The following is a 54,106-nucleotide window of genomic DNA, read 5'->3' on the forward strand; positions in this document are numbered from 1 at the left end:
TTAAAATAAAACTTGAATTAACGTTGACGTTTTGCTTTGTTCAGTTTTCAAAGTTCAATGTGTTTGCCGCTCGTTTTAAGCGACTTTAATATCATAACACCGACAATATTCAGTGTCAATAACTTTTTTTGAAAAAGTTATTCGATGTGTGTCACCCTGTTTTGCGGCAACAGATAATAATATACCACCATCTCGAAATTCATGCAACAGTTTTTTTGTTTATTTTTTATATTTACTAAGGAAAATATGGTAGTCAGAAAAGTAGCTGATTTTATAATAAAATGCCCGGCTTCTCTTCAAACAATATATAGTATATCCTGAACAAAAAGGGCACTATATATCGTTCAGATAGAGACTACCGGGCACTAAACAATCAAAATCTCCTACCTACTACTATAAACTAATCACGATGACGCATTAATGGGAATAGTAATACATCGCGAATAGATGGAGAATTGGTCAGTAACATAACAAGACGGTCAATTCCGATTCCAAGACCACCTGTTGGAGGCATACCATATTCAAGCGCTTCTACGAAATCTTCATCCATCATATGAGCTTCATCATTACCTTCTTCTCTTTCTTTTAACTGTGCTTCAAATCTTTCCCTTTGATCGATAGGGTCATTCAACTCAGTGAAGGCATTTGCATGCTCGCGGGCCACAATAAACAATTCAAACCTATCAGTAAAACGAGGGTCTTCATCATTTTTCTTTGCAAGCGGTGAGATTTCCACCGGGTGGCCATAAACGAATGTAGGCTGAATTAACTTCTCTTCGACCTTTTGTTCGAAGAATTCATTAACAACATGTCCAAATTGCATATTATCTTTAATTTCAATTCCGTGTTCTTTAGCCAATGCTCTTGCTTCTTCATCAGACATTTGCTTCCAGAAATCTACACCTGTATATTCTTTAACAGCATCAACCATATGAAGTCTTGTCCATTCTGGTTCAAGGTTAATGGAGTGTTCTCCATATTGTACAGTAGTAGAACCAAGTACATCTTTTGCGATGTGAGCAACAAGATTTTCTGTCAAAGACATGATATCGCGGTAGTCTGCATACGCTTCATAGAGTTCGATCATCGTAAATTCAGGATTATGTCTAGTAGAGACACCTTCATTACGGAATACTCGCCCTACTTCATATACTTTTTCCAGTCCACCAACAATAAGTCTTTTTAGATGAAGCTCTATTGCGATACGCATGAACAAAGGCATATCTAACGCATTATGATGTGTAATAAACGGACGGGCAGAAGCTCCTCCTGCAATAGCATGCATCATTGGTGTTTCTACTTCTAAGTAACCATTATCATCTAAGTATCTTCTCATAGATTGAATAATACGACTGCGAGTAATAAACGTCTCTTTACTCTCTTGACTCGTAATAAGATCTAAGTATCGTTGGCGGTAACGTTGCTCAACATCTTTTAGACCGTGGAATTTTTCTGGTAATGGACGTAATGATTTAGTAAGCAGGTGGAATTCTTGTGCTTTTACAGAAAGCTCTCCTACTTTTGTTTTGAACACAGTACCTGTAATTCCTACTAGGTCTCCAAGATCTGCAGTTTTAAAGATTTCATACTGTTCTTCCCCAATAGCATCTTTACGAACATAAATTTGGATTTGGCCAGGTAGATCTTGAATGTGAGCAAAACCCGCTTTTCCTTTCCCACGCTTTGTCATAATACGGCCAGCGATGGTAACAGTAATCTCTTTCTCTTCAAGCTCTTCTTTTGAGAATTCCTCAAATTGTGTTTTAATTTCATTTGAATCGTGGGAACGATCGAAGCGTTTACCGAATGGATCTAATCCTTTTTCGCGCAAAGCATCCATTTTATCCCGACGGACGCGAAATTGATCGTTGATTTCTTCGTGATTCATATTTTCCACTCCTATTCTATCTACTTTCCGTTTGCGATTTGCTATTTTATATGTTTTAATACCATACTATTTTACACAATAAAAAGGCTTGTAACACCCCTAAAGTGTTAGAACTATAAAAAAAGGCAGTCCCAAAGAGCCTTTCTACTCTTTAGTTCATGCCTTTTATAGAATAACATATTAAGATAAGAAATACATTAACTTGCTTATCCCGCAGATACTCGACTTGCTTTCGCCTCAATTTCTTCTGCTAGTTGCTCTAGTACAGAAACAAGTTCTTGTCTTGTATCACACTGATTAATTTGGTTACGGAATTTCGCGTTCCCACGAACACCTTTTAAATACCATGCTGCATGCTTTCTCATTTCACGAACAGCGATATTTTCATTTTTTATGCTAATCAATCGGTCTAAATGAAGTTTACAAACATCCATTTTTTCTCTTACAGATGGTTCATCTATCAGTTTACCCGTTTCTAAATATTGTACTGTTCTGTAAATCATCCACGGGTTCCCTAGTGCCGCTCTTCCAATCATAACACCGTCTACACCAGTCTCTTTTAACATCCTTTTCGCATCTTGAGGTGTTTTCACATCCCCGTTATCGATAACAAGAATGTTAACAGCTTGTTTTACATCACGGATGATATCCCAATTCGCTGTTCCTTTATACACTTGAACACGTGTACGCCCATGAAGAAATACAGCTTGAGCTCCTGCTGTTTCAATCGCTCTCGCATTTTCAATCGCAAATATGTGGTCTTCATCCCAACCTACTCTCATTTTGACAGTTACAAGCTTATCAACAGTATCTACTACAGCTGAAACCATTTCGTGAATTTTATTTGGGTCTAGAAGCCATTTAGCACCTGCATCACATTTTGTGATTTTTGGTACAGGACACCCCATATTACTATCAATAATATCCGCATTTGAATTTTTATCAACAAATTGAGCAGCCTCTACTAGCGTTTCTTTTTCACCACCAAAGATTTGCAAGCTCATTGGATATTCACGCTCATTAATGTGAAGCATGTTCATTGTTTTTTCATTTTGACGGACAATTCCTTTATCGCTTACCATCTCTGCACAGACAAGCCCTGCATCAAATTCTTTCACCGTTAATCTGAAAGCAGAGTTCCATACTCCAGCCATTGGAGCTAAAATGACTGGAGTATCCATTTGGATATTGCCAATTTTCAGCAAAGTAAAACATCCCCAAACAGTCACCATCTATATAAACGGAAACATATCTGTACCACTATTCTTCCTCAGGTATTAAATCCTCTACAGAAATATTTAACACCTCCGCTACCTTTCTAAGGAAATCTTCCGTAGGCATCCTCGTTCCTCTTTCTACTTCTCCAAGGACAGAAACGGAAATTTCCAATTCCTTTGAAAGTCCTTCCTGTGTGTATCCTTTTAATTTTCTAAATGCACGAATGCGTCTTCCCCATTTATCTGTTTCCATAACCGAACTCCTTCTTTATCAGGTATGTCGTCTAGAATGTCAATGAAAGGGGCCTTGAATTTAGGATGCATAAGGCTTGGAGCAATTTCTAGTAGTGGTATTAGAACGAATGCTCTCTCCTGCATCCTCGGATGTGGAATCTGAAGAATCTCTGATTCAATATTTTCGTCATTATAGAGTAAAATATCAAGGTCTATTATTCGTGGCCCCCATTTGAATTGCCGCTTCCTTCCTAGGTCCTCTTCTATCTGTAAACATTGGTGTAACAGGACTTCAGGGTTTAAATCCGTACTTATTTCCACTACCATATTCAAAAATTTACCTTGTTCTGTGTATCCCACTGGATCTGTCTCGTAAATAGAGGAAACACTCGTTATTTCGATATCTCCGTGACTACTAAGAATATCGACCGCTTCTTCTAAATACGTTTTTCGGTCTCCTATATTGGAGCCTAACGATATATACGCAATATTTTTCATCTTATTTGCTCCTAGTTATTTCTACCGCCACAGACTTGTAATGTCCGGGTATAGGGGGATCTGGTTTAATTAAAGTAATAGTGCAGCTTTTCACTATATCAAAGCTTTCAAGTAAAGAAGCAGCTATTTTTTCTGCTACTGCTTCCACTAAATTCATCGGTTTTCCTTCTACAATAGATTTACATACACCATAAACCTCTGCATAATTAACGGAATCCTTGAGATTGTCAGACTGCCCTGATTTTCTTAAATCTAGGTGAAGTTCAAGGCTAACACGGAATCTTTGGCCTAATGTATTTTCCTCTGAAAAAACTCCATGATAACCGTAGAACTCCATTTCTTCTAAAATGATCTTATCCATCAATCCCTCTCCTTCCCACAAGAACATCCATCATCTTCGCCATGCGGCTTATTTCTTTCACATCATGAACTCTCATAATATGACAACCCTTTTGAATACCATAACAAACTGTTGCACCTGTTCCCTCTAATCTTTCCTCCACGGGAAGGTCCATAATCTGTCCAATCATCGACTTTTTCGAGGTGCCTAATAGCACTGGGTAGCCAAGCCCGACAAATTTATCTAATTCTCGCATCATCTCTATGTTCAACTCTACATCTTTTGCAAATCCGATTCCAGGATCAAGGATAATTTTATCATCCTGTACACCAGCTTTTTTACAGATAAAAATACTTTCTTGAATATCTTGAATAACATCTCTAATAAAATGAGTATAATTCCTGTTATCCCGATTATGCATAAGAATAATTGGTACACCTGTTTCCGCTGCTACCTTTGCCATCTCCGGCTCATACTTTGCTCCCCAAATATCATTGATAATATGAGCTCCAGCTTTAATTGCAGCCTCTACTGTCTTCGCCCTATATGCATCAATAGAAATCGGTACATTTATTTCTGCTGAAATGGCTTCGATAATTGGAACAACCCTTTTTATTTCTTCTTCAACAGAAACCTGTATATGACCGGGCCTCGTTGACTCTCCACCTATATCAATGATATCCGCACCATCCGCAACCATTTTCCTTGCATGATTTACCGCTGCATCTAATTCGTTATAGGATCCTCCATCAGAAAAGGAATCGGGAGTTATATTTAATATCCCCATAATATATGTTTTTCTTGAAAAATCTAATGAATAAGGACCGCACTGAATAACATTACTCATTCTTCTTCCCCCTTACTAATTGGACATTGGACACTGGTAGAGGGAAATACACTAACGTATAAACGTAATACCAAGGTGCCTTCACTCCTACCGTTTATCTTTGTTTTAATGTGCTCTTTACCTCTTCCATGATACAGGAATTTCTGTCGAGTTTCATCGTACAATTATTTTACAAATGCTTTTTTCACAGAAAAAAGAGCCGCTATTTTAAGCAGCCCTTTCCTCTTAATACACCTATTAGTCTTCAAATTGATATAACGGAGTACTTAAGTAACGCTCACCATTACTTGGAAGAACCGCTACTACTTTTTTACCTTTTCCAAGCTTCTTCGCAACCTCAATTGCTGCATAGATTGCTGCTCCAGAGGAAATTCCACCAAGGACACCCTCTTCTTTCGCAGCCTTTCTTGCATATTCAAAGGCATTTTCGTTTGACACTTGAATCACTTCATCATAAATATCTGTTTCTAAAACTTCTGGAACAAACCCAGCACCGATTCCTTGAATTTTATGTGGACCTGGCTTTCCTCCAGACAAAATGGCAGAGTCTGTAGGTTCTACAGCGTAAATAGAAATATCAGGGTACTTCTCTTTTAATACTTGCCCTGCACCAGTGATTGTTCCTCCTGTACCGATCCCGGCAACAAATGCATCTAGTTGATCACCCATTTGCTCGACAAGTTCTTTTCCTGTTGTGAGACGATGCACTTCCGGATTTGCTTTATTATTAAATTGCTGTGGCATAAAGTAACCTTCGCCACTTGCCAATTCTCCAGCCTTACGAATAGCACCATTCATTCCTTCCGATCCAGGAGTAAGAACAAGCTCAGCCCCGTATGCTCTTAACAAATTACGTCTTTCCATGCTCATCGTATCAGGCATTACTAGCAACGCTTTATAACCTTTTGCTGCTGCAATCATAGCTAAACCAATTCCTGTATTACCACTTGTAGGTTCTACAATAGTGTAACCTGGTTTAAGCTCTCCTGACTTTTCAGCTGCTTCAACCATCGCTAATGCAATTCGATCCTTTACACTACTTCCTGGGTTCATGTATTCAAGTTTTAAATAAACATCAGCACTGTTTTCATCTGTTAATCTGTTTAGTTTTACTACAGGTGTACTTCCTACTAATTCTGAAATTGAATTTGCAACTCTCGCCATGCTTCTCCACCCCAAATTCCAAGTATTTTTATTGGTTTTAAGTAAATTTACCAATTTTCCGTCAATTTGTCAAAGAAAAAGCACTTCTTTTCTCCTTAAATTTCACTCCTATTTTATCCCCTACTTATCAACTAATGCCTCTAGAGTTCCTTATTGCTTCTTGCCATAAAACCATTCCACTCCAACTTCTTCCCAAAAATCTTCTGGTTGTACTGGAGTTTCTAACTGTTCCAGTGCAATTTGTCTCCTAATTTGTCGCTTCACCTCATCAAAACTATAATGTTTTTCTTTCGTCTTCCCTTCTAGACGATAAATAACGTAATGATCATCCACTGCCACTGGATTCGTCCACTCCCCATTGTCTAGTGACTCTAATTCCTTAATGGCTTCCTTTGATAAATAACCGGAATTAACTGGAATATACCCAATTTCTCCACCAAGTGCTGATGATTGCTTGTCTACTGAATGTTCCATTGCTAAAACTTTGAAACTCGACCCATTCTCTAATTCTGTTATTACTTGGTCGCTATCTTCTTTAGTTAGAACAGTTATTTGTGCAAGCTTGTACATAGTAGGAATTTGGTATAGCTTTTCATTTTCTTCATAGTAGGAAAGCATATCTTCTTCCTTTACTTTCACATCCTTTGTAAGATATTCCTCTAACATCAATTCCGCTTTCAATTGTTTCCGGACTGCATCTTCATCGAGCACCATTTTTTGGTCATATGTATTGTATACTGATTGGATAAGCTCATATTCTTGGTCAATTTGCTCTTTAGATATTTCAATCCCATTATCTTTAGCAACCTTCTCCATTACCTTTTGATTAACTAATGCTTTTAATTCTTGTTCGCCGTACTTTTTTTCTAATCTATGTAACCAGTCTTCCCTGCTTACCACTTCATCTCCAACTGTTGCAACGGTTTCAGAAGCCGCATCCGTACCACTTAAGCTTTTATTTCCTTTTCCCCACAAAACAAGCGTAACGATATTCGTTATAAGCAGAATAGCTATTACAGATAATAAGGCGGATCGTTTAATCTTCAATTTCTTTCACTTCCCCTTGTATACAAATAAAACTCCACCAAGCAGGATTGCTTCCTCCTGATGATGGAATTTTATTTTACTATTGTAATAAACCTTCTAATTCTTCTTTTGAGAAAACATACGTTTCATTACAGAAGTGACACTGTGCCTCAGCTTTTCCTTCTTTATCAATCATATCTTGAATTTCTTCATTTCCAAGGCTAATAATTGCATTGCCAAATCGCTCTTTTGAACAGCGGCATTGAAACTGAACTGGCAGCTTTTCTAAAACTTTCACTTCGCCTTTTCCAAGCACCTCTTCTAAAATCTCTTCTGGAGAAAGTCCCTTTTCAATCAATTTTGAAATAGGCGGGATTTGTTTTAGTCTTTCTTCAATTTTTGTTATTGTTTCATCTGTTGTTCCCGGCATTAATTGGATAATAAAACCGCCCGAAGCAAGGATGGAGTTATCCGGATTAACAAGGACTCCTACCCCAACAGATGATGGCACTTGTTCTGAGGTAACAAAATAATAAGTAAAATCTTCCCCTAATTCGCCTGATACAAGTGGAACTTGACCGGAAAAGTTTTCTCGCATGCCAAGGTCTTTCACGATAGTTAGTGTACCGTTTGTTCCTACAGCACGGCGGACATCTAGCTTACCATGTTCATTTAAATCAAAATGCGTTTGGGGATTTGTAACATAACCGCGCACATCCCCTTTCGCATTACTATCCACTAAAATATGCCCTATTGGACCGTCACCCTCAACCTTAACCGTTATTTTATTTTCGCCCTTAAGCATTGCCCCCATCATTACACCTGCACTGATGGATCGTCCAAGTGCGGCAGAGGCAGTTGGCCATGATTGATGTCTTCTTTGTGCTTCTCCAACTGTGTCCGTGCTTTTAACAGCATACGCACGAACTTGTCCATCGTACGCTAACGCCTTTACTAAGTAGTCACTCATTGCTGTTTCTCCTTTCATTTAATTCAAGTTTCTTTTATAAATCAGCTTTAACCCTTTTAGTGTCAGAAATGGATCTACAACATCTATAAGGTTCGTTTCTTGCCCAATTAGAGCTGCTAAACCACCTGTTGCAATGACTGTTGGTTCTGTACTACTTTGAGCTTTCATTTTTTTCACGATACCATCAACTTGCCCAACATAACCATATAAAATTCCTGCTTGCATTGCAGATACTGTATTTTTACCGATTACACTTTCTGGTCGAGCAATCTCAATTCTTGGAAGCTTTGCTGCTTTGGAATAGAGAGCTTCTGTTGATATTCCAATACCAGGAGCAATTGCTCCACCCATATACTGCTTATCCTCATTGATATAGCAATAGGTAGTTGCTGTACCAAAATCCACAATGATTAATGGACCTCCATATTCATGGATTCCTGCAACCGCATTAACAATTCTATCTGCACCAACTTCTCTTGGGTTTTCATACTTAATATTTAGTCCTGTTTTAATGCCAGGTCCTACAATAAGCGGGGAAATGCTAAAATACTTTTTACACATACGTTCTAACGAAAACATGATTGGTGGTACTACAGAGGAGATAATAATACCATCAATCTCATCAAAAGTGAGTCCAACATGCTCAAATAGACTTTTTACGAACATACCAAATTCATCTTCCGTTTTATGACGGTTTGTTTCTGCTCTCCAGTGATATTTCAAATAATCCTTTTCGTACACACCAAATACTATATTGGTATTCCCCACATCCATAACAAAAATCATTTTCTCACCTACTAAACCATTGTTTTCACACTGCCAACATCATACCACATTTTTTATTTGTAGGTAATTAGAAGCCTTGCTAAAACTTAACGTTTTTTACTATGGAAATACTATCCACATGTCACATTTTATCATTTCCTTAACAATAACAAAAAGCACCGCAATGGGTGCTTTTTGTTATTGTTAATCTTCTTTTTTGTTTTCTTCTGAGGCTTCCTCAACTGGTGTCTCTTCACTAGTTGTTTCTGCTTCTTCATTTTTCTTTTGGATAGTAACCTTCACGTCTTTACTTTCCCCTGACTCATCAGAAGAAGATGTTGGACGGTCTGGTAACTTTCCATGTTCCATTAAACTTTGAATTTGACCAGCGTCTAAAGTTTCTATTTCTAATAAAGTAGTCGCTATTAATTCAAGCTTATCTTTATTTTCCGTAAGAATTACTTTCGCACGCTCGTAGCAATCTTTAATGAAACGTTGGATTTCAAGGTCAATTTCATATGCAATCGCATCTGAGTAGTTTTGTTCATTATTAATATCTCGACCTAAGAATACTTGACCACCTTGCGCTTGACCGAATTGAAGTGGTCCAAGCTTATCACTCATTCCGAATTCGGTAACCATTTTACGAGCAATTCCTGTAGCACGTTGGAAATCATTGTGAGCCCCGGTAGAAACATCGCCAAATATAATTTCCTCTGCTACACGACCGCCAAGTAAACCAGTAATTTTATCGAAAAGCTCCGGTTTTGTCATGAAATAACGATCCTCTTTAGGAAGCATAACAGCATAGCCACCAGCCTGACCACGAGGTACTATCGTTACTTTATGCACCATCTCTGCATCTTCTAAAACATTTCCAATAACAGTATGTCCTGCTTCATGGAAAGCAACAATTTTTCTTTCTTTTTCAGAAATGACCTTGCTCTTTTTAGCAGGTCCTGCAATAACACGATCGGTTGCTTCATCGATATCTGTCATATCGATTTTTTTCTTATTATGACGAGCAGCAACAAGTGCGGCTTCGTTTAGAAGATTTTCTAAGTCAGCACCTGAGAAGCCTGGTGTTCTCATTGCAATAGCTTTTAAATCAACAGATTCCTCAAGAGGTTTATTAAGTGCATGTACCTTTAATACCTCTTCGCGCCCTTTTAAATCTGGACGGTCAACAGTAATTTGTCGATCAAAACGACCAGGACGTAACAAGGCTGGATCTAGAATGTCTGGGCGGTTAGTAGCAGCAACAATAATAATTCCTTCATTGGCACCAAATCCATCCATTTCAACAAGCAATTGGTTTAGGGTTTGCTCACGTTCATCGTGACCCCCACCAAGTCCTGCACCACGTTGACGCCCTACAGCATCAATTTCATCGATAAAGATGATACATGGAGCATTTTTCTTTGCGTTTTCAAACAAGTCACGTACACGAGAAGCACCGACACCGACGAACATTTCAACGAAGTCAGAACCACTTATAGAGAAGAATGGAACCCCAGCCTCTCCTGCAACAGCACGAGCTAGAAGCGTTTTACCTGTACCTGGAGGACCCACTAACAAGACCCCTTTAGGAATACGTGCACCCACATCGGCGAATTTGCGTGGGTCTTTTAAGAATTCAACGACTTCCACAAGTTCCTGTTTCTCTTCATCTGCGCCCGCTACGTCTTTAAAGCGAACTTTCTTTTTCTCTTCATTGTAAAGCTTGGCTTTACTTTTACCAAAGTTCATTACTCGACTTCCGCCGCCTTGAGCTTGGTTTAAAAGGAAGAAGAACAGAATGAAGATGATCACGAATGGAATGATGGTCGTAAAGAACGATACCCATCCGCTTGTTTCTTTTGCTTGAAGGACATTAACATCTACTTCTTGTTCAGCAGCAGCAGCATGAATTTGATTCATTAGCTGAGTGTCTGTTGTTAACACATATGTTAAGAAGTATTCCTCTTCTTTAAATCCTTCTAACTGGCCTCTTACTTCATAAACTCCTCTTCCTGGTTGAACAGAGAATGAGGTTACTTCACCTTCTTGTAAGTTGTTTATAAATTCACCAGTTTCAATATTCTTAGTTGGTTCATTGCTATTATTAAAGTAACTCACCACACCTATTATGACTAGAAATACTAGTAAATAGAAGATGGTGTTTCGAAAGATCCGGTTCATCCCTTACCTCCTCCCAAACGGTAAACAAACTATATAAAATAGTATCATAGAAAATCATGGCATTACAACAAATTAGCATCAGGGTTAGTCTAATCCCTCTTTACATTACACCTATTCTGGTTTTGTATACACTTTAGGCTTCAATACACCAATATAAGGAAGGTTACGGTATTTTTCAGCAAAGTCCAAACCGTATCCAACCACAAACTCATCAGGAACGATAAATCCTACATAATCTGCTTTGATATCCGCTTTTCGTCCAGATGGCTTATCTAAAAGAGTAACAATTTTAATTGATTTCGCTTTACGATAGCGGAAAAGTTCTACTAAATAGCTGAGTGTCAAACCGCTATCAATAATATCTTCAATTATTAAAATATCTCTTCCTTCTACTTTTGTATCAAGATCTTTAACGATTTTTACTTCACCGCTAGAAACAGTGGAATTTCCATAGCTAGAAACATCCATAAAGTCCATTTCCATATAAGCATCTACACGTTTAAGTACATCAGCCATAAACGGCATAGCTCCTTTTAAAACACCAATTGCTAGTGGAAAACGATCTTGATATTCTTCTGTAAGCTGCTTACCTAATTCTTTGACCTTCTCTTGAAGCTCTTCTTCTGAAATTAATACTTTTTCAATGTCTTGGTTTAACACTTTTTACTTCCTCCTAGAAATGGATTCCTCTTAAATTGTAAGACTAAACTGTAATGCTCGCTTTCTTCCATATCGTAATTCGACTTTCTAATTCCAGGAACCCACAGAACATTCTCATCAGCATCGACAACTATCGGCCAGCTGTTTCTTTCATGCAGCGGGATTTTCTCATCTATAAAGAGATTTTTCAACTTTTTTGTGCCATTTAACCCTTTGAGTTTTATTTTATCGCCAGGCTTCCTTGTTCTTACCGCTAATGGCAGAGTAACTTTGTTAGGGTTTACGAAAAGATAGTCCAATTCCGCATCCTTCTCATAGCCAATTTTTTCTTTCAAAACAAACTGGCTTCCATCTGGAATTTCAACCTCCCTATTCACCAAAAGCCTATAGCAATAATCAGACGAAACATCTGGTAAATCATCAAAGTGGAAATAGCATTTATCATAACTACGTGTAACTTTAAGCCCTTCCGGTAAATCCAAGGATATATTTGGAGATTTTCCTTTTAATATACCCAACACATCGTAAATATGTACTGACGATAAAGAAGACGGTTTAGCTTTGTAAAGATAATTTAATATTAGATGAATCGACCTTCTTTGTAAAGGCAGAGGCATCGTTAAAAAACCATTGATATGTAAAAAAGAAAAAGTATTATTCCATACCTTATTCAAGCTTTGTCTCGTTAATTCCTCTAAGAGTGTTTCATCTTGTTTCAATTCTTCACTAAACCGCTGAAATTGTTCATGAACAGCTGGATTTTCTTCTTTTAGAAAAGGTACAACCGTTTTCCGAAATCTATTTCTCGTATAGTTCGTTTTCTCATTACTAGGATCCCTTCTTGGTTCAAGAGATTTACTTCTACAGTATTCCTCTATCATTTCCTTATTAACCGAAAGAAATGGTCTAATAATTTCTCCTGAAGCAAATTGGCGTTTAACAGGGATCCCCGCTCTCGTTACTCCTCCCGAACCACGGGTCAGTCTCATTAAAATTGTTTCCACTTGGTCATCTCCATGATGCCCGAAAGCAAGCTTTGTTGCAGATGTTTTCTCCATTACTTCTTTTAAAAACTTGTATCGAAAATGCCTTGCCGCTTCCTGCCCCCTCTCTTTTATCGTTTTCATCTCTTCCGCTACATTTATACGTTCCCCATAAAAAGGAATATCATGTTTCCTACAAAATTCTTGTACGAAAAGGAGCTCTTGATAAGATTCTTCCCCTCTAAACATATGGTCAAGGTGCGCCGCTATAACAGTAATCCCTAAAACTTCACGATAGTCATGAAGAAAATGAAGCAGAGCGATGGAGTCAGGTCCACCTGAAACAGCTGTTACAATGACGTCACCTGGACAAATAAGATCGTGCTTATTGATAAACTCCTTTACATTTTGTTCAAACATTTCCTTAAAGCCTCTTCCTAATCGTTTTCTCTTATTGTATCAATTTTTTAGCCATTACACACGTTCTGTTACATTAATTCACCATATATGTAAAGAGCATATAATAGTGAAACAATACAAACAACAAGTACTGTTTCTAGAAAATGGCTAGTCTTCTTTTGGCGATTGTTTTGATATCTACTTGTATTCTGTTTATTATTTCTATTTTTAGAAGAAGGGGGTCTTGCTTGTTTGCTAGATTGTTGTGAAGTTTTTCTGTTGGTAGATGAATTATACGACCGACCAGTAGATAGCCCATCCAAAAGGCTGTCTCTCATCTCACTTGCTGTTTGAAATTTCCCCTTTAATGCAATTTCAATTGTCGGTTGAAACTTTTGAAGGTTTTGCTTCTGGTTAATCGCCTGCTTCAATTGAGTGATTCCACCTTGATCTTTTTTCGTAAATCGCCGCGGATAGGAGAGATTAATAAAAATCATTCCAACAGCAAAAAGATCATAACTAGGTTCTGCCTTCCGTGACCCCCCTAACCAATAACCTCTATCAAAGAACTCAGTGAATTCCTTAATAGCTCTTCCTTTTATCGTCGTACCTCCAACATCAATACACCGTATTCTATATGGAGGACCTGTCACAATAAGGTTTTCTGGTTTTAAATCACCAAATACCCATCCTTCTTGGTGAATACGTTCAAGATCAGAAAGGAGCTGCGCCATTAGTACACCCGTCCAAGATACGCCTTTATTCTGAACAAATGTTAATAGATCAGAGCCTTGAATATATTCCATTACATAAAAATGAATCTTTTTCCCTCTCACTTCCCAATCATCTACATCTATTAACCTAGGTCCAAGAGGTGCCCCTTGGACCTTTGAAAAAGACTTTAAAACATTTACTTCTGAAGTAATAGAAACATTATTATCACTCAATTTTAGTGCTCGGTAACCAGACGCCCCTTGTACAAGATAGACGATTCCATTTGCACCAAACCCCAATTCTTTCACGATCGTATACTGCTTTTTATACCACTTACCTTGAATGACTGTTCCTACAGGGAAATTAAATTGTTTCTTCAAAGTATTGTTCATCATCGTCACGTGAGAGCAATCCCCTTAATGAACGTTTTTTCTCAAAGTAGGACAGAGCCTCTGCTAACGCAGGACCAGTGGGGGTAATGCCACCGGGGGATAACTTTGAAAATACACTTGTCAATGCTTCGAGTTTTGGTGTCCAATCCAGTAATTTTTCGACATCTTTTCGTTTCCCAGGAAATACGAACACGGAAAACTTATTATCTCCCATTCTCGCATTCAAGCTTAGAGACAAGTCTAATAGCGCCTCTTTAACCGTCGGAAGTTTGTGTTTCATACTTGCACTTGTATCGACAAGAATCAACACTTCTATATCAACTGATTCCCCTAGCTCATCCACTACTTCCATTACCTCACCCCGTTTTTCTGGTGGGAGTTCTTCCATAGAAGCAGAACTTCCAAGGATTTGTTTTAACTCTGTATTTACAACCCCCTGTAATGTTTGGGTCATTGCTTTTCTTGTAACCATTTGTACTGTTTGGGATAACTGTTTCGCATAGACTACTTGACTAACACCGCCGCCAGACAATGCAATGCCTTCTATTTCCTGCATTCCTTTTTCATCTATTACATCATTCTCCATTACACCGATAACATTTACAGTAATACCTTGTTCCTTAGCAAGTGCAGCCATAGCAATTGGATCTTCACCTTGATTAGAGCAACCATCTGTTATTAATAGAATTTGACGAAGTGTTCCTGTCTTCATCCTCTTCCCCTCCTAATGATAAGATGGTATCAGCATCGCCTAATAGGAGTTTTTTTATACTCTACTAAAACTTATTTCAGAAGCATCCTGTGTTCGTTACGAGATTTGCTTTTTACTTTTTGGTTTCATATTTTGCACAGGAATAGATGTCCACTTCGGTATATTATGTTTAATTTTCGAAACAACAATTGTCATATCATCCTCTATTAATCCACCACTTGACCTTATCACCTCTTCCATAATGATGTCTGCAACTTCCTGAGGGTCATCCGTTTTTAGTTCTTTCACTTTTCTTTTCATCCATAAATCATAGTTCTCTACATGTTTTGGTCCTTCAAATGCGCCATCACTCATCATAATGAGCAAATCTTCTGCCTTCAATTGTTCTGAAACAACATCTACATCTACATCATCAAATATTCCCATTGGTAAATTACCCGCTTCAATTTTCACGACCTTATCTCCCCGTTTTATAAAACTTGGTGTTGACCCAATCTTTAAAAATCTTGAGGAAGCATCTTGAAGATCTATCATTGCTAAATCTAGAGTAGAAAAAATCTCATCATCTGTTCGTAACGAAAGAATGGAATTAACGGATTTTATCGCCACCTGTTCATCTATTCCTGTTTCTAGTATTTTTTGCAAAAGACTTAATGTTTCACTACTTTCGTAATGGGCTCGTTCCCCATTCCCCATTCCATCACTGATTGCAACAGCATATTTTCCTGCTCCAAGCTCGATCATTGAATAACTGTCACCTGAAATTAATCCTCCCCCTTTAGCTGCGTGAGCTACACCTGTATCAATGACAAATTTTTTCGCAGAACGGAATGTCACATGACACTGTCCATTTGGAAAACTTGCACAATCTTCCTTCTGCACGATTATCGTTTCTGCTAAAATACCCGAAAGCATCGGTGCAATTAATTTTTCGCCCTGCCCATGCCCTCCACAATACGGCGTTATCATATCAATATCTACACTTCCTTGTTCAAGGCTATAAATTTCAACATTTTCAATATCGATCCCTAACTCTTGTAATGCACGATGGATTTGCTCCTCTTGAATTTGGTGATTTTCCCGTTCTCGCTGTATCTCCCTTGCAAAGTCCTCCATTACTACGGATACTCCCGATAGCTGCTCCGCTACGAGCCTTCTGCTTTCTTGTACTTGCTTTTTTAATTTTAAATTAGCTTGGTAAAAAGTAAGCTCTTGATAAATTGCATCTTGTACTTTTTTTGCCTTTACACAATGATTATCCAACTCTCTTCCAATCCTAGGACTCAGCGGGATATTTCCTTCATCATACTCCGTCATGACCGTTTTCATTAAATTATACGTTTCATCAAAATTTCGTGACCAGCATTGTTCCTTTTTAAAGCACATTTGGCATGTTCGTTCTGTAACATTGCTGAGGAAATAATCAAACTCTTTTTCTTCTTGTTCTTCATCGAATTGTTTTTCCATCTGTTTGAAGCTGTTCGAAAGTGCTTGAAACACCGAAGAGAACTGTGTGACCCGATCTGCCGTTACATCTCTTACTTTTCGCATATAATGTTGTTGCTCCTGCATATGTTCAGCAGTTCCTGGTATATGTTTCGCTATTTTAGACATAAGGCTTTGAGGGGTCAAAAATAGCAATAAAATTGCTACGCCTGATTCATATAATGTTTTCGTTAAATTCGGATCGCTTTCCCCGTACATTCCAATTAATAATGTTGCAATCAATAGTCCGATAGCTGCTCCGATTTTTTTTCCTTCTTTTAAAAGTCCCCCTAATAAACCTGAAAATGCTAAAAGGCTCATTTGATAAAGACTTGAAACACTTGCCAGACTAAATATCAAACCTGTGACAACACCAACAGTAGAACCAACGGTAGCTCCAGCAATTAAGGAAAAAAGGATGACCAAATATCGGGAAAGAATATGCTCAATAGAAAGGTTGTAAAGAGACCAACCAATAGTTCCTGTCATAACCGATGCTAGAAGAATAATAAGACTTACCACTTCTTCGGTCTTTAATGAAACTCTTTGGCGATTAACCGTCACTAGAGGAATACTTTGAATAAAGATATACGTTAATATAAAGGTAAGACTCGCCTCTACAAGGGCCATAACACCATTATAAATAGTCAGAGTTTGAGCTTGTCCCATATAATCAAACGCTAATGTAGCAAATAACGAGGAAAAGAAGACAAAAAACGGAACCGCCTTCATATCACTTTTTCGATAGTTTTGTGTCAGACGAAAAGTTAATAGGAATAATACGGTTACCACAAACGTATAACTAATATTAGCTAATGAAATTGTGAGTGATCCCGCCAGTAAACCGATAAGTGCCAGTGGTGACCGATCTCTTCGCACAATGTATACGGAAGCGAAGAAAGGCAAGGCAAAAGGAGTAAGATGAGACAATATTAAAGCTCTTCCAAGCAAGAAGCCAATAATGAATAACGCTACACCTTTTTGAATAAAAAACCACTCTAACTTCGCCTGAATGAACTTCATTCCTTTTGAAAATTCCAACCTCGTATTCTCCATATCTACGTTCCGTGCAGGCTCCATTACACTATGTTCTATTTTCTCCATTCCTTAACACACTCCCCCATTTACTTTCAATTGTTGTTCATTATAGATTAGATACGTTTAAAACTTTGTCAAAATAAGGAGTTTAATTATCAGAAACTTTCGACCACTTTCTAGGCAATAACTGAAAAACCATCGAATATTTTAAAATCTATTATCGTTATTTACTACCATTAATCTACTAAAACAGTTAAAATACATTGATATAATGGGCCCTTGATATTCCCCCTCTAGTTTCAACCTAATATTCTATAAGGAAGCATTAAGGGATTTTTTGTTAGATAATGAAGGTTCCTGCCATTAAAGTTCAAACTAATTCGATATTTACTAACGACTTCTCAAAGAATCAAGTAGTGCCCCCGTTAGTATAAGGAATATTTTTGCTTATAAATTCTATTGACAAGCTTTTCAATTCTATGTATTATAGATTTTGTGCTTTTTAAATAGTACAAATTTATGGCGGTGTAGCTCAGCTGGCTAGAGCGTACGGTTCATACCCGTGAGGTCGGGGGTTCGATCCCCTCCGCCGCTACCATTTTTTAAGACGGCCCGTTGGTCAAGCGGTTAAGACACCGCCCTTTCACGGCGGTAACACGGGTTCGAATCCCGTACGGGTCATAAGAAAAACCTGAAGCAAAAGCTTTCAGGTTTTTTTGTATTTGCAGTAAAAATACTTGTCGATAAAAAAACAGAGACTAAAAAGGGGAATACCCTTCATTTAGTCTCTGTTTTACCCCAACCTGCTATATAGTTATAGACAGCAAGTTAACCTCTTTTTGCGCCTCTTCCACCGCGTCTTGATTCTGTATTTTTCTTAAGTGATGATAAGCGGTCCTCACTATCTTTTAAGAAACGCGCCATTTTTTGCTCAAAATTTTCCTTTGGGCGATGATCATTTTGTCTATTGTTATTGCGAGGACGCTGAGGACGTTGTGGGCGTTGCGGTTGATCCTTCGCTTTACGGATCGATAAGCCAATCTTCCCGTCATTCTCCACATTAATTACTTTTACAGTTACTTCATCGCCAACTTTAAGGTGCTCGTTAATATCCTTAACATAGTTGTCTGCAACCTCACTAATGTGGACAAGTCCTGTTGAACCTTCTGGTAATTCCACAAACGCTCCAAAATTTGTAATGCCTGTTACCTTTCCCTGTAACTTGCTGCCTACTTCAATTGACATAAAAGAAATGCTCCTCCTTAAAATTATAAAAGTAAACCTTACTATATATTATAGCTAATTTAAAAAAAGAGTGTCAATATGACAACTCTTCTTACTGCTTATCTTTCTTCGGTTCTGGTATGTTAAAAATTATTTCCCCCTCATCAGATAAGAAATAATCTCTACGGGCTAGCTTAGCTATATAGTCATCATCATTCAGCTTCACTATCTCTTCTTCTAAAATAGTTTGCTTTTTTTCAAGGCGAGAAAGTTTCTCCTCCATTTTTTCCATTTCATGCTTTTTCTGTTCTAGAACTTCGGCACGGGAAAGGAGTGTAGAAATTAACATCCCACTAATAGTGAAAACTAACAAAAAGAAAACAGTTAACCGGCGAACAAGACGTTTCCTTCTTTTTTGAGTTGATTTTGTAATTAACTCTTGTTGACGAACGTAGGCATTTTCCATAGGCGTTACATTTTTCCCCATCCCCGAGCCTCCTTTTTTAATTAGTGTAGCTTGACGCTTTTAAGCTTTATAGAGTCACTTTTCCTTTTTGTTGAAAAGCTTCGTTACGAACTTATTAACCTTTTTGATATAAAGACTACTAATTCCTGCTATTTTATTATATAACTTCTCGACATTTTTTGTAATGCTTTTTGGCAAAATACTCCAGATGCCATTCGTCACCCAAATCAACGGAGTAAAGAATACCTTTAAAATCCACTTGGTGACTTTCCAACTAAACAACAAGATAGATAAAATAACTTTCCCTATTCCTATTAAAAAGGAAAGTAAAAGCAGTATCAACCATTTAATCGGTGAAAAAATCAAATTGTTAAACATTTTTACGATAAAGTTATACAACGAAATAAAAAACTGTATAATAGCTTCAAGAAATCTCAAATACAAATATTTTAACACTGCCTGGTAGGCAGCGAAACCGCAAAGTAGGGCTATAAAGATATAGAAACGTATCTCCCCAAAATTGACAATAAATAATATATAGAAAATGAAAAGAGCTTGCAAGATCCAAAACAAAATGTCGTTTAGAAATACAAGCCATCGTTTCCTTTTTGGGCGATTGAGAAACCTGTTGTACGTATCGAGAGCTGCTCCAAATAAGCTTCCCATTCCAATCATCGCAAGCATTGTATAGAATTGAACAGTAAGGGTCATCGGAATAACTTGCTAAAGAACCCTTTAGCTTTCTCCCCGCTTTGTTCATCAATATAAACGAGGTCATTCACCTTCCCTTTAATAGAGACGATGCCTTTATCAACGTCTAAATTTTTCATCTGCAAATTATGCCCACGAACAGATAGAAACCCCATTACTGTTTCTAATAAAAATTCCTCATTATCAAAGCTTTCTACTTGTTTAACACCTGTAATATCTAGAAGTTTTCGGCCTCTCATAATGACATCATGCTCTTGAAAAGAACCTTTATCTTTGTTTCCATCATAGTATTGATTCATTTTCATCCCTCACATTCCCATAGTACAAGCTTTGTAACTATATTTATGTGAAAGGGACAAAAATAGAACTTAAAGTAACGTGTTCTTTATTCCTTTGTTTCGCTGACTCTTTCCTCACTAATAAGCGAATATAACTCATTTGCTTCATCTTTCTTTGTTGTTTCCTTCAGCATTTCTACCTTTACCCTCATTATTTTCTGACCAAACCTAACACTCAGTTCATCTCCAACTTTTACATTGGAACTTGCCTTTGCCTGAACCCCATTGATGGAGATCCTGCCTTGATCTGCTACTTCTTTCGCTAACGTTCTTCTTTTAATTAGCCTTGAAATTTTTAAAAATTTATCTAATCGCATCGTACCCATTCTTTTTTCTCCTTCTTTTCTACTTTATTTTTTTGCCTCATTCCAAAAATGATCCAATTCTTCCAATGTATATTCTTCAAAACCTTTCCCGGATTTTCTGACTTCCTTTTCTACATAAGAAAATCGTTGAAAAAACTTTTTATTTGTTGAAGCTAATGCTTCTTCCGGAAATATTTTATAAAATCGTCCTACATTGATTAGCGCAAAGAGGATGTCTCCAAACTCACTTAATCTGCCTGTATCATTTCCATTCTCTGCTTCTACCTCAAATTCCTTCATTTCTTCCCAAACCTTTTCCCATGCACCACTAACATCAGGCCAATCAAACCCTACCTTTGCAGCCTTTCTTTGGTATTCATAGGCTTTTATTAAAGCTGGCATTCCTTTAGCCGTATTCTTTAATAAAGAAGGTTGTGTATCACTTGGCTTTTCTTGCTTTTTAATTTCTTCCCAGTTTGCTACAACCTCTTCTGCATTCTCGACTTCTACTGTCCCAAAGACGTGAGGGTGCCTCCGAACCATTTTAGCCGATATGCTTTCTATTACATCTTCTATGGCAAATAATCCTTCATCTTCGCCAATTTGTGCATATAACATCACTTGTAACAACACATCGCCTAACTCTTCAATGATATGATCGATATCATCTTCCTCGACTGCTTCTAGCAACTCATATAATTCCTCTATTACATACTTCTTCAATGATTCAAAAGTTTGTTCCTTATCCCATGGACAGCCGTTGGGACCTCTTAATTCAGCTATAATGTTTCTAAATGTAGAAAACTGCTTGAACGTTTTATCCAGTTCTTGAACTGCAGGTACATATAGGCTTGTTAAATTGCTAATTTCTGTGATTCTATCTAACTCCACTAACGGTATCTTCTCCACCTTTTCCTGTTTGCTCCCCGCTGCTGTTACAAGGAAAACTTCATAGTCATATGGATATAGCTCCATCAATGTAAGTTTTACTTCAGAGGCAATAAAAGAATCATACACTTGTCCGATGATTAATTGCTGATTCATTTTTATATCACCAAGTGTTAAGTCCGTACCGTCTAAAAGCTGAAAGCCATCGATAGGGTCTGCCCCAACAGATGCAAACAATGCATCAATAAAACTCTGTCCTCCACCAATCACAACATTAAAATTACCTTCCTTCGACAAATCCAACAGCATCTGAACCGTTTTTTCTGCTACTAATGGATGTCCTGGAACTGCATAAACCACCGAATCATCTTGAGCTTTTACTGTTAATGTTTGAACGATTTCATTATATACTTCTTCAAACTGATCATGTTTTTCATAAATTTTATCAAAGGATTCAAATTCAATGCCGTCTTCTATCAAATCCTTTACAACCGGATGCTCCTTCGTTCTCAAAAATATATGTTGACTTGCTTTTAACTTGCGATAAACTCCAAGGGAAAGCTGTTCTAAATCTCCTGCACCAAGTCCTACTATTGTAATTGTATTTTTCATTCTATTCTCCTATCGCTGTCTTTTTTTCATTTTATTCCACATTAACGGGCAGTAACCTAACCACTTCAAGACTTCGAGGAAGCCAAGAAGTCTAGGTGAAGAAATGCCCGTAAACACTTCATTGATTCAACCAAACCTCTGCTAACGCATCGGTAAGTTTCACTTTATCCTTTCCGCAATCTTCACCCACTTGCTTCCAAGTGGTAATAAACTTAACTCATTTTTGCTTAGTACACTTCCTCTTAAGAAGATTGTAATAAAAACAATACCTCCAAGTAAAACACCTGAGATAGAAAAGAAGGCAGAAACTTCTCTTCCATTCCAACTAGAATGCATCATTTTATCGTGAATAAGCAAATATGCCTTTAATAGAACTGTCATTCCAATACCACTCAAAACCAGGGTCTTATAAAAATGGATTTCAATTAAATGGATGGAAAAAAGTCGCCTTACTTTTACAATCATTAGTATCGTGATGATTAAAAGGGAAAGAATTGTTGCTATAGATGCTCCCATTATGCCTAGTTGTGGGATAAACACTATATTTAGTACATATTTAAATCCAATTCCAAATAGTACTGCAAAAGCAGGGTAATAAATGTTGCCTATCCCCTGTAAGATTCCGGAAAATGTTAGAATGAGACAACTAAAAAAGATTGATCCTGAAAAAACAGCTAATGCATCCGATCCTGCTGCATTCTGAAATAGCATTATATTTGTTGGAACAATTATATTGATAAGACCAAGAGAAGCAGCAAAACCAACGATGATACTCACCTTTAAAGCGAGCTGACTGTACTCCCTTACAAGAGGAGTATCCCTTTTTTTATAAGTACTTGTAACCAACGGAACAATTGCCAGTGAAATAGACGTTGCTACAACTGTGCCGAGTTGAACAAAAGGTTGACCTCTGTCATAAATACCTTTCCACTTTTTCGCTTCTTCTTCCCCCATCCCACTTTCCATCAGCAATGAGTATACATTAAACGCATCTACAAATTGCAGAAGAACCAAAAGCATTCCACTAATACAAATAGCTGTGCCATTTTTTATTAATTGCCCCCAGATAGTCTTTACTTCATTATTTATTTTAATGGTAAAAAGTCCGAAAAAAAGACTTTCTCTTCTAAGTTGAATAAAACAAATCAACAAAAAGACCCCGGCTAAACCGCCAATAACCGAACCAAGCAGGGCACCACTTCCTGTTAAATATAAAGAAGCGCCATTCATTACGAAAAAGGTAGTGGTTACTAAAATCGTTACTACCCTTACTATCTGCTCTGTAACCTGAGACACCGCTGTCGGAAGCATATCATTTTTCCCTTGATAGTAGCCTCTTAATACCGATAATGGAGCAACTAGTAAAAAAGATAACGATATAACTTGTATAAGCGGCTGTAAATTAGGGTCTCCCATTATGCTCGCAATAAAGGAAGCACCAAAGAAAAGAAGGAGAAACCATCCAATACCAACGGCAGAAAGAAATTGAAAAGACGATTGGATAACCCTTTTGGCACCGAGGTAATTGTTCTCTTCTACCTTTTCAGCCACTAATTTCGAAATGATGACAGGAAAACCATATGTGGATAAAGCAATGACTATACCAAAAAAAGGGTAAACCTGTTGATATATATAAAAACCAATGTCACCTACTAAATTTTGAAATGGTACACGATACAGTGCACTAAGTATCTTCGTAATTAGTGCAGCGACCGTTAAAATTGTAGCACCTTTCACAAGCTGTTTAGAGGAATATTGCTGTTTCAACTGAAAGCTTCCTACCTTTCTATATGGAAAACAAAACGTTCCAAAACTCATTTCAACTCACGTTCTAAGAAAAAATAATCGTCCGTATTATAGCATAAAAAGAAAGGCAGAAGTGTCTAGAACAGCTCGTGAAGAAAATAGAGATTTCCACCAAAAGACGCTTGTTGTCTTTAGAGGAAAAGTCTCTTTTTCACAGTGAACTAGGCACTAGAGCTAGATTCTGAAAAGCAGAAATGCCTTGAGAGGCTCCGAAAAGCAACTATTACCCACCAGAAAAAGCATTCCATTTACTTTAACCTTTTACACAAAAAAGAAGAGCGGCGATATCGTCGCCACTCTTTTTACTGTTCCATTTGTCTTGCTAAAAAGCCAGCTGCCGTTTCAACTGCTTTTTGTTCCACTTCTCCAACGGTACGGTCTTTTGAAAAGATAACGACGGCACCAATTGGATCTCCATTTGCCACAATTGGTGACATAGTGTAAGAGGAGAGTTCCTCTTCGTTTCCTTCTACTAGTTCAGCTTGTCCTTGTTCCGCATGTAAAATAGAAGAACGCTCATCCATAACTTTTTCTACTAATTCACTAATGTTTTTATTTAAGTATTCTTTCTTCGAACCACCTGCAATTGCAATAACTGCATCACGGTCACAAATTAATACTGCACTTCCTAAACTATCATATAATGCTTCAGCATATTCCTTTGCGAAATCGCCAAGTTCACTAATTGGTGAATATTTCTTCAAGATGACTTCTCCGTCACGATCCACAAATATTTCAAGTGGATCTCCTTCGCGGATCCTTAAGGTTCTGCGAATTTCCTTTGGAATAACGACGCGCCCTAAATCATCAATACGACGAACAATACCAGTTGCTTTCATCTATAGTTGCCTCACTTTCATCAGATGATTTTTTTAGTAATGATTTGTATTCATTACCATTGTTGAGTTTAGTATCCTACATATGGGAAGTTCTATACACTATCCGTTATTTTTTCTCTATATTCCAATTTATTATAGTGCAAGATATTTTTTCCTCTATTGGCAGCTGCATAAATACTACTACCCTTATAATATAGAAACAAAACTACGGGCGCATTTACAGTTTGTTTACAACTAAATGACAACTATCATGATTGTTCCTGTTCTACTTTTAATGCTTTATCTAGGTTTTTAATGATGTCATACGCCTTCGTAAACCATTCTTTTGACGAAAGTCTAGATGTGTTAATAGAAATCTTAAGCTTAGAACCTTCTAATCCTAATCCTACTGCTCGACCGTGTTTATTGCATATTTCAAATACTTTTGAGCCATCAATCTTGTTAGTTCCTTCGGGAGACATTAAAATATTTACTGTTTTCTTATCTTGCTTAATCGATTCAAGCTCCGTATTTTTAGCATATAGCTTCATTTCCGAGATAAGAAATAGGTAGCTCACTTCTTCTGGATATTCTCCGAAACGATCAAGTATTTCTTCTTGTAACTCTTCCACTTCTAATAAAGTAGACAATGAACGGAATCTCTTGTACATTTCTATCTTTTGATGACCATCTTTAATATAATCGTCCGGTATATAAGCATCCACTTCAATGTCGACTTCTAATGCCTTTTCGTTATTTTTCGGAAGATCTCCTTTTTTCTCTTCAATCGCTTCTTTTAGCATTTGGGAATACAGATCAAATCCAACTGAGTCAATAAATCCATGCTGCTGTGCCCCAAGCAAGTTTCCAGCACCTCTTATCGTCAAGTCTCGCATTGCAATCTTAAACCCTGAACCAAGTTCGGTAAATTCTTTGATAGCTTGCAAACGTTTCTCTGCAACCTCCGTTAATACTTTATCCTTACGATACGTAAAATAAGAATAGGCAACACGGTTAGAACGACCAACACGCCCCCGCAACTGATACAGCTGAGAAAGTCCCATTCGATCCGCGTCAAAAATAATTAATGTGTTTACATTTGGAATGTCTACACCTGTTTCAATAATAGTCGTTGTTACTAAAACATCATATTCTCCCTCAAGGAAACCGAGAATAACGGACTCCAATTCATTTTCACTCATTTGTCCATGTGCATAAGCAATTCTTGCTTCTGGTACAAGCATAGATATTTCATCTGCTTTCCTCTCGATATCTTCTACACGGTTATAAAGGAAATACACTTGACCATTACGAGCCATTTCTCTTTCAATTGCTTCTTTGATCAATGCTCCATTGTACTCCATTACATATGTTTGGACAGGGAATCGGTTTTCAGGTGGCGTTTCAATTACAGATAAATCTCTAACACCAAGCATCGACATGTGAAGCGTTCTCGGAATTGGCGTCGCTGTTAACGTCAATACATCCACATTTGTTTTTAATTTTTTAATTTTCTCTTTATGTGTGACACCGAAACGTTGTTCTTCATCCACAATAAGAAGGCCTAAATCTCTATACTCAATGTCTTTAGATAACAACCTGTGTGTTCCCACAACGACATCTACTGTTCCATTCTTTAATCCCTTCATCGTTTCTTGCTGCTGCTTCCTTGTACGGAATCTACTTAATAAACCAATTTCAACAGGAAAATCCTGAAACCGTTCTTTCATTGTTTCAAAATGTTGTTGTGCTAATATCGTCGTCGGCACAAGAAGCGCTACTTGCTTTCCATCCGCTACTGCTTTAAATGCAGCACGAATCGCTACCTCTGTCTTGCCGTAACCAACATCACCGCATAACAGTCTATCCATCGGTCTTTCTCTTTCCATATCCTTTTTAATTTCCTGTATCGAACGCAGTTGGTCTTCTGTTTCTTCATAAGGAAAAGCAGCTTCAAATTCCCTTTGCATCGTACCGTCCGGTGAAAAAGCATATCCTTTTGCCGATTCTCTCTCTGCATACAATTTTATCAAATCGTCTGCAATATCTTGTACGGAAGATTCGACTTTTGATTTAACCTTCTTCCATTCATTCCCTCCAAGCTTGTACAGCTTTGGATCTTTACTTTCAGATGCTACGTATTTTTGGATAAGTTCAATTTGTTCTACAGGTACGTATAACTTATCACTTCCTTGGTATTTCACATGAAGATAATCTTTGTGAACTCCGTTAATTTCTAATGTTTCAATCCCTAAGTATTTTCCTATCCCATGGTTAACATGGACAACATAATCGCCAATTTTTAATTCGGAATAACTCTTTATCCGTTCTGCATTGGACATTTTTTGTCTTCTAGGTTTCTTTTGGGTCTTTTTATTAAATAACTCTTCTTCTGTAATAACAGCTAATTTTTGTAGTGGAAATTCAAAGCCACTCGTTAAACTGCCATCAATCATTTGTACTTTTCCTGGAAGTAATTTTCCCCCATCTTCTACATAGGCAATTTCTATTTCATAATCATCTAATACCCGTTGTAACTTCTTAATTCGTTCTTCATCAGGTCCTAGTAAAACAACAGTGAAATTACCTTTCTTCCATCTATCTAATTCTGCTTTTAATACATGCATCTGACCATGGAAATTTTGCATTGGTTTACTTGATATATTAAAAATATTTTGCGGACTTGTATTCGGTAAATGTCGTAAGAACAAAGAAAAATATACTTTAGGTAACATTGTATTAGAAAATAAAGACGGCAATGAGTGTGAGACAGTAATATCATGGATGATCTGTCCTTCTTGAAGCAAGGAAGTGTACCATTCTGCTTCTTCCGTATCTAATGACTCATTCATTTCCTGGATACGGCTATACTCATCGAAAAACAGAAAAGAATCCGACGGAAAATAGTCTAGTAAACTAGTAACCGACGGGTAGGCGATGGATAGATACTTGAAAATTTGCTCCGGAGTTTGTCCATTTTGGAGTTGCTCCACTTCGTGTCCAATATATTCTGTAAGCTTTTCTTTAACAGTCGATGCTTTAATCTTTTTTAAACTCTGAGATAATCCTGCTTCCAGCTTGTCTATTAATCTTTCCATATGTTCATATTTCAGAAGTATTTCGGTAGCCGGACCTATTTCTATTGAATCTAATTTTCCAATAGAGCGTTGATCATCCGCAGAAAAGGAACGAATAGAATCAATTTCCGTATCGAATAACTCAATTCGAATAGGATTTGCTACAGTAAGAGGATAAATATCAAGAATTCCTCCCCTAATACTGAACTCTCCGGGTGCACTCACCATTCCTACTCTGTTATACCCCATTTGCACCAACTGGTTTAACTGTTCATCTAAATCAATGTCCTCCCCAACAGAAAAGACAAACTGATGGCTTTTCCACAATTCTTTAGATGGCAGTATTTTTCTAAGACCCGAAACGGGAACAATGTACACACCTTGTTTATTATTTGCTAGTTGATTTAACACATCTATTCTTTGCGATCTCAATTCTGGACTTGCGATACTTAACTCCGCAGCAATTAGTTCATTGGCTGGATAAAGAAATACCTCATCCTCTGATAAAAATTGTACAAGATCGTCGTAAATTTTTTGCGCTTGCAAAAGATTATGCGTTACAACCATTGTTGTCCTTTTTGTCCTTTCATAGGCATACGCAATATATACAGCACGAGAAGATCCTGATAACCCTGCAACTAATTGTTCTGATAATCCTTCTTCTAATCCGGCAATAATAGATTGTATTTCTTCACTTTCATGAATTTCCTTTAATATACCTTTCAAAATTACGCTCCTCCCCTTCTGGATGACGGAGATCAAAGGATGAAGGATAACCTTTATTCCTACCTCTTAATCTCACAAGTCTGACTTCTAACATGCTTCTAACCCTTGAACTAGATTTTCTGTGTATCAGCTCAGTTAGAACAGAAAAATGCTTTGGCTTATAGGACCAAAGCTTATTAATGAATAATATAGTCTAATGAATGATAGTCTGGATTACGTTCTAAACTCTCCTGACAATCCTCACAAATTGTCTTTATATGAATGTCTCCATTATCCTGATAATTGACCATGTTCAATCGCTCTTCCTCCGTTAACTTGTTAATGCCAAGCTTTTCAGACTGAACTGATGTTTGCTGTAACGAGCCTACACTTACTCCACAATGACGACAATTATAATGGATAGTCATGTTCTATCCCCTCCAAACAGTTTTATCTTGCATTAACGGATAGTAAATCTCCCACCCTAAAATTATAGGGAGAAACAAAAAAGCATAAGTAGGAGACAACTGTCCATCAATGCTCCATTCGCTCAACCAACAATCAGTGGGGAAAAGAAACTCCGCACTAATTGAAGTTCCAATTTATATTACTAGTATGAACCTGTTTAAGGGGACTTATTCAAATTGTATTCTAATTAAATTCGTTCATGACTTCAATAAATGGTTTGTCCATCCAAGATTCGCATGCATCAATACAGGATTTCATAACATCTTGCATTTTATCCCATTCTTCCTTACTAAACTTTCCTAAAACATAATCAGGGACACTCATTCCCGCATTCGGACGATCAATTCCAATACGAATCCTGTTAAAATTTTGTGTTCCTAAGTGAGCAATGGTTGATTTAATACCATTATGACCACCAGCACTTCCTTTTTGACGAAGTCTAATTTTCCCTACTGGTAAATCCAAATCATCATAAATTACGAGTAGATTCTCATCAGGTATATCATAATAATCCATTAACGGAACAATACATTCACCAGATAAGTTCATATATGTAAGGGGTTTTAGTAAAATGATTTTTTCTCCATTATAATGATACGTACCAAAAACCCCTTTAAACTTTGATTGCGTTAGAGGAGTCTGCAAACGTTCAGAAAGAGCATCAATGATTTCAAACCCAATATTATGTCTTGTCCTTTCAAACTGCGCTCCTGGATTTCCAAGGCCTACAATTAACTTCATTACTACCACCTCATTTTTTCTACGTACCTTTAGCATATACATAAAAAGCGCAACCTGCAAAAGGTTACGCAAAAAAATTTTATACTAGAATAACCATCCTGATCTAACATCAGATGGTTAAATAATTTAAGGGAGCAAACTCCATTACTCCCTTAAGTTTTTTATTCTTTATCCGATTCACTCTCATTACTTGCCTCTGTTTCTCTTCCTTCTTCATTTTCAGGAGCCCCTGCTTCCTGTTCTTCACCCGAACTGATTTCCTCTTCTTGTCTTGGTGCTAAAATAGAGGCAATTGTAAGTGTGTCATCTTCTTCATTAATTGTCACACTGTATTTATTGCGAATATCACCAATGGTAATTGTTTCACCAACTTGCAACTCGGAAATATCCACCTCAATATAATCCGGCATTTCAGAAGGCTTTGCTGTAACAGAAACCTCAAATACCGGCTGTTGAAGAACTCCACCGTCTTTCACACCAGGTGCTTCCCCTACAAGTTCAATACGCACATTCGCATGCATTTCTTCTGACATGTTAACAGCAAGGAAATCTATATGAGTGATTTCATCTTTAATATGGTCTTGTTGATAGTCATTTAAAATGACATTTTGTTTATTTCCATCAACCTCTAAAGAAATAATTCCATTTCTTCCTGACTCACGAATTGTTTTAATAAATGTAATTGCATCGACACTTATTGGTGTATTTTCTGTTTTGTAACCATACACTACACCAGGAATATTTCCTTGTCTTCGAAGTTCCGTTAGTGATGACCGCTTAAAATCGCTTCTTTTATTTGCTTTCAAATCGGTTGACATAAAAACAACACCCTCCATCATTAAAATATCCTCTATATAAAAAATGCCCTAATTTGGTAAAGAATAAACATAACTTATACTACTCTTTTCCAAATAAAAAAATACCCAATGAAGTCATTGGGCATTTTTCACTCAAGTATTAATCGAATAATGTACTTACTGATTGTTCCTCATATACACGAATAATTGCTTCGCTAATAAGTCGGGCAACAGATAATTGTTTTACTTTACCGATCAGTTTGTCTTCAGATAGTGGAATAGAATTCGTTACCACTAACTCTTTAATTTTTGAATTCTCAATTCTCTCAATCGCAGGACCTGAAAGTACAGGATGTGTACAACACGCGTATACTTCTTTGGCACCATTCTCTACTAATGCATTGGCACCTAATGTAATAGTTCCTGCTGTATCAATAATATCATCAATTAAAATGGCTATTTTTCCATCAATATTACCGACAATATTCATTACTTCCGCTACGTTAGGTTTTGGACGACGTTTATCAATGATCGCAATAGGTGCTTTTAATCTTTCTGCCAATTTACGTGCTCTAGTCACTCCGCCATGGTCTGGTGAAACGATAACGATATCCTCTTGTTTGAACCCTTTCTCTTCGAAATAGTCTGCAAGAATCGGAACTCCCATAAGGTGATCGATAAGAATATCAAAGAACCCTTGGATTTGCGGTGCATGGAGATCAAGCGTAATAACACGGAATGCCCCAGCAGTTTCTAAAAGGTTCGCTACAAGCTTCGCTGTAATTGGTTCACGAGCTCTTGCTTTACGGTCTTGGCGGGCATAACCATAATAAGGCATTACAATATTAATCGTTTTAGCTGATGCACGTTTAAGAGCGTCTATCATAATAAGAAGTTCCATTAAGTTCTCATTAACTGGGTAGCTTGTAGATTGAATGACGAATACATCACATCCACGAATACTCTCCTCTATGTTAATTTGAATTTCACCATCACTAAATTGTTTTACTGTACATTTTCCAAGATCTACTCCTACCTCGTTAGCAATCTCTTTGGCAAGGTCATAATTAGAGTTTAATGAAAATATTTTTAATTTCGAGTTAGTATAAGAGTTTGACATCGTGGACCTCCATTATTTCTTATCGTTTAATTTTTGGACATAATTGTCCTTATTCACTTGACGAGCACGAGCAATAGATAATGATTCACCTGGTACGTCTTCTGTTATGGTAGAACCAGCAGCAATATAAGCACCTTTACCAACAGTAACAGGAGCAACTAAGTTTGAATTACAGCCTACAAAAACACCATCTTCAATTTTAGTTAAGTGTTTATTTTTCCCATCATAGTTTACAGTAATAGAACCACAGCCAATATTAACAGCTTTTCCTACCTCTGCATCTCCTATATAACTAAGATGGGACGCTTTACTACCTTTTCCAAATTCCGCCTTTTTCACTTCAACAAAGTTACCAATCTTCACTTCATCATGAATTGATGATTCTGGACGAATATGAGCAAATGGTCCAATTTGTACATCGGAACCAATCGAACTATTATGAGCTACAGACTGTTTAACCGTTGTTCTTGAACCTACGACACAATCTTTAATTTCTGTAGAAGGTCCAATAATAGCATCCTCGCCAATTTCAGTGTTTCCTGTCAGCACAGTTCCTGGGAGTACAAGTGTGTCTCGTCCAATTTTCACATCACTACCGATGTATGTATTATTTGGATCTGTAATCGTAACGCCATTTCTCATATGTTGCTCGTTAATACGACGTTTCATAATAGTTTCTGCTTGAGATAACGCCACTCTGTCATTAACACCCAATGTTTCACCAAAGTCACTCGTTTGATAGGCACTAACTATTTCACCCTCTGACTGAAGAATTTCAATTACATCAGGTAAATAGTATTCACCTTGAACATTATCGTTGGAAACTTTCTTTAAGGCATCAAATAGTGCTTTATTGTCAAAGCAATACGTTCCAGTGTTAATTTCTTTCACACTTTTCTCTTCTTCTGCCGCATCTTTATGCTCCACAATTCGCTCCACTAACCCTGTGTTATTACGAATAATCCTTCCATAACCAGTAGGGTTTTCTGCATATCCGGTCAAAATTGTTGCTTTTGCGTTTTGATCTTCATGATGCTGAAGTAATGCTTCCATTGTTTCTGCTTTAATTAGTGGAGTATCTCCACAAACAACTAGTGTAGTTCCCTCTAAGTTACCAAGAACACTTTCCGCTTGCATAACAGCATGGGCAGTGCCTAGTTGCTCTTCCTGCAAAGCAAACTCACTTTTACCGTTCAAATGAGTTTTTACCAAATCTGCACCATGTCCAATAATCGTAACTGTTTCATTTATATGTAGAGTTGAAATTTGGTCGACTACATGTTCTACCATAGGCTTACCACAAACCGGGTGAAGAACTTTATACAACTTCGATTTCATTCTAGTGCCCTGTCCAGCAGCTAATATAACAGCATATCTATTTGTCGTCATTTTTGGTCCTCCAATAACCTTATTATCCATAACGAATATATCTTAAAAATAGTACCATTTCAAGGTTGTAAGGAAAAGTACAAATATTTGTCAAGGAACGAAAGAGGGAAATTAGTAAAGGACATGAAGGAAAGGGTAACAATCTTTTTAAAAGCGTCAAAAAAGACTGTTTTATCAGAAAATCGGAAAGGTGTTTTTTCGCCTTTTTGGGATGATTGGCTTATGGCTCAAGGAGCTATCCACTAAATTTGAGCAAAAAAAAAGAGCCTCACTAAGGAAAGGCTCTTGTTGTCAATTATTCTTTTATGAAGCCCCAGCTTCTTCTAACTCTACCTCTTCAAGTTCACCCAAACGATGATACTCGGCTAGAACAGCATCTTGAATCTTACCACGTGTACCTGAATTAATTGGATGAGCTATGTCGCGAAATTCCCCATCAGGAGTTCGCTTGCTTGGCATCGCTACAAATAAACCATTGTTCCCATCAATTACACGAATATCATGGACAACAAATTCATTATCAAGTGTAATTGAAGCGATAGCTCTCATGCGGCCATCTGTATTCACTCGGCGCAATCGTACGTCTGTTACTTCCATTCTGTTCACCACCTTTTCTTCCTAGATGAAATTCTATTGTATGTATTCAACGTGTTTTTCAGATTTTCCTTCTTAAATTGTAAAATTTTTTAAAAAACTTTTAAAAAAATAGTTTGAAAGCACCAACATTACTAATAATTCAGAAAAATTAAGAGCTATTTAGTCATTAATAGAGATGGTAGAGAAAGACGCCCATGAAATTACTTCACGAGCGCAATTACTTCTATTTCTACTCCAGCATCCTTTGGTAAGCGAGCAACCTCTACGCAAGAACGAGCAGGTTTGTGTTGATCAAAGTATTGTCCGTATACTTCATTAATAGAACCAAAGTCGTTCATATCTTTTATAAAAACAGTAGCTTTCACAACTGTTTCAAGCGATGCACCCGCTTCTTCTAAAACTGCTTGAAGGTTTTGGAACACTTGATGTGTTTGCTCTGTTATATCTCCTTCCACCATAACGCCTTCTTGTGTAAGTGGAATTTGTCCAGAACTATAAAAGAGATTATTTACTACTATACCTTGAGAATATGGACCAATTGCCGCTGGTGCTTTTTTCGTTGATACAACATGCATGTTTTTTCCTCCTCAACTTAAAAAACTCAAGTTAGATTGAAAATAGTTCCCCTCGGTTACTTTAATCTGTCTATCTTTTTCATTAACATCTGACAACTTTAATAGAGAAATATAATCATCCACTAAGCGTTCATCCACACTTTCCGATTCTACTAGAACACCGATACCAGTAACAGATGCAGAGAACTCTTCTAATAAGTTCTTCATCCCGTTAACTGTTCCTCCTGCTTTCATAAAATCGTCTACAATTAGTACTTTCGAACCTTCTTTTAAACTTCTTTTTGAAAGAACCATCGATTGTATTCTTTTAGTAGAACCAGATACATAATTAATACTTACTGTAGATCCCTCTGTTACACGACTATCTCTTCTGACAATGACAACTGGAACATTTAAAAAGTTAGCTACTGCCGTTGCAATAGGAATCCCTTTCGTCGCCACAGTCATAATGACATCAATTTCTTTATCCGCAAAAGCAGATGCCAATAGCCTACCTACTTTGTTCATCAATTGAGGATTACCTAGTAAATCTGTCATAAACAGATATCCTCCTGGAAGCAGACGTTCAGAATTCTCCAAGTGTCCACAAAGTTCCTCAATCATTTGCTTTGCTGAAGACACATTGACCTTTGATATATATTTAACTCCTCCAGCGGCACCAGGAACGGTTTGGATTGTTCCAACCCCGCGCACTTCAAAAGTTTCTTTAATAATCGTTAAATCCTCACTTATAGAAGATTTAGCTGAGCCATATCGCTCGGAGAAAAAAGTCAAGGGTACTAACTCATGAGGACGCTCTAATAAAAAATGGGTCATATCTATTAAACGTTCACTACGCTTAAACTTCACTACACCTACCCCCTAAATCCGAATATTTAAAGTAAATATACCACTAATATCCGGATTTAAGCAAGAGAGTCCTTACTCTCCTAACATTCTAACCGCAAATACCTGATCACAAAAACCACGTAAACCATTATAAATGCGATGAAGTCGCGATTCATGATGGACTAATCCGTATACTGTCGGACCGCTTCCACTCATTAATACCGAGTCCGCTCCAAAACGTTCCATTTGATTTTTAATTTGCGTTACTTCCGGATGCATCTTTAATGTAACACTTTCTAAAACGTTACCTAAGTTTTCACATATTCCTTTATAACTTCCTTGTTCTAATGCAGAAATCATTGCTTGCGTATTCGGATGTTGAACATTTTTCAAGTCCAAATTTTGATACACATCTGCTGTAGAGACACCTATAGTCGGCTTTGCCAAAATAACCCAACAACTTGGAGGGCTCGGGATATGTTGGATTTTTTCCCCTCTTCCTGTAGCGAGAGCTGTCCCCCCATGGACACAAAAGGAGACATCTGATCCAATTTCAGAACCGATTTCTGCCAACTCTTCAAGACTTAAACCAAGGTTCCATAAACTGTTCAAACCTTTTAACGTCGCTGCTGCATCACTACTTCCACCTGCTAACCCTGCCGCAACTGGAATAACCTTATCAATAGAAATTGCAACGCCCTTTTTAATATTCAGTTTTTCTTTTAAAACTTGTGCAGCTTGATATGCTAGATTTCGCTGATCATCTGGAACAAAACGATTTTGAGAAAGAATCTTAATTACATTCTCTTCTAATGGAACTAACTCCAACCTGTCTGCCAGGTCAATCGTTGTCATAACCATTTCTACTTCATGATAACCATCTAATCGTTTATGTAGTACATCAAGTGACAGGTTAATTTTCGCCGGGGCCTTTATTAATAACCTCAAATTATCACCTTCTTACAAAATTACTCATTACGTCTATTTTAGCACATTAAAAAGAATAATTGCTTATCATCAAAATACGTACTTATACAAGTAAATAATTTTATCATGTAGCTGAAGCATTTGGAAGACTGGCTATTTTAAAATTAGTAAGTGTTTGAAAAAAAGACCCCATTAAAAGCAAAAATAACTGCTAAAAATGGGGCCCCTTTAAAAATGCGGCACTTTATACCGAGCAATAGTCAGGACTATTGACGTTGTGTTAGTTGTTGCTGTGCTATTTCGATAGCTCTTTTTACCATGTTACCTGCGTCTCTAGATTTAATGCCGCCCCATCCTTCGTGTTGGACAACATCGTAAAAACCTAATTCTTTTGCTATCTCTTCTTTTAGCTTGTCCGACATTATTCCTCTTCTTCTGCTCACGGAATCCCTCCTGATTTTTCAGTACCACACATTCTTACTATATGTAAAAAGAAAGAACTACTTACTAGTAGATGTCCGCCAGTATTTCCAGCTTTTCTAGTAAGGGAATACAAGCATTCTTTGTACCTATTATGTAGTTTAGTTTGTATCTTCTCAAAGAACCTTTTAAAAAAACGCCTTAAAATAAAAGCGGAAGCCCCTTTAAAGTTTGAGTTATCTACATGCAGCTATTTTATAATTCGCCTAACAATAAAAAAACAGTAAACATAAAAATGTTTACTGCTGACTTAAGATGATATTACCTGTTGCTTCATCGTAAAAAGTTAATTGAACAGTTTCAGTGAGTACATCTGCATAGCTGTAAGAAACTCTTTCAAACGCGTTCTCTTCCTGGTCTAACTGAACCACAAATACTGAAGGATACGTTTCGGCAAGAACGCCTGAACGTTCAATAGTTTTTCGACGCCCACCGTTGGCTTTAAGCATTAAACGTTTACCCAAGTTAGAATCAAGGGATCTTTTAATGTCGGCTAATGTTTTTGGCATTTCGCTTCCACCTCACTAAAATAAGTATAACACACCACTAATTTTTAGTCAAATAAATTTATTATTTTAACAAGAAATTTTATTCCCTGTCAACATATTTTATTCAACAAAATTTCACTTTTTTCTACATTATTACTACTTTCCCCTTAAAAAGAGAAATTATGTAAACTTATTTCAATGATGTTTCTTACTGTTTCTAACACAAAGATGGAAAACCTTTCAGCCTTTCTCAAAGCCTGTTGGACGGAATGAAAATTACAACTACCCGCTTCAAAATACTCTTTTCACGCAAAGTATTGGGATAAACATTCAGTTCGAGTTATTTTATCAGGAACGGTTTGACCTCAGAGAAAATAGGCACCAAAAATGGAGAAGAAAAAAGCCGGTAGCAAAACTATCGGCAATGGCTTTTTATTCATCATCATCTACCATACTATATGGCATCCCAGTACGTAAAACACCCTTTGTCTCTAATCCGCCGAGCCCTTTATCCCCCGTTAATGTATTTCTTACTACGTCCCATACGTTGATAGACTCTTTAAAACCAGTAAAACTTATTTTAGCAACAATATATACAGGGTCTAGCGCATGAATATTTACTCGCCCCGGAGAACTAGCAAAGTTTGCCCCTGCATGAATAAGTGATTCAAAATGTGATTGACATGCACCGGCAAAAATAACGAGTTGGTCTAAATGCGGGATTTTCCTGCGTGCCTCTCTAACTGTTCTTACGAAGTACTTTGAATGACGATAAGCGTTAATATCTGATTTTTTTCCCTTTGCTTTAGAATAAGCATCATGACCCGTAATGACCACAATATCGGGACGATACTTTTCAATTAGACTTCCAATTTGCTCAGGCATTTCTTTTTCATTACAATGGACCCCTTTTACTGGTACACCTATTTTTTCATACATATCTAAGCATTTTTTTAAATAGTTACGATCTCCATCTAGATGCAGTACTTTTCCAGGCATTTGAAAATAACTTAAATCCTCACGATACGCATTGGTTAAGTTGAATTCCTGTTTATTCTTTAGTAAATCTATATCTTGACGAAAGAGCTCCAGTGACTGTTCTTGCATGGAGTGAAACTCTTCTGCAATCCTATGCTTTTCTAAAGGAGGTAGTAATTTTAAATCTTGAATGGGGGCATCGGCTATTAATCGGTAATCCTCTCCGTATAAAATAGCTGTTTTTTGGCCATTCGTCTCTCTTATATCAATTACCCGGAATAAAATATCACATTTATAAGAAAGACGCCCTACCAAAGCACCTACTACAATATTCATCCACGTCAACTCCATTGGATTTAGTGAAACTTCCCTCTCTGTGGAGCGTTATACTCCACAGAGAGGGAAAGACAAGTATTCAGGGGTACAGCAAATCCTTCCTTAGTGGAGATGGCCATTCTCCCATCAAGATCATGTACCCTCGGGAAGAGAGGTAACGACAAACACATCATTCCATATCATTACTTATTAATTCCCTTTGATAACTTATGCAGCATAGGTGAGATAAGTGATTTCCTATATGGAATAGCCACTATTCCCCATCAGTCTTATCCCTAAAAATCAGGCAGAGAATTGGCATCATGAATGAATAGAACCTATACAAATATCGCCAAATAAACATTACACCTCGTACTCCACAAAGGAAGTACGAGGTGTAATGTTATTTTCCTAACCTGTTCATTTTTTAAAATTAGGCAAAAGATGATCGCTTAACAGAGCAAATTCTTCAATAGACAAAGTTTCTCCTCTTCTTGTTGGGTCCACCCCAGCGGATTGAAGCGCTTCGAGTATCGCTTCTTTCTTTTCTTTTCCATTTGGGAGCTGACTTGTTAAATTGTTAAGAATCGTTTTCCGTCTTTGAGCAAAGGAGGAACGAGTAATAAAAAATAGAAAATCCTCATCCTTAACATCAACAGGAGGTTTTTCTCGCTTCGTAAGCCTTATAACAGCAGAGTCAACATTTGGTTGCGGCATAAACACTGTTTTCGGTACGGTCATAACCATTTCTGCTTCTGTATAGTATTGAATAGCAATTGAAAGAGAACCATATTCTTTCGTTCCAGGCTTTGCTGAAATGCGGTCTCCGACTTCCTTTTGTAGCATAACGCAGATGCCTCGAATCGGAAGTTTTTCCATTAATAGCTTTAAAATAATTGGTGTCGTTACATAGTAAGGAAGATTAGCAACAACCATAATATCATCAAACCCTTGGAGTTCTTGGTCCATCACCGCTTTCACATCTGCTTTAAGAACATCCTCATTGACAATAGTGACATTATTATAAGGAGACAATGTATCTTTTAAAATTGGTATTAAACGTTGGTCGATTTCAAAAGCAAGAACCTTACCAGATGTTCTTGCAAGTTGTTCGGTTAATGCCCCAATTCCAGGACCAATTTCTATAGCAGCAGTATTTTTCGTCAATCCTGCGTGCTCTGTTATATTTCTTAAAATATTGGGATCAATTAAAAAGTTCTGCCCTAAACTTTTCTTAAATGAAAACCCATATTTCTTTAGAATTTCTTTTGTACGAATAGGTGTTGCGATATCTTTAAGCATTATTTTCCTCCTGTAAAATCCCCATTAGTGCTTGGCGAAACTCTTCTTTACTAATTTCAAACATCATTAGTCGTTTATGTAACTGCTTTCCATTAGTGTATCCAATACGCAATTTCTCACCAAGCTTTTCTCGACGTTCTTTTGCTTTTGGACCTCCAATAAGACCCGCATCCATGAGGTCTTCCTTTGTTATCACTTCTGGAAGCACTTCGTTTACTAAGTAGGCTTCACTAAGCGCCTCTCGTATCGCCTCTGGCGTGGCGTGCTCCACTCCTATTCCCCTTCCATGCTTAGGAAGAGCATCTTTCTTATGTAGAAACGCATGCTTGCACCCTTGGACATATTCACTAACCTTTTTTCTTATTCTTTCTCCAGGATAATCGGGATCTGTAAAGATGATAACGCCTCTTTTCTCCTGCGCGTGTTTAATTTTCTCTAAAGTAGAGCGGGACACAGCTGAACCATTCGTCTCTATCGTATCCGCTTCAACAGCTCGGTGAATAGCGACTGTATCATCTCTACCCTCCACTACAATAATTTCTTTTATTTTCATTTTTTCCTCCAAATACTTGAAACATTTTTCTAACATAACCGTCTAATATACGAGAAGACTTTTTACTATTATAACGATTATTATCGCCTAGAACAAAAACGAAAAGTGGAAGTGGCTTGATCAACTCGTGAAGAAAATAGGGATTGCTCTCAAAAGGTGCTTTTTGCCTTTAGAGAGCGATCATCTTTTTCACAGCGAATTAGCCGCTGCAACTAGAACAAAAACGAAAAGTGGAAGCGGCTTGGTAAAGATGACCTATTAAAAAGGAAAAGGAGTCTATCCCTATTTCTTTTAAAAAAATGATGACTCCCCCTTTAACAACGTGCCGTCGTCTACTAGGGACTGACACTGTAAGTAATCAACAAACACTAAATATAAAAGCTAAAATATCTTCGAGGGGCTAGCCACTGCAACTAGAACAAGAAAAAAAGCAGGAGAATCCCCCCTGCTTCATGATTAGTTAAGTATTTTTACTTTCACTTGTTTTCTTCCCCATCGATATGCATCCGATTTAGAGGAAAAGAATACATCAATTTTATGTCCTCTAATAGCGGAACCAGTGTCTGCTGCTACAGCATACCCATATCCTTCTACATATACTTTTGTCCCTAATGGAATAACGGAAGGGTCCACTGCGATTACTTTTACGTTTGGATTCGCGTTTAAATTAATCCCTGTAGACGTTACACCTGAACAGCCATTACAGCTACCTGTATAAGCAGTCGAATTAACATAAAACTCCTGCCCACCACCGCTTGAATCAGAAGCTCCACGGGAGACTTGTGCAACTAGCACTTTTGTTCCTACATTTACAACCTTATCCTTACTTTCTTTCAACGTCTTTTCACTAAGTAACTTTCGGGAGACTTCTTTGCCATTTTCCTTTACAATTTCGTATTTTCTCTCAACAAGACCTTTTTCACCTTGCTGAACAATTTCTTCTTTCCCTTTTGACAGGTCCGAATCTTTTTTTGTAACAACGGCATAATCAGTTGGCTCTTCCACTACATCGGTGACTTTTTCAACTCGAGTGACTTTTACAATATCATTAGCTTTCACTACTTTGTCTAAACTTGGTTCAACACGGTCTGAATCATTAAGTTTAATTCCTTGTTGCTTTAAAAAGTCAGCGACCGTAGTCGAAGTAGACCACACCTTTTTCTCTTTTCCACCATCGACTAACTTAAATGAAAAAGCGGTATCAATCTTCACCTTCATATTCCCAGTTATCTTTTGATCAAGACTTGGTGAAATTTTGTCGTGCTCTCCTAATTCTATCTCTTTATCCGAGAGCATTTCCTTTACAGTATCAGCAGTAGTCCAAATACTTTTTTCTTTGTTTCCTACTAAAACCTTCACCTGTTTCGCCGGTTCCCAAATTACTTTCATATTATTTGTTACCTCGGTTGATTCAGTCGGGTATAAATAATCTCGTGAATGGGTTGAAATCTTTAAATCTTTCAATATATCTTTAATCGTACTTGCGTGCGTCCTTATTTCCTTCTGTTCACCATCTAAGGTCAACGCCACCGTCTTCTTCGTTCCTTCATAGAACAAGAAGCCTACTATTGCAGCAAAGGCTACAAGCATTCCAGTAGCGATGACCCCTTTTCTTCGACTCAAAGACTTGGAAAACAGGCTTTTCATGTTTTTAAGGTTCATGAAATACGCCTCCTTTACTCGGAGTGATTATATAGAGTATTTTTTTGACTGTCAACCCAAACACCCATTTTAGTAATCTAGTAAAATAAGGAACCAACTGGGAACATAACCATAATTATGCCGAAGCTTAGAAAAAAAAGAAAGGGGAATTTATCGACACGGTTATCCTATGAAATGAATAAGCCTTGTAGAACTTTTTGTTTTTGGAAACCATTTGGACAAGTCCCCCCAAGTTTCGACAACATTATCTATCACATTATGCCGAATAATCTTTTTGCATTTTCGGTCGTGATCTCCTCGACTTCTTCCACAGTGATCTCTTTTATCTCTGCAATTTGCTGTGCTACTAGCCTTACATAAGCAGGCTCATTTCGTTTCCCTCTATACGGATGGGGTGCTAAAAATGGGCAGTCTGTTTCGACGAGCATATTATCTAACGGAATTTCCTTTGCTACTTCTTTTGGTTTCTTCGCATTTTTGAATGTTACCGGTCCACCAAGTGATATATAAAAATTCATGTCAATACACTGTTGAGCAACTTCCGAACTACCGCTAAAACAGTGCATAATACCGCCTACTTCCTGTGCACTCTCTTCCCTTAAAATATCGACAATATCTTGAGTTGCCTCTCTATTATGTATAATGATTGGTAATTTTACCCTTTTGGCTAGTTGGATTTGTTTTCTAAAAACATCTTGTTGTACGTCCCTTGGAGATTTATCCCAGTGATAATCAAGACCCATTTCTCCAATCGCGACCACTTTAGGATGGGAAGCAAGTTCTTCTATCCATTGTAGATCCTCTTCTTCCATATCAATTGCATCAACAGGGTGCCATCCTACACTGGCATATAAGAAGTCATATTTCTCAACAAGCTCGAGGGCACGATTAATTGTCGGTCGATCAAAACCAACAACAACCATGTATTCTACTCCCGTTTCTTTTGCCCTTTCCATTACTTCTTCTACATCTTCATCAAATTGTTCTGCGTTCAAATGAACATGAGTATCAAATAACAACAAAAACACTCCTTATTAAAAGATAATTTTAATATAAAAAACGATGACAAGCATAACAAAAATATAACAATTAAATTACATATAAGATTTTATTATTCCCAAATAGTATTCAGTATAAAACTATTTCTTCTATGTAAAACAAGGGTGTTTCACGTGAAACACCCTTGTTAAAAACGGAATATACGTAACCACGTTTTCTTATTTTACCTTTGCACCATTTGGTAAACTTTGATCAACAGAAGCTAAGGAAAGCACTCCATCCTCTTCCCCTGCAAGAATCATTCCTTGAGATAATTCACCACGTAACTTTACTGGCTTTAAATTAGTAATACAGATTACTTTCATTCCAACCAATTGCTCTGGTTGATAAAATTTAGCGATACCTGACACAACTTGTCGTTTTTCGTAACCAAGATCGAGTTGAAGCTTGAGAAGTTTGTCGGCTTTTTTTACTGGTTCGGCAGCTACTACTTCTGCTACTCTTAAATCAATCTTCATAAAGTCATCTAGCGTTATTTCTTCCTGCTGTTCTTCCGTTTGTTTCTGCTCTTCCTTTTCAGAAGTAGTTGGACTAGACCCTTGCATCTTGTTTTTGATGTATTCTACTTCTTCCTTTAAATCAAGACGTGGAAAAATAGGTTCCCCTTTTTTCACCACTTCTGTACCTTCTGGAATCACGCCAAATTTCTCCAAACTCTCCCAACTTCTCAACCCTTCATCATGAATGTTTAATTGTTCGAAGATATTATTTGGTGTTTTCGTTAAAAATGGCTTTAATAAAACAGCAATTCTTCGTAAGGATTCAGCAAGATGTGTCATAACACTTGCTAATTCATCCTTTTGACTTTCTTCTTTTGCTAGAACCCACGGCTGCGTTTCATCGATATATTTATTCGTTCGGCTAACAAGTACCCATAGGTTGGATAGTGCAACAGAAAACTCCATGCTCTCCATTGCTTCTTCATATTTTTTCACCGTTTCTTGATTAATTGTAAGCAACTGTTTGTCGTACTCACCATTAGAACCTTTGTAAGCAGGTATTACACCATCAAAATATTTATTTACCATCGCAACAGTACGATTTAATAGATTTCCTAAGTCATTCGCTAGGTCAAAATTAACTCTTTCTACAAACCCCTCTGGCGTAAATACTCCATCCGATCCAAACGGTACTTCTCTCAATAGATAATAGCGTAGGGAATCTAATCCGTAACGGTCAATCAATGTAACAGGATCTACTACATTCCCTTTTGATTTTGACATTTTTCCATCTTTCATTAATAACCAACCATGGGCAAAAACCTTCTTCGGTAGTGGAAGATCTAATGCCATTAGCATAATTGGCCAATAGATTGTATGGAACCGAACAATTTCCTTCCCAACTAAATGCACATCTGCAGGCCAGTATTTAAGATAATTAGCGTCATTTTCACTACCATACCCAAGAGCAGTTATATAGTTTGATAATGCATCAATCCATACATATATAACATGTTTTGGATTTCCTGGAACTTTTACTCCCCAATCAAATGTCGTTCTCGATACTGCTAAATCCTCTAAACCTGGTTTAATGAAATTGTTGATCATTTCATTTTTACGAGATTCTGGTTGAATAAACTCTGGATTTTCCTCATAGAAAGCTAAAAGGCGATCAACATACTTACTCATTTTAAAGAAATAAGATTCCTCTTTTACCTTTTCTACCGGTCTTCCACAGTCTGGACAATTTCCATCTTCTAATTGTCTTTCTGTAAAGAAGGATTCACAAGGAGTACAATACCAGCCTTCATACTCATCTAAGTAGATATCTCCTTGTTCTACTAGTCGATTAAATATTTTTTCGACAATATCTTTATGCCTTTTTTCCGTTGTTCTAATAAAGTCATCATAAGATATATCTAGCTTTTCCCAAAGGTCTTTAATCCCTGCCACAATTCCATCAACATAAGCTTGTGGAGAAATGCCTTCCTCTTCTGCTTTTCTTTGAATTTTTTGACCGTGTTCATCCGTCCCAGTTAAGTATCTAACATCATATCCACGCAAGCGCTTATAACGAGCCATAGCATCTCCAGCGACGGTAGTGTATGCATGTCCAATATGTAGGTTCCCGCTTGGATAGTAAATCGGTGTCGTTATATAGAAGGTTTTTAATTTATCTTCCATATTTTATTCCTCCTTTAACATTTTTTACTTTACCCTTAAAAACAAACACATCTGTACGTAAAGTATAGTGGGGTACAAAAACTAATGTTATGTAATGAATTAAATGTTTTTTAATATGTTAAAAAAGGGTACAAAAAGAATCAAAAAGTCTAAGAATATGCCAGCTCACTCTTTCAAAATCATTAACATTTACTGCATGAGCAACTAAGGTTATACTAACATAAAAATCCGTTAATTATGTTTCTTTGACTTTTTGAATAAACCTCTTTTAATCCATTACTACTAACTTACATCATAACCTCTTATATCATCAAAATATACCTAAAATAAGCCATTTCTGCAACCAAGTCCTATTGTTTGTCGAATTTATTAAAATAAGAATGAGTAATTGTCGAATATTGTCGAATTAAGTTAATTTTAGTTTGTTATATGAAATTATCCTTAATTAAAACCTTTATATGATAAGGGTTTAATTGGAATTATAGGCTTTTTTGTCCACTGCAAATTCCCGTTAAATCAACATTCTGCATTCGCAAATTAGATAAAATTTTACAAATTTAATTATTGACGAATATTGGAATCACTGATATGATAAAAGAAACATTAAGAATTTTGTCGAATGTTGGCGAATTAATAGATAGAGAGAGAACTAATAATATATTAGGAGGAGAATATTGAATGAAATCTACAGGTATTGTAAGAAAAGTTGATGAATTAGGTCGTGTCGTTATACCTATCGAGCTACGCCGTACGTTAGGTATTGCTGAGAAAGATGCACTAGAAATTTATGTTGATGATGATCGTATCATCTTGAAAAAATACAAACCAAGCATGACTTGCCAAATCACTGGTGAAGTTTCTGATGATAATATCACACTTGCAGACGGAAAACTTATTTTAAGCCGTGAAGGTGCAGAACAATTAATTAAAGAAATCCAAGACAGCTTCAATAAATAATAGACGACTTGTTATAATGAAAAAAGGACAGGATTCACAAGATGAATCCTGTCCTTTTTTAAAGGCTTGTATTCTAAAAGCATGTTACTTTTAACAGCAGTTGAAAACATAGAATGGGCTGGAGCAGAAAGGAACGGTCTATTTCCCACAAACAGATAACAGGCTTCTTAAAAGATAAAAGAGTGTAAAAATTTCGTATTAGTATCTAATCTACTAACTCAAGGTCCCAAGGGTCAATAGTATTTATTCTTAATCCACGTGATAAGCCTGATATACTTCGCGCTTGGCTACTCCTCTTTCTTTTGCGACTTTTTTAATTGCCTCTTTAGAGGGGAGTTCATCTTCCTCTATATAATGTTCGACATGCTCTCGTAATGAAAGTTCTTGCCACCAGTACAATTCTTCCTCACTAACCGTTTCTTTAGCTCCTTCAATTAGAAGGCAGAATTCACCTCGAACTTCCCCGTCATTGGACCATTCCATTACTTCTTCTAGCGTTCCCCTTACAAACTCTTCAAATTTTTTCGTAAGCTCACGACAAATAACTATTTGTCTGTTGCCTAGCGCTGTATGTAATTCCTTTAATGTTTCTTTTAGTCTGTGTGGCGATTCGTAAAGAATAAATGTATCTGTCAATTTTCCAAGTAACTTTAATTCTGCTCTTTTCTCTTTCTTGTTTCTATTTAAAAAACCATAAAAATAAAATGGCTGAGGTGCTAATCCTGACGCTATTAGAGCGGTAAGAGCTGCATTTGCTCCAGGTAATGGAATAACGGGAATCTCCTTTTCAATTGCACTTACAACAAGTTCATACCCAGGATCTGATATCGATGGCATCCCGGCATCACTTACTAATGCAATTACTTCTCCACTCGCCATCTTTTCTAATAATTTGGCACCGCTCTCCTCTTTATTATGTTCATGATAACTAATGATAGGCGTATCTATTTCAAAGTAATTACAAAGCTTCTTCGTATTTCTCGTATCTTCTGCTGCTATGAAATTTGCTTCCTTCATCATTCGAATAGCTCGAAACGTCATATCTTCTAAATTACCAATTGGTGTCGGTACTAAATAGAGACTGCCTTTGTTGCTTTCTTGATAACTCTTTTGTTGATTCACTAGATTGTCACCCTCTTTCTTCATGTAAATATTTTTCTTTTTGCGCTCTTGTCAATTGTTTAAATTGGTACTCTGCCTGCATCGCTTCCCTTTGTGAAGGATATTCCTTGCAATGTAACAAATGGACAGGGCCTCTGGAGCGAGTATATTTTGCCCCTTTTCCCTTATTATGCTGTATTAATCGTCTTTTAATATCTGTTGTGTAGCCGCCATAATACGACCCATCCCTGCATTCGAGTACATAAAAGAAATGGTTATTGCTCTTTTCCATAAAGTATTTCATGCACTTCCTTCGTATATTCATTTTTCTCATTATATACATATAATGGAGAAAGAACCTTCAAGTCTGGCTTACCATCCTTAATTCCCTCCACTAGTATAGTATGCGCTTCTTTTCCCTCTTTTGGGTAAACAAAACGAAGCCTTTTTGGTTCTAATCGATATTTTCTCATTAAAGATAGTAGATCCATTAAACGACCAGGACGATGGACAAAACTTGCTTTTCCCCCTTGCTTCAACACAAAGCTTGCTGCTTTTACAACATCCTCTAGTGTACAAAGAAGTTCATGACGGGCAATAGCATAATGTTCATTCATATTCTTTTTGTTTCCTGGAGTAGTTGTGAAATAAGGTGGGTTGCATGTTACAACATCATACTTGCTATGGTCCAATAAACCCTTTATTTCCTTAACATCACCCAAAACCATTTTAATCTTATGATTCAGTTGATTATAATGAATACTTCTTTCCGCCATATCCACTAATCTTTCCTGAATCTCTACCCCTGTAATCTCAGCTTTTGTTCTGACACTTAGCAATAACGGAATAATTCCGTTCCCTGAGCAAAGATCAACTATTTTTCCTCTTTGAAATGGGACATAGCTGAAATTTGCCAAAAGAACAGCGTCAAGTGAAAAAGAAAAAACAGACGGACTTTGTATTATTCTTAAATCTTCCGCTAGTAAGTAGTCCAATCTCTCATCTGCTTTTAACATGATGTTCCCTCGCTTTTTCCAAAATAAAAGGACCTTCCCCTAAAAGATATGCTCTTACCTTGATAGGGGAGGTCCTATTTTATCCCGCATTAACGGGCAGTAAATCCCCACCTCAAGGCTTAGAGAAACCGCCAAAGCTAGGTGGGGGATAACTGCCCATAAATGCCCGATTGGTGAGATAAAGTAAAACTTACCGATGCGTCAGCAGAGGTTTAGTTAAACCAATCGGGTTCGTACTGTCAGTTAAGCTTCCATTGAAAAGTGGAGCCTTAGCGACAGTAAAACAGGACTAACAATCAGTTAAAGAAGAAAGACTCCCAACTGATTGAAGTTTCACTTTATGCCGAATGTATGAAAAGCATGTTTTCTTACTTTTTATTAAGAAAAGATAAGCAGAATAGACAATCTTCGTCTTTTCGGGGACTTCCAAAATGAACATTACATATATGGAACCCTTCTTGATATAAACGGGCAAGATTGTCATAACCTTCTCCAATATCCATTACTTTTTCATGATTGTGCTCTATATTTTCAGCAATAGTATCATTGCCAGCAAGGGAATTTTTCGGTGAGTTCTCCGTCTGCTCCAGTCTTCTTCGTAAGTGTTCATTTTCAAGCTGCATAGACGTATTTTCTTCCAGCATCCCTGCAAGAACTTGCTTTAGCTCACCTAATTGTTTATATAGATCTCCCATTTGTTTTTCCATATTACTGACTGAATCAAAGAACTCTTTTTTATCCACGAAATTACACCTCATTCTGTGGCTTAAAATGATACGGGATTATCGTTCATTATTTCATCTAATGTAAATTCTAATACTCGATCTTCTTCTTTAATCTTCACTTGAAGAACGCGTTCAAGAATATTCAGACCTACCACTTTTCCTTTTCCATGAGGCGTCTTGATGACCTCTCCTATGTCTGGAAGTTCCTCTTTTGCTGTCTCATACTCATCGTTCTCGTACTTCAAGCAGCACATAAGACGACCGCATAAACCAGAAATCTTTGTAGGATTTAAGGAGAGATTTTGGTCTTTCGCCATTTTAATAGAAACAGGTTCAAAATCTCCTAGGAAGGTAGAACAACAAAGCATACGGCCACACGGACCGATACCGCCAAGCATTTTCGCTTCATCACGAACACCTATCTGACGAAGCTCTATGCGTGTACGGAATATGGATGCCAAATCTTTTACGAGCTCGCGGAAATCCACTCTCCCATCGGCTGTAAAATAAAAAATGACTTTATTACGATCAAATGTATATTCGACATCGACTAGCTTCATATCTAGTTGATGTTGTGAAATTTTATCTGTACAGACATTGTATGCTTCTACTGCAGATATTTTATTTTCTTCGACAATCATCTTGTCCTTTTGATCTGCAATTCTAATTACCTTTTTAAGAGGCAATACAACATCATTTTCTTCAACTTGCTTTCTAGCTACGACGACTTTACCGTACTCCACTCCTCGGACAGTCTCGACGATCACATAACTATCCTTCTGAACGTCTAGCTCTCCGGGATCAAAGTAGTATATTTTGCCCGCTTTTTTAAAGCGTACTCCAACAACATCGTACAAAGGAAATCACCCCTGCAATCTTAGCACAAGCTGTTCCAATAACAGCTGAGAATTCATATTGGCGTTCAATTTACGTTTTGCTTCAAGTATTGACGTCATATTATTGGAAAGACGACTCGTGGAAACTTGAAGTGCGTTTGACTTCCATAGTCCTTGTTGATCTGGAAAAATTAAATGTTCTTCTTTACCTAACTGGATTTGAAGTAAGTCTTTATATATTAGAAGTAAAAGATCTAATGCCCGTTCAATTTGATCTTTCTCCTTAAAATGCTGCATAAAATCCTCCTGAATTTTAACCATTGCTTGAAAAGGACTCTTTTGGAGGACTTCATACAATTTTAACACTATTAATCTGGCTTGTGCAAACCACTCATTACGACATATTTCTACAGCTTCCTCGTAATTATTGGTTAAATTGGAAGCCAACACTGCTAGGTTAGGATGGATTCCTTCATTTAGCAACTGTTTTTCTAACTGTTCTTTAGGAAGAGGCTTAAAGGAAATCATCTGACACCTTGAAATAATAGTAGGCAAAATCCGATGAACTTGTTCTGTTATCAATATCGCCATTGTTTCAGAGGAAGGTTCTTCTAGAAATTTTAATAAGCTATTAGCTGCATTGGGCGTCATCTTATCCGCATGCACTACAATGTAGATTTTCTTGTTCGATTCGACACCTGTTTTAGTAAACTCTGCTTGCAAGTTTTTAATTTGCTCTTTTTTTATTGATAATCCATCTGGTTCAATAAGATGTAAATCAGGATGATTTCCATTATTTATTCTTTTACAGTTCGAACAGCTTTCACATGCTACTCCATTTTCCGGTCGTTCACATAGTATTGACTTAGCAAATAAGAGACTTACATCTCTTTTCCTTGTACCTTTTTCCCCTTCAAAAAGATACGCATGAGCCACACGTTTTTTTTTCATACTGTTTTGAATCATTTGCAACACAACTAGTTGCGATTGCTGAAGTTCTTCCCAATTTAACATAAAATTACCACTCTCTTACCTATACAGGTTGATAAGCAAACCTTTGATTTCTCTAATTGTCTTTAACATATTACTAAATGCTCTTATTCGTTCAACATATCCTCTATTAGTTCAATCTACTAAGAATCGACTGATTCCATACATCCATCAAAATTGATGAAACTGTTCGACTGGCATAACAAACACTGTAGCACCACCGACTTCCACTTCCACAGGGTACGGAACATATGAGTCAGCGTTTCCTCCCATTGGGGAAACAGGTGCGACCATTTGTTCTCTTGAGGAACAGTTATCTTTAATAACTTGAAGAGCCTTATCTACTCGAATATCATCTGTGCCTATAATAAAAGTAGTATTACCCGATTTCAAAAAGCCACCTGTACTTGCCAATTTTGTTGAACGGAAATTATGATCCATTAAAGCATTTGAAAGTCTGTTGCTATCCTTATCTTGCACCACAGCCATTATAAGCTTCATCCATACTTCCTCCGTTTCGTTTCTTTTTTTCATTATAGCAAGAAAAACGATGTTCATACATGGGAATTGTTTATCTAGACAAGACAATAGTGAATTTAACTTATTGATTTTACTAAAAAATATGATTTAACAAGGTTAAAACGGAATTGCGAGTATCTTAGTAAACAATCGTTTCCTTTGCGGAATTATAAGCTCTTAGATATATTACCCTTGTAAAAATTTTACAACGATATCATAACTGTCTTTCAATACATGATCGATTGGTTGACTCGCGTCTATTGTCTTCATTCTATCCGGAAATTTTTTCAATAAAATATGATAGCCTTCTCTTACCTTTTCATGAAATTCAATTTTCTCCAAATCGAGGCGGTTTACTTCTCTTCCACTATGTTTTTTAATTCGCTGTAATCCAATCTCCGGGGAAATATCAAAGTATAATGTTAAATCCGGCATTGTGTCTTTAATAGCAAATTGGTTAATTTCGAGTACCTCGTCCATACCAATGCCTCTAGCATGCCCTTGATAAGCAAGTGAGCTGTCAATAAACCTGTCACAAATGACAATAGCTCCTTCTTTTACTGCAGGAATTACTTTTTCCACTAAATGTTGTCTTCTAGCCGCAGCATACAAAAGTGCTTCCGTCCGTTCATCCATTTCGATATTCTCTTTATTTAAAATAACCTCTCTTATTTGCTCTGCAATCGAAATACCACCGGGCTCCCTTGTTTGGACAACATGATGGCCATCTTCTACGAGCTTTTGACCCAATTGGGAAAGAACTGTAGACTTACCAGCTCCTTCAGGTCCCTCCACTGTAATAAATAATCCTTTTTTCATCCTTCTACCTCCAACATATCGTAAACGGCAATTTGCCCATCGTCTAATCTATGATTCCCTTGTATTTTCGCTCCATTTTCCCAATAGCTTTTCATTATTTTTACCTTATCCTCTGTCACTCTTTCTCCCGGAATAAGAGTTGGAATGCCAGGTGGATAAGGAATAACCATTTGAGAAGAGATATAACCAATAGAATCCTCTAGCCTTATCCACTTCTCCTTTTTCACTTCCATCTCTTCAAGTGATAAAGCTAAAGAAGAAATTTTATTTATTCTAGGTAGCGGTTCGAACAATTTTATTTCCCTTTTATCTATATTGGCATTTTTAATAGCACAACTGATTTTTTCTAACGCTTCTTTAAAAGGAAAATCAACCTTTGTTTTTACTAATGGCAAGATAAATAATACTTGATACGGGTCTGCCAACTCCGTATATACCCCTTCCATTTCCAATGCACGTTGAAAGTCATATCCAGATACGCCTTCCCACCTAACAAGAACCTTTAGCGGGTCATCCGTACGAACAACCTTTAACATTGTATCGATACTTTCTAACGAATGAATAAATTTATCAACTAGTACTTGATTCAGTCTAATTTCTTCCCTTGAAAGACAAGCAATATAGTAACGAGCATAGTCTAAAGAAGCCATAATTGGATAGGATGGACTGCTGGACTGCAGCATACTCACATAACTTTTTACTATATCCTTATTCACTCGATCATTATTAATATGTAAAAACGACCCCATTGTCATAGCAGGCAACATTTTATGAGCAGAATGAACAACAAGATCAGCCCCCATTTGCAATGTAGAAAGCGGCAAACCCTTCCAAGCCCCGAAGTGTGGTCCATGTGCTTCATCAATAATAACAAGTATCCCGCACTTGTGGAGCTCTTTTATAATAGCTTGAATCGGATAAGTTAATCCATAGTAGGTTGGGTAGGTAAGGACACAAGCCTTAGCTTGTGGGAACTGTTCCAAGGCACTCTTCACTGTGTCTAGCGATACCCCTAATGCCGTTTGTGATTTTGCATCCCACTCTGTTTCTAAAAATACTGGCACTGCCTTAGCGAGCCTTATTCCATGCAACACCGACTTATGACAATTCCTTTGAACAAAAACAATCTCTCCTTGTTTGCAAGAAGACATGATAGAAGCAAGATTCCCTACCGTGCTCCCATTTACTAAAAAATAACTCTTTTTCGTTTTATAATAATCACTTAATAGCTGCTCTGCCTCCGCAATTGCCTCGGCCGGTTCATGTAAATCATCAAGTCCTGATAGCTCTGTCAAGTCACACCTCAAAAACTCCTGCTGACGGTCCCCTTTTATTAATAAACCATTTTTATGACCTGGTACATGAAAGGAAATAGGATTACCTTTCATATGCCCCTCCATCGCTTCTACAAGCGGCATTCGACTTTGATCACTAATCATTGTTACTTCCTTCCTAAAAACAATATTCTACTTTATCGTAACAAAAAGAAAAGGTAGCTGAAATAGCTCTAGTAAGCAATTCTAAAAAAATGAAAAAATCACACTAGAATCTAAAACTAGTATCAAAAAGACCTAGAAGAATTAAAAATAACTTTGTATGTAAAGATGGGTGAATAATTACCTTATAATCACGCCTTTTATCAAGCAAAAAAAATAAGCCAAGCCTTTTTGACTTGGTCAAGAGTATATTTCTGGAGTATTTACCTTTTTAAGTTTTTGAACATAATATTTATAGTAAGGGCTACTTGTTTCCGTATGAATCATTTCCTTTTCACATTCTGTGCAGATAAATGATGTGTATAGATGGATCCCCAAAGATTTTACTTCATTGCAAACAATGCACTTCTCCCCAAGATTATTCTTTATATTTACCACGTGTCTCTCCACCTCCATACAACCTATTCTGCTCAAAACCTATGAATTGTATACATAATTCGAAATTTACAACAACTAAAAAGTATACTGTCATTTATCTTATGTGCCTAGAATCCTGTCTGTGTATGTCTTTATATAAAATTGTATTGTTTGGTTAAAATTGAGGTTTGAATCCCTCCATTGTAGCCAACTGAACAACCCTTTGTATTTACTAGGCAGGTAATTATGATTAGTAGGCACACACCATAACTCCCCCCTCTTATCTAAAGTTTATACCCCACTATCTATTCATACAACAAAAAGCAGCCCATAAAAATGAGCTGCTTTCTTAAAATTGCCTGGCAACGTCCTACTCTCGCAGGGGGAGATCCCCCAACTACCATTGGCGCTGAAGAGCTTAACTT

At 37.1% G+C, this 54,106-nt stretch carries 53 protein-coding genes and 2 tRNA genes; 3 read left to right on the forward strand and 52 right to left on the reverse strand.

Annotated features, from left to right (window positions below):
• Positions 1 to 400: 400 nt before the first annotated feature.
• From lysS to spoIIE, 16 genes are all read right to left on the reverse strand, one after another.
• Positions 401 to 1,897 carry a lysine--tRNA ligase gene (gene lysS / locus ACFSUL_RS11235; RefSeq protein ID WP_377935433.1) on the reverse strand — a complete coding sequence of 499 codons (1,497 nt, stop codon included), beginning with the start codon at positions 1,895 to 1,897 and terminating at the stop codon, positions 401 to 403.
• Positions 1,898 to 2,094: 197 nt separating this feature from the next.
• Complete coding sequence (gene dusB, locus ACFSUL_RS11240; protein WP_377935435.1) at positions 2,095 to 3,093, reverse strand: tRNA dihydrouridine synthase DusB; 999 nt, start codon at positions 3,091 to 3,093, stop codon at positions 2,095 to 2,097.
• A 55-nt stretch (positions 3,094 to 3,148) separates the two neighbouring features.
• A complete protein-coding gene (locus tag ACFSUL_RS11245) occupies positions 3,149 to 3,358 on the reverse strand; it encodes a helix-turn-helix domain-containing protein (protein ID WP_377935437.1) in 210 nt (69 codons plus the stop codon).
• Positions 3,310 to 3,837: a 2-amino-4-hydroxy-6-hydroxymethyldihydropteridine diphosphokinase gene (gene folK, locus ACFSUL_RS11250; RefSeq protein WP_377935439.1), complete on the reverse strand. Its 528-nt coding sequence runs from the start codon at positions 3,835 to 3,837 to the stop codon at positions 3,310 to 3,312. The genes ACFSUL_RS11245 and folK overlap by 49 nt, the downstream gene beginning before the upstream one ends.
• A gap of 1 nt (position 3,838) precedes the next feature.
• Positions 3,839 to 4,198: a dihydroneopterin aldolase gene (gene folB / locus ACFSUL_RS11255; protein ID WP_071413727.1), complete on the reverse strand. Its 360-nt coding sequence runs from the start codon at positions 4,196 to 4,198 to the stop codon at positions 3,839 to 3,841.
• Positions 4,191 to 5,024 carry a dihydropteroate synthase gene (gene folP, locus ACFSUL_RS11260; RefSeq protein WP_377935442.1) on the reverse strand — a complete coding sequence of 278 codons (834 nt, stop codon included), beginning with the start codon at positions 5,022 to 5,024 and terminating at the stop codon, positions 4,191 to 4,193. Before folP ends, folB begins: the two co-directional genes overlap by 8 nt.
• A gap of 237 nt (positions 5,025 to 5,261) precedes the next feature.
• On the reverse strand, positions 5,262 to 6,188 hold the full coding sequence (gene cysK, locus ACFSUL_RS11265; protein ID WP_377935444.1) for a cysteine synthase A: 927 nt from the start codon (positions 6,186 to 6,188) through the stop codon (positions 5,262 to 5,264).
• 150 nt (positions 6,189 to 6,338) lie between these two features.
• Entirely contained in the window at positions 6,339 to 7,235 is an 897-nt protein-coding gene (locus tag ACFSUL_RS11270) for a peptidyl-prolyl cis-trans isomerase (protein ID WP_377935446.1), read from the reverse strand.
• 79 nt (positions 7,236 to 7,314) lie between these two features.
• A complete protein-coding gene (hslO, locus tag ACFSUL_RS11275) occupies positions 7,315 to 8,184 on the reverse strand; it encodes an Hsp33 family molecular chaperone HslO (protein ID WP_377935448.1) in 870 nt (289 codons plus the stop codon).
• A gap of 18 nt (positions 8,185 to 8,202) precedes the next feature.
• The gene (locus ACFSUL_RS11280) at positions 8,203 to 8,970 is read right to left on the reverse strand and encodes a type III pantothenate kinase (protein ID WP_377935450.1); all 768 of its coding nucleotides are present in this window, start codon (positions 8,968 to 8,970) and stop codon (positions 8,203 to 8,205) included.
• 183 nt (positions 8,971 to 9,153) lie between these two features.
• The gene (gene ftsH / locus ACFSUL_RS11285; RefSeq protein ID WP_377935452.1) at positions 9,154 to 11,130 is read right to left on the reverse strand and encodes an ATP-dependent zinc metalloprotease FtsH; all 1,977 of its coding nucleotides are present in this window, start codon (positions 11,128 to 11,130) and stop codon (positions 9,154 to 9,156) included.
• A 111-nt stretch (positions 11,131 to 11,241) separates the two neighbouring features.
• A complete protein-coding gene (gene hpt, locus ACFSUL_RS11290) occupies positions 11,242 to 11,790 on the reverse strand; it encodes a hypoxanthine phosphoribosyltransferase (RefSeq protein WP_377935454.1) in 549 nt (182 codons plus the stop codon).
• The gene (gene tilS / locus ACFSUL_RS11295) at positions 11,784 to 13,193 is read right to left on the reverse strand and encodes a tRNA lysidine(34) synthetase TilS (protein ID WP_377935456.1); all 1,410 of its coding nucleotides are present in this window, start codon (positions 13,191 to 13,193) and stop codon (positions 11,784 to 11,786) included. Before tilS ends, hpt begins: the two co-directional genes overlap by 7 nt.
• Before the next feature lie 68 nt (positions 13,194 to 13,261).
• Complete coding sequence (locus ACFSUL_RS11300; RefSeq protein WP_377935525.1) at positions 13,262 to 14,281, reverse strand: protein kinase domain-containing protein; 1,020 nt, start codon at positions 14,279 to 14,281, stop codon at positions 13,262 to 13,264.
• Complete coding sequence (locus tag ACFSUL_RS11305) at positions 14,250 to 14,990, reverse strand: VWA domain-containing protein (RefSeq protein WP_377935458.1); 741 nt, start codon at positions 14,988 to 14,990, stop codon at positions 14,250 to 14,252. Before ACFSUL_RS11305 ends, ACFSUL_RS11300 begins: the two co-directional genes overlap by 32 nt.
• A gap of 96 nt (positions 14,991 to 15,086) precedes the next feature.
• Positions 15,087 to 17,579 (reverse strand): stage II sporulation protein E, encoded by a 2,493-nt coding sequence (gene spoIIE / locus ACFSUL_RS11310; RefSeq protein ID WP_377935460.1) that lies wholly within the window; start codon positions 17,577 to 17,579, stop codon positions 15,087 to 15,089.
• A gap of 455 nt (positions 17,580 to 18,034) precedes the next feature.
• Between spoIIE and ACFSUL_RS11315 the strand changes: the two genes are divergently transcribed.
• Together ACFSUL_RS11315 and ACFSUL_RS11320 are read left to right on the forward strand one after the other, a co-directional pair.
• Positions 18,035 to 18,111: transfer RNA gene (locus tag ACFSUL_RS11315), tRNA-Met, on the forward strand.
• An 11-nt stretch (positions 18,112 to 18,122) separates the two neighbouring features.
• A tRNA-Glu gene (locus tag ACFSUL_RS11320) sits at positions 18,123 to 18,194 on the forward strand.
• Positions 18,195 to 18,341: 147 nt separating this feature from the next.
• On the opposite strand, the gene ACFSUL_RS11325 is transcribed toward ACFSUL_RS11320, so the two are convergent.
• The 26 genes from ACFSUL_RS11325 to metG form a co-directional block, all read right to left on the reverse strand.
• Positions 18,342 to 18,758, reverse strand: a complete 417-nt coding sequence (locus ACFSUL_RS11325) for a S1 domain-containing RNA-binding protein (protein ID WP_377935463.1) — start codon at positions 18,756 to 18,758, stop codon at positions 18,342 to 18,344.
• Positions 18,759 to 18,849: 91 nt separating this feature from the next.
• Entirely contained in the window at positions 18,850 to 19,224 is a 375-nt protein-coding gene (locus tag ACFSUL_RS11330) for an FtsB family cell division protein (protein ID WP_377935465.1), read from the reverse strand.
• Positions 19,225 to 19,278: 54 nt separating this feature from the next.
• A complete protein-coding gene (yabQ, locus tag ACFSUL_RS11335) occupies positions 19,279 to 19,914 on the reverse strand; it encodes a spore cortex biosynthesis protein YabQ (protein WP_377935467.1) in 636 nt (211 codons plus the stop codon).
• Positions 19,911 to 20,213, reverse strand: a complete 303-nt coding sequence (gene yabP / locus ACFSUL_RS11340; RefSeq protein ID WP_071414024.1) for a sporulation protein YabP — start codon at positions 20,211 to 20,213, stop codon at positions 19,911 to 19,913. The genes yabQ and yabP overlap by 4 nt, the downstream gene beginning before the upstream one ends.
• An 86-nt stretch (positions 20,214 to 20,299) precedes the next feature.
• A complete protein-coding gene (locus ACFSUL_RS11345) occupies positions 20,300 to 20,569 on the reverse strand; it encodes an RNA-binding S4 domain-containing protein (RefSeq protein ID WP_377935527.1) in 270 nt (89 codons plus the stop codon).
• A gap of 33 nt (positions 20,570 to 20,602) precedes the next feature.
• Positions 20,603 to 22,057, reverse strand: a complete 1,455-nt coding sequence (locus tag ACFSUL_RS11350) for a bifunctional methyltransferase/pyrophosphohydrolase YabN (RefSeq protein WP_377935470.1) — start codon at positions 22,055 to 22,057, stop codon at positions 20,603 to 20,605.
• A gap of 159 nt (positions 22,058 to 22,216) precedes the next feature.
• Positions 22,217 to 23,824 (reverse strand): putative polysaccharide biosynthesis protein, encoded by a 1,608-nt coding sequence (locus ACFSUL_RS11355; RefSeq protein WP_377935472.1) that lies wholly within the window; start codon positions 23,822 to 23,824, stop codon positions 22,217 to 22,219.
• A gap of 341 nt (positions 23,825 to 24,165) precedes the next feature.
• Positions 24,166 to 24,702 (reverse strand): stage V sporulation protein T, encoded by a 537-nt coding sequence (spoVT, locus tag ACFSUL_RS11360; protein WP_377935474.1) that lies wholly within the window; start codon positions 24,700 to 24,702, stop codon positions 24,166 to 24,168.
• Positions 24,703 to 24,950: 248 nt separating this feature from the next.
• Positions 24,951 to 28,484: a transcription-repair coupling factor gene (mfd, locus tag ACFSUL_RS11365; protein WP_377935476.1), complete on the reverse strand. Its 3,534-nt coding sequence runs from the start codon at positions 28,482 to 28,484 to the stop codon at positions 24,951 to 24,953.
• Between the two features lie 176 nt (positions 28,485 to 28,660).
• Positions 28,661 to 28,891 carry an anti-sigma-F factor Fin gene (locus ACFSUL_RS11370; RefSeq protein WP_377935478.1) on the reverse strand — a complete coding sequence of 77 codons (231 nt, stop codon included), beginning with the start codon at positions 28,889 to 28,891 and terminating at the stop codon, positions 28,661 to 28,663.
• Positions 28,892 to 29,114: 223 nt separating this feature from the next.
• Positions 29,115 to 29,672: an aminoacyl-tRNA hydrolase gene (gene pth, locus ACFSUL_RS11375; protein WP_377935480.1), complete on the reverse strand. Its 558-nt coding sequence runs from the start codon at positions 29,670 to 29,672 to the stop codon at positions 29,115 to 29,117.
• 161 nt (positions 29,673 to 29,833) lie between these two features.
• Positions 29,834 to 30,490, reverse strand: coding sequence for a 50S ribosomal protein L25/general stress protein Ctc (locus ACFSUL_RS11380; protein WP_377935482.1), 657 nt, complete (start codon positions 30,488 to 30,490; stop codon positions 29,834 to 29,836).
• Between the two features lie 139 nt (positions 30,491 to 30,629).
• Positions 30,630 to 31,589, reverse strand: coding sequence for a ribose-phosphate diphosphokinase (locus tag ACFSUL_RS11385; RefSeq protein WP_071413708.1), 960 nt, complete (start codon positions 31,587 to 31,589; stop codon positions 30,630 to 30,632).
• Positions 31,590 to 31,601: 12 nt separating this feature from the next.
• Entirely contained in the window at positions 31,602 to 32,978 is a 1,377-nt protein-coding gene (gene glmU / locus ACFSUL_RS11390; RefSeq protein ID WP_377935484.1) for a bifunctional UDP-N-acetylglucosamine diphosphorylase/glucosamine-1-phosphate N-acetyltransferase GlmU, read from the reverse strand.
• A 303-nt stretch (positions 32,979 to 33,281) separates the two neighbouring features.
• The gene (spoVG, locus tag ACFSUL_RS11395) at positions 33,282 to 33,575 is read right to left on the reverse strand and encodes a septation regulator SpoVG (RefSeq protein WP_032085215.1); all 294 of its coding nucleotides are present in this window, start codon (positions 33,573 to 33,575) and stop codon (positions 33,282 to 33,284) included.
• 200 nt (positions 33,576 to 33,775) lie between these two features.
• Positions 33,776 to 34,150, reverse strand: coding sequence for a 2-iminobutanoate/2-iminopropanoate deaminase (gene ridA, locus ACFSUL_RS11400; protein WP_377935487.1), 375 nt, complete (start codon positions 34,148 to 34,150; stop codon positions 33,776 to 33,778).
• A gap of 12 nt (positions 34,151 to 34,162) precedes the next feature.
• Positions 34,163 to 34,999, reverse strand: a complete 837-nt coding sequence (gene purR / locus ACFSUL_RS11405; protein WP_071413705.1) for a pur operon repressor — start codon at positions 34,997 to 34,999, stop codon at positions 34,163 to 34,165.
• Positions 35,000 to 35,071: 72 nt separating this feature from the next.
• Positions 35,072 to 35,926, reverse strand: coding sequence for a 4-(cytidine 5'-diphospho)-2-C-methyl-D-erythritol kinase (gene ispE / locus ACFSUL_RS11410; RefSeq protein WP_377935490.1), 855 nt, complete (start codon positions 35,924 to 35,926; stop codon positions 35,072 to 35,074).
• 245 nt (positions 35,927 to 36,171) lie between these two features.
• The gene (locus ACFSUL_RS11415; protein WP_377935492.1) at positions 36,172 to 36,348 is read right to left on the reverse strand and encodes a small, acid-soluble spore protein, alpha/beta type; all 177 of its coding nucleotides are present in this window, start codon (positions 36,346 to 36,348) and stop codon (positions 36,172 to 36,174) included.
• 276 nt (positions 36,349 to 36,624) lie between these two features.
• A complete protein-coding gene (gene veg, locus ACFSUL_RS11420) occupies positions 36,625 to 36,894 on the reverse strand; it encodes a biofilm formation stimulator Veg (RefSeq protein ID WP_071413701.1) in 270 nt (89 codons plus the stop codon).
• Positions 36,895 to 37,305: 411 nt separating this feature from the next.
• Complete coding sequence (gene yabG, locus ACFSUL_RS11425; protein ID WP_377935494.1) at positions 37,306 to 38,187, reverse strand: sporulation peptidase YabG; 882 nt, start codon at positions 38,185 to 38,187, stop codon at positions 37,306 to 37,308.
• Positions 38,188 to 38,586: 399 nt separating this feature from the next.
• The gene (rsmA, locus tag ACFSUL_RS11430; RefSeq protein WP_377935497.1) at positions 38,587 to 39,468 is read right to left on the reverse strand and encodes a 16S rRNA (adenine(1518)-N(6)/adenine(1519)-N(6))-dimethyltransferase RsmA; all 882 of its coding nucleotides are present in this window, start codon (positions 39,466 to 39,468) and stop codon (positions 38,587 to 38,589) included.
• Positions 39,461 to 40,021 carry a ribonuclease M5 gene (gene rnmV / locus ACFSUL_RS11435; protein WP_377935499.1) on the reverse strand — a complete coding sequence of 187 codons (561 nt, stop codon included), beginning with the start codon at positions 40,019 to 40,021 and terminating at the stop codon, positions 39,461 to 39,463. Before rnmV ends, rsmA begins: the two co-directional genes overlap by 8 nt.
• A gap of 456 nt (positions 40,022 to 40,477) precedes the next feature.
• Entirely contained in the window at positions 40,478 to 41,683 is a 1,206-nt protein-coding gene (locus ACFSUL_RS11440; protein ID WP_377935501.1) for a ubiquitin-like domain-containing protein, read from the reverse strand.
• A gap of 251 nt (positions 41,684 to 41,934) precedes the next feature.
• On the reverse strand, positions 41,935 to 42,702 hold the full coding sequence (locus tag ACFSUL_RS11445; protein WP_377935504.1) for a TatD family hydrolase: 768 nt from the start codon (positions 42,700 to 42,702) through the stop codon (positions 41,935 to 41,937).
• A gap of 198 nt (positions 42,703 to 42,900) precedes the next feature.
• Complete coding sequence (metG, locus tag ACFSUL_RS11450; RefSeq protein ID WP_377935506.1) at positions 42,901 to 44,865, reverse strand: methionine--tRNA ligase; 1,965 nt, start codon at positions 44,863 to 44,865, stop codon at positions 42,901 to 42,903.
• 678 nt (positions 44,866 to 45,543) lie between these two features.
• Between metG and ACFSUL_RS11455 the strand changes: the two genes are divergently transcribed.
• Positions 45,544 to 45,822, forward strand: a complete 279-nt coding sequence (locus ACFSUL_RS11455) for an AbrB/MazE/SpoVT family DNA-binding domain-containing protein (protein ID WP_071413695.1) — start codon at positions 45,544 to 45,546, stop codon at positions 45,820 to 45,822.
• Positions 45,823 to 46,071: 249 nt separating this feature from the next.
• Here the strand turns inward: ACFSUL_RS11455 and rsmI are convergent, their stop codons facing one another.
• The 10 genes from rsmI to ACFSUL_RS11505 all read right to left on the reverse strand — a co-directional run bounded on the left by rsmI (position 46,072) and on the right by ACFSUL_RS11505 (position 53,720).
• Positions 46,072 to 46,944 (reverse strand): 16S rRNA (cytidine(1402)-2'-O)-methyltransferase, encoded by an 873-nt coding sequence (gene rsmI, locus ACFSUL_RS11460; RefSeq protein ID WP_377935509.1) that lies wholly within the window; start codon positions 46,942 to 46,944, stop codon positions 46,072 to 46,074.
• Positions 46,945 to 46,951: 7 nt separating this feature from the next.
• On the reverse strand, positions 46,952 to 47,227 hold the full coding sequence (locus ACFSUL_RS11465) for a GIY-YIG nuclease family protein (RefSeq protein ID WP_377935511.1): 276 nt from the start codon (positions 47,225 to 47,227) through the stop codon (positions 46,952 to 46,954).
• Positions 47,199 to 47,939, reverse strand: a complete 741-nt coding sequence (locus ACFSUL_RS11470; RefSeq protein ID WP_377935513.1) for a tRNA1(Val) (adenine(37)-N6)-methyltransferase — start codon at positions 47,937 to 47,939, stop codon at positions 47,199 to 47,201. Before ACFSUL_RS11470 ends, ACFSUL_RS11465 begins: the two co-directional genes overlap by 29 nt.
• A 368-nt stretch (positions 47,940 to 48,307) precedes the next feature.
• Positions 48,308 to 48,682, reverse strand: coding sequence for a DNA replication initiation control protein YabA (gene yabA, locus ACFSUL_RS11475; protein ID WP_071413691.1), 375 nt, complete (start codon positions 48,680 to 48,682; stop codon positions 48,308 to 48,310).
• Between the two features lie 23 nt (positions 48,683 to 48,705).
• Entirely contained in the window at positions 48,706 to 49,521 is an 816-nt protein-coding gene (locus tag ACFSUL_RS11480) for a PSP1 domain-containing protein (protein WP_071413690.1), read from the reverse strand.
• Positions 49,522 to 49,527: 6 nt separating this feature from the next.
• Entirely contained in the window at positions 49,528 to 50,514 is a 987-nt protein-coding gene (gene holB / locus ACFSUL_RS11485) for a DNA polymerase III subunit delta' (RefSeq protein WP_377935516.1), read from the reverse strand.
• A gap of 147 nt (positions 50,515 to 50,661) precedes the next feature.
• A complete protein-coding gene (locus ACFSUL_RS11490; RefSeq protein WP_071413688.1) occupies positions 50,662 to 50,991 on the reverse strand; it encodes a cyclic-di-AMP receptor in 330 nt (109 codons plus the stop codon).
• Between the two features lie 204 nt (positions 50,992 to 51,195).
• Positions 51,196 to 51,828, reverse strand: a complete 633-nt coding sequence (tmk, locus tag ACFSUL_RS11495; RefSeq protein WP_377935519.1) for a dTMP kinase — start codon at positions 51,826 to 51,828, stop codon at positions 51,196 to 51,198.
• Positions 51,825 to 53,267 (reverse strand): aminotransferase class I/II-fold pyridoxal phosphate-dependent enzyme, encoded by a 1,443-nt coding sequence (locus tag ACFSUL_RS11500; RefSeq protein ID WP_377935521.1) that lies wholly within the window; start codon positions 53,265 to 53,267, stop codon positions 51,825 to 51,827. Before ACFSUL_RS11500 ends, tmk begins: the two co-directional genes overlap by 4 nt.
• A 237-nt stretch (positions 53,268 to 53,504) precedes the next feature.
• Positions 53,505 to 53,720 (reverse strand): sigma factor G inhibitor Gin, encoded by a 216-nt coding sequence (locus ACFSUL_RS11505; RefSeq protein ID WP_377935523.1) that lies wholly within the window; start codon positions 53,718 to 53,720, stop codon positions 53,505 to 53,507.
• Between the last annotated feature and the right edge of the window lie 386 nt (positions 53,721 to 54,106).

Source organism: Bacillus seohaeanensis, from assembly GCF_042684945.1.
GTDB lineage: Bacteria > Bacillota > Bacilli > Bacillales > Bacillaceae_B > Rossellomorea > Rossellomorea seohaeanensis.

Excerpts from the sequence above, each read along its gene's own strand:
- ACFSUL_RS11245 (WP_377935437.1), bottom strand. The coding sequence starts at position 3,358 with ATGGAAACAGATAAATGGGGAAGACGCATTCGTGCATTTAGAAAATTA.
- folK (WP_377935439.1), bottom strand. The coding sequence starts at position 3,837 with ATGAAAAATATTGCGTATATATCGTTAGGCTCCAATATAGGAGACCGA.
- folB (WP_071413727.1), bottom strand. The coding sequence starts at position 4,198 with ATGGATAAGATCATTTTAGAAGAAATGGAGTTCTACGGTTATCATGGA.
- folP (WP_377935442.1), bottom strand. The coding sequence starts at position 5,024 with ATGAGTAATGTTATTCAGTGCGGTCCTTATTCATTAGATTTTTCAAGA.
- cysK (WP_377935444.1), bottom strand. The coding sequence starts at position 6,188 with ATGGCGAGAGTTGCAAATTCAATTTCAGAATTAGTAGGAAGTACACCT.
- hslO (WP_377935448.1), bottom strand. The coding sequence starts at position 8,184 with ATGAGTGACTACTTAGTAAAGGCGTTAGCGTACGATGGACAAGTTCGT.
- ACFSUL_RS11280 (WP_377935450.1), bottom strand. The coding sequence starts at position 8,970 with ATGATTTTTGTTATGGATGTGGGGAATACCAATATAGTATTTGGTGTG.
- ftsH (WP_377935452.1), bottom strand. The coding sequence starts at position 11,130 with ATGAACCGGATCTTTCGAAACACCATCTTCTATTTACTAGTATTTCTA.
- tilS (WP_377935456.1), bottom strand. The coding sequence starts at position 13,193 with ATGTTTGAACAAAATGTAAAGGAGTTTATCAATAAGCACGATCTTATT.
- ACFSUL_RS11300 (WP_377935525.1), bottom strand. The coding sequence starts at position 14,281 with ATGATGAACAATACTTTGAAGAAACAATTTAATTTCCCTGTAGGAACA.
- ACFSUL_RS11305 (WP_377935458.1), bottom strand. The coding sequence starts at position 14,990 with ATGAAGACAGGAACACTTCGTCAAATTCTATTAATAACAGATGGTTGC.
- spoIIE (WP_377935460.1), bottom strand. The coding sequence starts at position 17,579 with ATGGAGAAAATAGAACATAGTGTAATGGAGCCTGCACGGAACGTAGAT.
- ACFSUL_RS11325 (WP_377935463.1), bottom strand. The coding sequence starts at position 18,758 with ATGTCAATTGAAGTAGGCAGCAAGTTACAGGGAAAGGTAACAGGCATT.
- ACFSUL_RS11330 (WP_377935465.1), bottom strand. The coding sequence starts at position 19,224 with ATGGGGAAAAATGTAACGCCTATGGAAAATGCCTACGTTCGTCAACAA.
- yabQ (WP_377935467.1), bottom strand. The coding sequence starts at position 19,914 with ATGACCCTTACTGTTCAATTCTATACAATGCTTGCGATGATTGGAATG.
- yabP (WP_071414024.1), bottom strand. The coding sequence starts at position 20,213 with ATGAATCAATACTATGATGGAAACAAAGATAAAGGTTCTTTTCAAGAG.
- ACFSUL_RS11345 (WP_377935527.1), bottom strand. The coding sequence starts at position 20,569 with ATGCGATTAGATAAATTTTTAAAAATTTCAAGGCTAATTAAAAGAAGA.
- ACFSUL_RS11350 (WP_377935470.1), bottom strand. The coding sequence starts at position 22,057 with ATGAAAAATACAATTACAATAGTAGGACTTGGTGCAGGAGATTTAGAA.
- spoVT (WP_377935474.1), bottom strand. The coding sequence starts at position 24,702 with ATGAAAGCAACTGGTATTGTTCGTCGTATTGATGATTTAGGGCGCGTC.
- ACFSUL_RS11370 (WP_377935478.1), bottom strand. The coding sequence starts at position 28,891 with ATGACTATCCATTATAATTGTCGTCATTGTGGAGTAAGTGTAGGCTCG.
- pth (WP_377935480.1), bottom strand. The coding sequence starts at position 29,672 with ATGAAGTTAATTGTAGGCCTTGGAAATCCAGGAGCGCAGTTTGAAAGG.
- ACFSUL_RS11380 (WP_377935482.1), bottom strand. The coding sequence starts at position 30,490 with ATGTCAACCGATTTGAAAGCAAATAAAAGAAGCGATTTTAAGCGGTCA.
- ACFSUL_RS11385 (WP_071413708.1), bottom strand. The coding sequence starts at position 31,589 with ATGTCAAACTCTTATACTAACTCGAAATTAAAAATATTTTCATTAAAC.
- glmU (WP_377935484.1), bottom strand. The coding sequence starts at position 32,978 with ATGACGACAAATAGATATGCTGTTATATTAGCTGCTGGACAGGGCACT.
- spoVG (WP_032085215.1), bottom strand. The coding sequence starts at position 33,575 with ATGGAAGTAACAGACGTACGATTGCGCCGAGTGAATACAGATGGCCGC.
- ridA (WP_377935487.1), bottom strand. The coding sequence starts at position 34,150 with ATGCATGTTGTATCAACGAAAAAAGCACCAGCGGCAATTGGTCCATAT.
- veg (WP_071413701.1), bottom strand. The coding sequence starts at position 36,894 with ATGCCAAAAACATTAGCCGACATTAAAAGATCCCTTGATTCTAACTTG.
- yabG (WP_377935494.1), bottom strand. The coding sequence starts at position 38,187 with ATGAATATTGTAGTAGGTGCTTTGGTAGGGCGTCTTTCTTATAAATGT.
- rsmA (WP_377935497.1), bottom strand. The coding sequence starts at position 39,468 with ATGCTTAAAGATATCGCAACACCTATTCGTACAAAAGAAATTCTAAAG.
- rnmV (WP_377935499.1), bottom strand. The coding sequence starts at position 40,021 with ATGAAAATAAAAGAAATTATTGTAGTGGAGGGTAGAGATGATACAGTC.
- ACFSUL_RS11440 (WP_377935501.1), bottom strand. The coding sequence starts at position 41,683 with ATGAACCTTAAAAACATGAAAAGCCTGTTTTCCAAGTCTTTGAGTCGA.
- metG (WP_377935506.1), bottom strand. The coding sequence starts at position 44,865 with ATGGAAGATAAATTAAAAACCTTCTATATAACGACACCGATTTACTAT.
- ACFSUL_RS11455 (WP_071413695.1), top strand. The coding sequence starts at position 45,544 with ATGAAATCTACAGGTATTGTAAGAAAAGTTGATGAATTAGGTCGTGTC.
- ACFSUL_RS11465 (WP_377935511.1), bottom strand. The coding sequence starts at position 47,227 with ATGAAATACTTTATGGAAAAGAGCAATAACCATTTCTTTTATGTACTC.
- ACFSUL_RS11470 (WP_377935513.1), bottom strand. The coding sequence starts at position 47,939 with ATGTTAAAAGCAGATGAGAGATTGGACTACTTACTAGCGGAAGATTTA.
- holB (WP_377935516.1), bottom strand. The coding sequence starts at position 50,514 with ATGTTAAATTGGGAAGAACTTCAGCAATCGCAACTAGTTGTGTTGCAA.
- ACFSUL_RS11490 (WP_071413688.1), bottom strand. The coding sequence starts at position 50,991 with ATGAAGCTTATAATGGCTGTGGTGCAAGATAAGGATAGCAACAGACTT.
- tmk (WP_377935519.1), bottom strand. The coding sequence starts at position 51,828 with ATGAAAAAAGGATTATTTATTACAGTGGAGGGACCTGAAGGAGCTGGT.
- ACFSUL_RS11500 (WP_377935521.1), bottom strand. The coding sequence starts at position 53,267 with ATGATTAGTGATCAAAGTCGAATGCCGCTTGTAGAAGCGATGGAGGGG.
- ACFSUL_RS11505 (WP_377935523.1), bottom strand. The coding sequence starts at position 53,720 with ATGGAGGTGGAGAGACACGTGGTAAATATAAAGAATAATCTTGGGGAG.